Origin of the sequence: Alishewanella agri BL06 (genome assembly GCF_000272005.1) — a bacterium.
GTDB lineage: Bacteria > Pseudomonadota > Gammaproteobacteria > Enterobacterales > Alteromonadaceae > Alishewanella > Alishewanella agri.
The window spans coordinates 403,214-458,790 of sequence record NZ_AKKU01000001.1; the positions used below are offsets into that span (position 1 = coordinate 403,214).

Consider the following 55,577-nt stretch of genomic DNA (forward strand, 5'->3'; position numbering starts at 1 on the left):
AGGCGCACCCTGACGCTGGCTGAGGTCGAGCAAGAATGTCAGGCCATAAAAGCACAAGGCTTTGCAACGGTATTACTGGTCGCCGGCGAGCATGAAAAAAAAGTCGGGCTCTCGTATTTTAAGCAGGTGCTGCCGGTGGTAAAGCGCTACTTTAGCTATGTACTGCTAGAGGTGCAGCCGCTGGCCAGCCGTGATTATGCTGAGCTTAGGCAGTATGGGCTCGATGGTGTTTTGGTGTATCAGGAAACCTATGATCGCCACGGCTATGCTAAACACCATCTTAAAGGGAAAAAAATGGATTTTGACTGGCGCCTTGCAACACCAGAGCGACTGGGGCAGGCCGGGGTAGATAAAATAGGCCTTGGCGCTTTGCTGGGGTTAGGCGATTGGCGGCTAGACTCGTTATATCTGGCCTTGCACCTGCGTTACTTGCAGCAACATTATTGGCGCAGCCGCTACAGTATGTCGTTTCCACGACTGCGACCCTGCGCGGGTGGCTTGGCCGATCAGGTGCTACAGCAACATCAATCCGATACCCTGATCAGCGATAAACAATTGGTACAACTGATCTGCGCCTGGCGCTTATTTGATCCTGAGCTGGAGCTCAGTTTATCCACCCGGGAATCGGCGCATTTTCGCGATCATGTGGTGCCGCTGGCTATCACCAGTATCAGTGCCGGCTCCCGCACTTCCCCGGGCGCTTATGCCGATGCAACCGCCAGTCTGGAGCAATTTAGCACCGATGATCAGCGTAGTGCCCAGCAAGTTGCGGCCAGCATGGCAAGCCGAGGCCTGCAGCCGGTCTGGAAAGATTGGGAAACCGGACTCTGTCGCAGTTGATGAGCCTTAGACAGCAGCCAGGCGAGCCTGTTGGGTAAGCTGCACCCGCGCTTGCCAGGCCGGAGCGGCCTGTTGCCATTCTTGCTCGTAGGTGAGTTTTTGCGCATGGCCATTTAAGGTTAAGCGGGCTTCCGTATTCTGATCACCGGCACTTGCCTGATGATACAGTGTGATGCTGAAACGGTTATCGTGCTCCAGATTGCGGGCATGTTGGGCAATATCGGAGCAAGAGCAGTAACCGCGTCTAACAAGACAGAAAATCTGGCTTTATGCATGGTTTTTGGGGGTGACAAATCGGAGGAAATCAGCGAGCATGGTTTTAACATTTATGGTGAGCATCCGCGATGTGGGATTGTTGGCGAATGATCAGATCGGGAACCGCCATGAATGTTCCCTAATCGCCTAGATTTTTATTCTAACTACAAAATTTCTGGGGATACCTCAGGCAAGTTATTCGTTAGCGTAGTGTCATAATTGAAAATAGAAGGGCGCTTACACTGCGCGAAAGCAGGTGCGTTCCAAACTACAAAGCTGTTATAAATTTACAAGGAACAGTTATGAAACGTATAGCCATTTCAGTCTTGATCACATTAATATCAGGATGCTCCTCGTACCACAATATAAATAAAGATGGTAGTAATTCACTAGGAGGAGGTTTCTCCGATAAGGAAATCCATGAAGGGCTTTATTATATTGTTTCAAAGACAAACTTCGCCCCGTGGTCTAATCATTCGGCAGCGTACAAAACATTTAATCGTAGAGCTGCTGAGTTATGCAATTCCAAAGCTTATAAAGCTATTGAAATCAGCGAAAGTGAATATGAACATATCCAAACAGCTGGTGCTGCCAAGTATATTATTTCTCAAGTTACAGGCTATATAATTTGTAAACCTGAAGTACTTTCGGAAGCGGAAGCATTGATTTACATTCAAGAAAATTTATAAAAAACAAATTTTATCGCCAGCAAAAAGCGCTGGCTGCGACGTCAACCCGCTGCGCGGCTTTCCGCGCTAAATTTGGGCGTTAATTGAAAGTAGTCTTGTAACAGTTTTAATTGTCAAAATAATTTAGGATTAAATTTATGATGGGTGGAATAAGTATTTGGCATTTATTAGTCTTAATGGTATTGCCATTGATACATGTAATGCTCTCGAGCCGTTCACACGGTGGTGCAAAATTTGGTTGGTCTTTAGCTGTTGTATTTTTTCCGTTGCTTGGATACATCATTTACTTGATAGTGACTCAGCCTGCAAAGACGGTACAACAGAGCTAATGGAATTTAACAAGTCCAGTCAGCAACGCTCCCGTTGGTCGCTGGATCTCAAATCCGGCGAGCGGCTTTTCGGCCCCCGCTGGCGGCGTTAGTGTTTTAAGGAGATTTTTTGAAATTCATTTTGTTATCGATCTTTGTGTTGTCCTTTTCTGTGGTCGCAGAACCGAAGTTTTCAAAGGTTGGGGACTTTAAGCTGGAATATGAAATCGCTGGCAGTGGTGAGTATACAGTCCTGTTGGAAGGTGGTGCTGGTGCTGGTTTATCTGACTGGGATCCTGTCTTCTATAAAATTGCTGAAAAAGCGACAGTTATTCGCTACTCAAGGGTAGGCAATGGCAATTCAACTAAAATAAAGCGTCATTTTACTTCTGACGAGTATGCTCATTATGCCAGCAACCTTTTACTAAATTTAGGGATTACGCAGCCTGTCATTTTAATTGCTCATTCTTATGGCGGTAATGTAGCTCGGGATTTTGCAGTGGCTTACCCTGCTCAAATACAGGCACTACTGATGCTTGACCCGTCTTCAGAGCATGATGTGGATATTATGCGGGCTATTAATTTAGAGCAGGCTAACAAAGAAATTGCGGCGGTAAAGCTTGCCGATATGGAAAATGGTATGTCAAACAACTACTTGGATTTTTGGAGTAAGAGACCTTTACCGAACTACCCACAGATCAAAGACATGCCAGTTACTGTTATTGCCTCGATCCAAAAAAATCCCAATCCTCCGCACTTGCTTGCCAGCGATCAAGGTGTACTCAAGTGGGGTGAGACATGGAAACAATGGGCTGAAGCTTTTCCACAAGGGCGGGCAGTGTTAACAGAGATGAGTGGTCATTTTGTGCAGTTTGACGAGCCTGAATTAGTAATTAGTGAACTTACCCTAATTATTGAGCGGCTTATAAAACACTAACAAGGCGCTAGTGTCGCCACTAACGCGGTTGGGACGGCTTACGCTGCGCTGCAGCCGCCCCAAAACTTTGCATTATTAAGAGGGAACTAATCAATGAGAAATATTCTAATTTTGAACATACTGGTATTTTCTTTACTGTCTTTTTCAGAATTTAGTTATGCAAGTGATGAAAATATTCTTTATAACAAGCATCAAAGTTTTACCGCTGTTATTGAGAATGTAATTGATGTCACTGATAACGGTTTCAGAAGTGTAAATTACATACTGACATGGAATGACAATAAAATTATCGTTCCAAAAAATAACTTGCCAGTACAAAAGAAAAAAGGTGAGACGCTCAAATTTCTAGTGATGTGGCATGAGCTTAAAACAGATGATGGTTCAGTTAAAAATCTTTCTTTTCAAGCTCTTGAGTGAATCATGCATAACAGCAAAATATTGTCGCCAGCAAAAGCGCTGGCTGCGACGTCAACCCGCTGCGCGGCTTTCCGTGCTGAATTTGGGTGTTAGACACTGACCGGAAGCACCGCGGCATAATTAGACCATAAGGGGAGTAAGATGAAACATTTTATAAAAATAGCTCTGTTGCCAATAAGTCTGATTGGTAGTTGTTTTTCATATGCCAATCAAATCTCTGTTGATTTTTTGATAAATGAGCTAAAGATTGCTCATTCTGAATATCTAAATGGATCAATTGATAGCGGTCTTTATGCGCTTGAATCCTTAGCCAGATTACTTGAGTCAGATAAGTCGGCTACATTAATGGCAGAAACTGGGCCAAACAACCTGGCATTTACCTATATAAGAATAGGTGTATTACATGAGAGAGCAGGGAATAAGCGGGACGCTGATACTTATTTCAATAAGGCTTTGAGTTTATATCAAGGCGAAAGAACTGACATAACCCAATTAAAAGAAGCGGTTGTAAAGTTGGATCTCGTGCCGTTATCACTATCGGGTTCGCCCCTTGGACAAGGCAGCTAACAAGTTACTCCACGCCAGTGGACCTCCCCCAATAAAGTAGACGCCTAACATAAGGTAAGGTAGGCAAAACAAGGAGTAAGTGGATGGATCAAATAGCAAATCGAATAATCGCCGTCATTTTAGGTGTTGCACTAGCTTATGCATCAATCGCAATTATTGGCATTGGTGCTGCAGTAGCGATACCCGCTAACCTGCTAAAGTCTGTAGCTCAAGTATCAGGCTTACTTGCATTCACGCTGGTCGACTTATTCACTATCGCAGTGCCGCTGGCGGCGGCATTTTTAGTGGTAGCTTTCGCCTGTAAGTTGGTAATCAGAAAGCCAGATTTTACGTTTTACGCATTGTTGCTCGCGCCTTTAGTACTGTTGCAGCTGTATTTCGTTGTGCAATCACAACCTCAAACGCTCAATAGCTTAATTACAACGCTGTCGCGATATCTATTGTTGGCGGTGTGCTTTTATTTCTTAGTTCGCAGCACTAAGCAGGCAAATACCTAACAAGGCTGGTGAGCAAATGGCCAGCATGGCAGAGCAAGGGCTTTGGTATCCGACAATTTTTACCTCAGTTATCGTGCTGGTACTGTTGGTGTGGGCGCTTTATGGCCTGTCGTGGTAGCCAGCTGGCCGTAGATCATACACCACAAGGACAAACAATTTTGCAACCAACAAGAACCAAGCCAAAACTCCGCTCTATTATCGCCGGCGCACTTACGCTAGTTGCCACCTTAGCGGTATCCGCCAGCGAACCGCTGCCGCCGTGGCAGCAAAAACTTGAACAATCGGCGTTTTCCGGCACCGTATTAATTGCTAAATCCGATACCCTAATCTTTCAGCAAAGCTTTGGCCTGGCCGACCGGGAAAAGCAGCGCGCCTTTGATAATACTACGGTATTTGATATCGGCTCACTCACCAAGCAATTTACCGCGACAGCAGTCATGCAGCTGGTAGAGCAGGGCAAGTTATCACTTACGGCAACTATCGATAACTACCTGGCGGATGTTCCTGCCGACAAACAACAGATCACCATCCATCATTTGTTAAGTAACTCGTCAGGCTTGCCGACTAACCCGCCCAGCATCAGTTTTTACGACGTTATCGATAGCGAGAGTTACACGCGGCAGGTACTGCAGCTGCCATTAGTTGCCGCCCCTGGCGAGCGCTATCACTATTCGAACCTGGGTTATTACTTGCTGGCGCAGCTAATTGAAATGGCATCAGGCCAGAATTGGGAAGCCTATATTCAACAGCACATCCTGTTACCGGCGGGTTTAACAGCAACCGGCTATCGCCTGGCGGATATACCGCAACACAGGTTGGCGATAAATTACGGTGCTGATCCCAACTGGTTACAACGGGCGTTTGGGTTACAAGCCAAGAGCCGCAGTGTGGGTGACTCGTTGCAGCATCTGCGCCAACAACCCGGCAAACGCTGGTTCGAAGGTAGCGGTGGTTTTGTCTCGACCGCGCAAGATATGCAGCGCTGGTATCAGATAATACAGACGGGCCAGATTTTAACCGCCGCCTCCTGGCAGCTGATGTTTACACCGCATATTGCCGAGAATACTGAAAAAGGTTCCTACTATGGCTATGGTTGGGCTATCGACAAGCAGCATGGCTTTAATAGGATTAATCACACCGGCTCAAACGGTTACTCCTATGCAACCTTCGATTACTACCCCGATGTTGGCTTATTTATTTTTACCGCATCGAATGATATCGACAATTATCCCTATCCGCTGCTAACGGAAATTAAGCAGTCGGTGTTAGAAGTAATAACTTCAGGATAGGCCAGTGCAATTAACAGATTTTACTGAAGTTGATTACCCAACCCTGATTAATTGGATCCGCTCAGAGGAGCTCAATTATCTCTGGGGCGGACCGCTTTATCGTTATCCGATAACTTGTCAGCAGATCGCTCAGCACTGCGGCAAGGATGGGATTTACCCTTATCTGTTAACGATAAAAGGTGAGGCTGCGGGTTATGCAGAGCTTTGTCGGGAAAGTGAAAGCCAATACCGGGTTTGCCGGGTCTTTATTGCTGATCGCTATAAGGGCAGGGGCTATGCTAAACAGATGCTACAGTTGTTAGTTGAACTTGCGAAAGACAAATTTGACGCTCAAACATTAACCCTGGCCGTGTTTGAACATAATGTTGTTGCGCTGAATTTATACCGCGCCTTGGGATTTCAAAGTATGGCGGAAGAGCGATGTCGTTTACCCAATAACGAAGTCTGGCCATTGCTGAGAATGGAGAAACGGCTATAACAAAGGTCAAACGATAATGTCTCCAAACGCCGACCAGCAACATATCGTCATCTTCGATGGCGTTTGCTATCTCTGCCAGGGCGCGGTGCGGTTTATTATTAAACGCGATCCACTGGCGCGCTTTGTTTTCGCGCCGCTGCAAAGTGAGCTGGCACAGCAGCTATTGGCCGAATTTCCAGAGCTTAGCGCAGACACCGACTCCGTGCTACTGATTAAACAGCAGCGCTGTTACCTTTATTCTGATGCTGCGCTGGAGATTGCGTGCGATCTTAGCGGCTTCTGGCCTTATTGCAGGGTATTACGCTGGATACCCCGCGCCTGGCGTGATGCAGCATATAAATGGCTGGCGCGCCATCGCTACCGGCTCTTTGGTAGAAGTGAAGTCTGTATGTTGCCAAGTGCGGAATTAAAATCTCGCTTTATTGGACTATAAGCGGCGGTTCAGGTTGAATAATTTATTATCAACGTTGAAGATAAAAGCGGGTTAGTCAGGTATCAACCATCAGGGACGACAATGCTAAAGCTTATCAAGTGGATGCTATTTATTCTGTTTATCACTATTGGCTTGCCCATACTGTTTTTTGTGTTGCTGTTTTACCTGGCTGCCGGCGGCCTTTGTGATAATGAGATCTATGCTGAACTATCTTCACCCGATAATCGCTATAAAGCGGTGATTTTTCAGCGTGATTGCGGTGCCACCAGCGATTTTAGTACCCAAATTTCCATTCTGCCCGCCGCTAACACCCTGGCGAACGAGTCCGGTAATATTTTTGTGCTGAAAGGCCATCCGCAAAGCCATGCCCCTGCGATAAGCTGGCTGTCTAACACCGAACTCTTAATTAACACTCCACTGGATGGTTCAGAAATTAAAGCTGAGTCGCGTTTTGACAGTACCGAGAATATTCGCATTCGCTATGCTGAAATGGCTACTGATTAGAACTTGTCAGGTAAGAGCAAATGTATAGATCCAGATTAGTGTGCGGAAATGTGCTATTCCTGGCCGGGGCTATCCCGGCAATATGGATGTTAAGCCAGCTGGCACCTGATGAGGCAGCCGCTCAGGCCGCGGTAGTGGGCCTGTTTATTTTCGGCATACTGACACCGCTGATGGCGGTTGGTGCGTTGTTTTCAGTATCGGCGGTGTTACAGCTAAATCATGTCGCCAAAATCAGAGCCGCCAGCTTAAATACGCTGTTTGGTGGCGTTTTACTGGCCTTTGGCTGGCTTATTTTTGGCGCTACTGTTACGTTAATCGGCGTTGTAATCTATACCGTGCTCATCGGTATGTAGATAATCAGGGCGTTATGCGCCGTTAAGTTTTCTGCCGGCATTAAAGGAGCAGTATGAAAACCATTAGTTTTGATGACTTTTTGCAGGTAGAGCTACGGGTTGGCCGCATTATCAGTGCCAAGGTTTTTGCACAGGCACGTAAGCCGGCTTATATTCTGGAAGTCGATTTTGGTGAGGCGATTGGGGTGCGTAAGTCGAGTGCGCAAATTACCGCACTGTATCAACCGGACGAGCTTGTCGGCCGGCTGGTCGTGGCGGTAATCAATTTTCCTGCCAAGCAAATTGGCCCGCTGATGTCAGAGTGTCTGGTAACCGGTTTTCATAACGCGGCCGGTGAGGTCGCGCTTTGTGTGCCGGATCAGGCGGTGCCGCTGGGAACCCGTTTACTCTGATGTGTGCTCAGTATCCGTTATAACTGCTGCAGATAGCGTTGTAACGGCTGTAAATCCAACCACAGTTCCTCGCTTTGCGGCGAGACCTTACCGCTTTGCAGCACCGCATAATCCAGTTTGCCTAAGGTGGCTAAGTCACGAAACCCCGGGTTGTGGTGGCCCTCAGGTACAAATTCCAGAATCCTTGTACCCGGCGCACACCAGAGCAAATTCGTCAGGGCTGCGCCATGTGGCGCAATCACGACGGCCGCCTGACTGAACAGTTGCTGCTGTTCGATGACGGACAGCGTCGAGCAGCTGATAATCTCGAACTGATGCTGCTGTAACAGGGCGATAATCTGTGCTTCGTTCTGCAATTTGCGCTTGTTGGCATCGAGCCTGGCAATATATAGCCGGCGCTGTGCGGTTTTTGCCGGTTGAAAGTCGCTAAGCTCACGTAAGGCCCGGTTTAGCCACACTGGCGTACGATAACTGCCTTTGGCACGCAGGGGCAGCACCAGTTCAGCACACTGTAAATGCGAGCTCTGCGATAACGGCACCACCTTAGTTAGCGCGATACCACAGCGCTGCAAGATGTCTTGCTGCCAGCGACAGCCGCTATAGGGCAACAAAAACTGGCTGACTTGCGTTAAATCCAGCCCGGCCTGGCGGGCAAACCAGAGATCGGCCATCACGTCGGCCCAGAAATGGTAGTAATTATTACAATCGTCGTAATAGGCGCCCAGCAGCAGGGTTTTACCGGCCAGATAGTGCGCTTTTACTGCAACGCCGCGCATTCTGCCGCGTAGTAATTTCGTCCAAAAACCTTTGCGCCGGCCATGTGGCAAGGTTAAACCAAAGCGCGACAGGGCATAGATCTGGCGGGCATGCGGATCGGCGCTGGCAAAGTGCTCACCGCGCGGTTTAATGCTAACAATATGGGCACCGCGTGCCTGTAACAAGCCTGCGGCGGTGGGGACTTCGGGTCTGTCCCATTGCAGCTGTCGGTGATCTAAGGTCGGAGTATCCAGAATGCGATCGACGGTAGCGGCCAGCTGTGGCTGCGGAATCCAGCTTAAACTTACCAGGTTAATGCGCTGAGATCGGCGCTGTTGCCGGCGGCATAATGTATTCAGAATGGTTAATAACAACTCCTGGCTCCTTGCCTGAATAGAGAAAAGTTTGTGTTATTTGAACTGCAAAATACGAAATGAGAAAAGCTAACTGCAGTCGCCGGCCATTATTAGCCGGCGAAACTGAATTGTCGCTGAAGCTTAAAGATCTGCGCTGGCAGCGGGCAGTTTTAAATTGATGGTTTGGCTATCCGGATTAATCTCACTGATTTGCACCTGCAGCTGCTGTCCCAGTTCCAGCATGATGTTGTCCCCCTGATAGCAGCGGCCCTCTTCCCAGTTAGTGCTGAGGCTGTCTGCCGGTACACCCAGCTCGCTCAAGGCTAAAAAGCCCTGGGCACCATTCTCGAGTAACCGCAGCCGAACACCGGTACGGTTAATATCCTGCACTTCACCGGTAAAGCATTGGCCGTCGGCTTGGGCAGTACTGAGGAACTGACAATACAGCCAATCGGCAATATCCCGCTCAGCACGGCGTTGAATTTTGCGCTGTTCAGCCAGCCGTTTTGCCAGCTCCGCAGCAGGGGGCTCTGTCGCGGTCTGTAATAAGGTAGCTTTAATCAGGCGCTGGTTAACCAAATCACTGTATTTACGGATTGGCGAGGTCCAGGTTGCGTAATATTCTGCGCCTAAACCAAAATGCGCAGCTGGGGTGGTGCTCACCGTGGCGTAAGCCTGGAAGCGGCGGATCCGCGTATCCAGATAAGCGGATGGCAGCTGATCCAGCCAGCGCCGTAACTGACAAAAGCCGCTTAATTCGGTGAGGGCGTCACCCAGTACCGGTGCGTCAAATTTGCTGAGTAGTTCATTAAGTGGGTTTAGCTTGCTGCTGTCAAAACCGCTGTGGGTATTAAACAGGCCAAAGCCCGGTTGTGATGCTAAATAGCGACCTGCGCTCTGATTGGCGGCGATCATCGCTTCTTCGACCATCAGATTCGCAATACGGCGCTGCTCGGCATGAATAGCGACAACCTGATGTCCGGCGTTGAGGTCAAAGCGGTAATCCGGTTTATCCGGAAACACAATGGCATGGGTTTTACGCCATTGCTGGCGGGCTTTTGCCAGCGCGCTAAGCTGCTGCAGCTGTTCGGCCATTAGCGAACTTTCAGGCTGCCAGCTGCCCGAGCCTTCCAGATAATCAGAGACTTGCGTGTAATCAAAGCGGGCCTGTGAGCAGATGGTGGCCAGCTCAAAGCGGAAGTCGGGTTCGATAGTGCCATCCTGCTGGATGTTTAGCGTTAACACCAGCGCCGGTCGCGGTTGGTTCGGGTGTAACGAACACAGCTCGTCGGCGAGTTGCCGCGGCAGCATCGGAATATTGCGACCAGGCAGGTAAGTGGTAAACAGCCGCTCTGCGGCGATCTGATCCAAAGCAGAACCTGCCGGAATATAGGCATCCGGATCGGCCACAGCGACCTTTAATTGCCAGCCTGTTGTGGTTTGCGTAATCGCAATCGCATCATCCATATCCTGGGTGCTGCTGCTGTCGATGGTGAAAAACGGCACAGCGGTCAGATCACTGCGTGGGGTAGTGGCTTGCTGTTCGCTGAATTCGGACAAGGGCGCCGCTGTCGGCAGGTTATGGCGCGCTAATACGACTAGCCAGGGCGCTTCTGGATCCGTAGCTTTGGCAATCACTGCCGTCACTTCAACCAGAAATTGTTCATCTTTTAACGCGTGCTGTACCAGCGTTGCCTGCACCCAGTCGCCGTCAGCCAGTGCTTTGTCATCAATACCATTAACGGCTTTGGCTTTTAAGCCATCTTTAAACAACGGTAAGTCGGGAACGATTTGCAAACGGTTTTTAAAACGCTTAACCCGGCCGACGAAGTTTTGTAAACCGGCTTCCAGCAAGGTTTCCGGTTCGGCCTGGGTTTTGGCATCAACCTCGCGGATCACGGCACTGATGCGGTCACCGTTTAATAGTTTTTTCATCAAGGGCGGGCTGATAAAATGGCTTTCTTTATCACTAACCTCTAAAAAGCCGAAGTTTTTAGTGGTGGCACGGACCACGCCTTCTTTTACCGGCAGCGATTCACGGAGCTGTTGCTTCAGCTGCGCCAGTAAAGGATTGTCTTGTAACATAAGGGTTCTCGTTATCGAGCCGCCGCCACTGCAGTGGCGGCTGACGCTGCGTTAGGAAAAAATAACCGGTACCAACCACAAACAGGCTGCGGTGATACAGATAATCGATAAAATATTTAAAGCAAATCCGGCTTTCACCATGTCAGCAATTTTCAGCTGACCCGAGGCAAAGACGATAGCATTAGGCGGCGTAGCAACTGGCATCATAAAGGCGCAACTGGCGGCAATCGCCGCCGGGATCACCAGCATGGTCACCGGCATACCCATCGAAACTGCCACCGGGCCCAGTAAAGGTAAAAAGGCGGCAGCGGTGGCGGTGTTACTGGTCACTTCGGTCAGGAAAATAATCAGCGTGGTGACCAACAGGATCAGTGTTAGCATATCCAGGGTGCCAAGCTGACTGACTTGTAGCGCGATAAAATCCGCCAGACCGGATTTTTGAATTTGACTGGCCAGAGTTAATCCACCCCCGAACAACAGCAAAATACCCCATGGCAGCTTTTGGCAATCCTCCCACACCAGCACGCGCTGGCCGCTTTTCAGGCTGACCGGCAAGATAAACAGCAGCAGTGCCACGCACACTGCAGTCACAGTGTCGTTCATCGGGATACCGGTAAATTCGGTGATTTTTTTCGCCAAGGTCCAGCAGAACGCTGCGGCTAAAAAGACCATTAGTACCAGTTTTTCGGCATTTTGCATTGGCCCAAGCTCCGCCAGTTTCTGGCGGTAGATTTGCCGGCTGTCGGCCTGCACTGCGCCATCGAGCTTAAACTGAAACCGGGTTAACCACAGCCAGGTTAACACCAACAATACGCTGGCCAGTGGCACCCCTAATAGCATCCAGTCGGCAAAACTCAGTGTGATGTTATGCACATTTTGCAGGTAGCCCGCAAGCAAGGCGTTTGGCGGTGTCCCAATCAGGGTGGCGATACCACCAATACTGGCAGCATAGGCAATCGCCAGTAGTACTGCCTTAGCAAAGCTGTCTTGTTGCTGGCCGCCCTGGCTTTGCATCGCAATTACCGATAAACCAATAGGCAGCATCATGACGGCGGTGGCGGTATTCGACATCCACATCGACAAAAAGGCGGTAACCAACATCATGCCGGCAATTTGCTGGCTGGGTTTACTGCCAACCAGCAGCATGGTCAGTAAGGCAATTCGTTTGTGCAGGTTCCAGCGCTCCATCGCAATCGACAGCACAAAGCCGCCAAAAAACAGAAAAATCAGCGGATCGGCATAAGGCGCGGCAACTGCGGCAATGCTGTCGAGTTTTAGCAGCGGCAACACGGCTAATGGGATTAATGCGGTGGCAGGAATGGGCACCGCTTCGCTAATCCACCAGGTCGCCATCCATAAGGTCAGGCCACACATTATCCAGGCATGACGACTAAGCTCAGCGTCGAAGGGTTCGGTAAACAGGGTTAATAAGAATAGCGCCGGGCCTAACAGCAAAGGCAAAGTGGTTTTCAGGTTGGCCAATGACATGGATAGCTCCGTTATTCTTCGTGATCTTGGTTTAGCGCATTATTGGTAACAGCATGGGCAACAGTGCTGGAATGTTGCACCAGTTGTTCCAGTTCGGCCACTTCATAGGCATCTAACAGTCGCCACTGGCCGACTTTTAATTCTGCCAGGCGCACATGCATAATGCGGGTGCGTTTTAATTTCACCACCTCATAGCCTAAAAACTCGGCCATGCGGCGGATCTGCCGGTTCAGACCTTGGGTCAGGATAATATTAAAGGTATTGCGCGAGACTTGCCGTACTTTACAGGGTAGGGTCACCGTATCCAGAATAGGCACGCCCTGGCTCATGCGCTTGATAAAGTGCTCGGTTATGGGTTTATTCACCGTGACCACATATTCTTTTTCATGGGCATTACCGGCCCGCAGCACTTTATTAACGATATCCCCGTCGTTGGTCAGAAAGATCAGGCCTTCGGAGGGCTTATCCAGCCGGCCGATTGGAAAGATCCGCTCCGGGTATTTCAGAGCATCAATAATATTGCCGGCGACCTTACGTTCAGTAGTACAGGTAATGCCAACAGGCTTATGGTAAGCGATATATACCCGTTTGGGCTTATTTTTTAGCGGCTTGCCATCTACCAGCACCGTATCGCCGGCGCCAACTTTTAGCCCCATTTCGGCACTTTGGCCATTTACCGTCACCTTGCCGGCGGCGATGAGCGAATCGGCCTCACGGCGGGAACAATAACCGGTATCGCTGATAAATTTATTTAAACGCACGAGATGGGTTTCGGACATGGTGTTAACGGCAGGCTCACTGACAGCTGAAAACGTCTAGTGTAAGGGGCCTGTCCGGGCAGAGCAAGGTTTTGCCGGTAAAAGCAGATTATCGCTTGGGTTCTGCCCTGGCTTGCGGTTAAAATACCGGCAACGAACAGGGATCTGCCAATGACGATACCAATAAATAAGGCATTACCATCAGCCAGCCGGCTGGTGCTGGGTTGTATGGGGCTGGGCGGGGGCTGGAATAATACGCCGCTAAACCGTCAGGATGAACAACAGGCTTTTGCACTCATTGACAGCGCACTGGAAGCCGGTATTACGGTATTTGACCATGCCGACATCTATACCTTTGGTAAAGCCGAAACCGTGTTTGGCCGCTACCTTAACGCTTTTCCGCAGCGACGTGAACAGCTGCTGCTGCAATCAAAGTGCGGAATCAAGCTGGCAACTGAGCAGCAGCCAGGCTATTACGATTTAAGCCAGGCGGCGATTTTAACTGCCGTAGATGGCATTCTCAGCCGCTTACAAACTGACTATCTTGATATATTGTTACTGCATCGGCCCGATCCTCTGTTAGAGCCAGCCGAAATTGCTGCCGCCTTCACGCAACTGCTGCAACAGGGCAAGGTTCGCCACTTTGGCGTCTCTAATATGGCCTGGCCGCAACTGCAATTGCTCCAGCGTTACCTGCCGGTACCGTTGCGGGTTAATCAACTGGAAATGAGCCTGCAGCGGCATCACTTTATCGAAGAAACCTTACTCACCGGCATGGCCGAGGGTGCCAGCCGGCATTTTGGCTATGGTACCGTGGAATATTGTCAGCAGCAGGATATACAAATCCAGAGCTGGGGCAGTCTGGCGCAAGGGCGCTATAGCCAGGCGCAGCCAGATGAATCTGCTGTTGAGCAACAAACCCGCCTGCTGGTGAACCGTTTGGCTGCTGAATATCAGGTGGCACCTGAAGCCATAGTGCTGGCCTGGTTGCTGCGCCATCCGGCGCAGATCCAGCCGGTAATAGGCACCAGCAGAGTTGAGCGCCTGCAAGCCGCAGTGCAGGCTCAGCATATCAGCCTAAGTCGTCAGCACTGGTATCAGCTGTATATTGCTGCCCGTGGTGCCGCTTTACCTTGAGTCTGTTGCCATGCTGAACCGCTTCGCCAACCCAATCTTGTTTTTGCTGATGCTGTTAGCCTGTACTGCGGTCCCGGCGGCTGACAGGGTTTTTGCGCAATTACATCAACGGGTATGGAATACTGAGCATGGTTTGCCGCAAACCTCAGTGGTGGATATTACGCAGGATCCGGCCGGCTATATCTGGGTAGCGACTGAAGGTGGCCTGGCGCGCTATGATGGTAACCAATTTCAGGTATTCAATGCCCAGAATACCGAGTTACTCCGCAACCCCTTGTTGCGGTCGTTACATACTACTGCGGCAGGTGAATTACTGATTGGCAGCTCCGATAAACTGATCCGCTATCAGCAGCAAGAGTTTCAGGAGCTGACGCTTGACGGGCGCAGCGTTGGCAGTGTGGAGGCAATGGCTGAAAACAGCCAGGGGCAGGTGTTTATTGCCGCTGAGCAGCTGCTGGTATGGCAACAGGGGCAGCTCAGTGTACTGCCGGTACCGGGCCGGCCGGTAAGCAGTTTACTGGCGGAGGGTGATCGCTTATGGCTCGGCGGCCCAGGTTATCTGGCACTGTGGCAAAATGGCGAATATCAGTTAGTCGCTGACATGCCACAAGCAGGCTGGCTGATTACCGAGATGGTGAGCACGGCCTCTGGGTTACTGCTCGCCACCCCGCAAGGGCTATGGCAATATCAGCACGGGCAGTTAAGTCCGGCGCAGCAGCAGATCGCAGATGAGGTGTTGTTGTTGTTCCAACAGCAGGACAACTTATGGGTTGCTACCTATCAGGAATTACGGCAGTACCGGGGACAACAACTGCTGTCGGTGACCGATTTACGGCAACACAGTAAGCTTGGCTGGTTGGTGTCGGCGTTTGAAAGCCGTGAGGGTTTTCTGTGGTTTGGCAGCAAAACCCATGGCTTGCTGCGTTTTCGCGCTGATGCGACGACCAATTATGGCGTAGCATCAGATTTGCCTGATCCCTATGTCTGGGCGCTGCAAGAGGCCGGCAATGAGCTGTTGGTCGGCTACAATGGCGGTCTGGCGGCATTTGACGGCGAGCGCTTTACCAGCAAAGTGGCGCCGGCGTTACTGTCACATCATGTGGTGTATTCGTTATTTCGTGAGGCGGACGGCACCATTTGGGCCGGAACCCGGCGTGGTTTAAATAAAATCAGTGCTGATTATCAGCAGGTGCAGCGCTTTAGCGCACTTGACCATATTCAGATTAACGGTATTGCGCAGCGGCGCGATGGTAGTATCTGGGTGGCAACCTTTGACGGTTTATACCGGATCTTACCGCACAGTGATCAGCCTGAGTTGATGACGCCTTCCCTTGGCTTACCGGCAAATCGCTTTCGGATCATTTTAACCGATAGTCAGGATCGCTTATGGCTGGGGACGCCCAACGGTGCCTATGTCTGGGATGGTTTACAGCTGAAAAAAATAAGCGATCCCCGGCTTGATGGTGTTTACGTGACCTTTATTACCGAGTTAGCGGATGGCCGGATCTTGCTTGGCACCCTGCAACATGGTTTTGCTTTTGAAGATGGTCAGGGGGGCTGGCAGCACATTACGCCGGAGCAGGGGTTGCCGTCAAATGATGTCATTTATCTGGCCGAAACCGACCGCGGCCTGATTATCGCCAACTTTAATGGCGTATACCGGCTCAGCTCAGCGGTGCTGACTGGGGGAGAGCTGCAAGCACGGATCATTATCGATGATATCGGTCCTGAGGCCGGCGTTGATGGCTTGCGCTGCTGTAATGGTGCCGGCAATAGTAAAGGGGCATTGTGGCAGGGTAAGGTGTATTTACCCAGTTTAAACGGTCTGGTCAGTGTAGATCTGGCTGGCCTGTCAGATCAGGTGCCGGTACCCCAGGTGTTGTTGGAGGAGATTAAGGTCGGGCAGACCTCCTGGCCACTGGCGCAGCCGCTCGTCATCGATCAGCAGAGCCGGGATCTGGTATTCAGTTTTACGGCACCGGCCTACTACCGGCCCAGGACCTTATTATTCCGCTACCGCCTTAATGGCTATGATCAGCAGTGGACGACGGTCAATGACCGGCGCCAGGCGTTTTATACCAATTTACCGGCCGGTGAGTTTAGCTTTGAAGTGCAAGCCCGTTATCAGGGCGAAGGCGAGTGGAGTGCGATTGTCAGTCAGCCGTTACAGATTAAAGCGCGCTGGTATGAACAATATTGGTTTTACGTGTTGCTGGTGTTATTGGCGCTACTGGTGATCTATGGTAGCTATCGCTTGCGCCTGCAGCGGCTGGCCCGCTTGCAGCAGCAACTGGAGCGCATGGTCACAGAGCGGACGCAAGAATTAAATCAGGCCAACCAGCAATTGGCGCAGCTGAACCAGCGCTTACAGTTGTTAAGTGTAACGGATGCCTTAACAGGGTTACATAACCGGCATTATTTACAACAGGTGTTGGATGCGATTCTGGCACGGGCGCGACGGCAGCAGCGGCCGTTACTCTGTTTATTATTGGATTTGGATAATTTTAAACAGGTCAATGATTTATTGGGCCATCAGGCAGGTGATGCAGTTTTACAGCAACTTGCGGCCTTGTTAAAACGCTTACTGCGGCAATCTGATCATCTGATCCGTTGGGGCGGTGAAGAGTTTTTAATTATCCAGGAGCAGCAGGATGAGCCACTGGCATTTCTTGGTCGCTTAATGCAAGCCATCGCAGAGGAACCCTGGACAGTGAAAGGAGAATTACCTTTTTCGATCAGTTGTTCGGTTGGCGTAGTGCAGTATCCGCTGCCGGATAACAGCAGTTGGACCTGGACTCAGGCACTGGCATTGGCAGACAAAGCTTTATATCAGGTAAAGACCCATGGCAAGGCCGGCTGGTTGATGTTAACGCCGGTCGCCAAAGCCACCGCAGCGCAAAGTTGGTTACAGCAAGATGTGTTACAACTGTTGCAAAGTGGCGGTTTTAGTTATGTTGGCAGCAGTCTGGTGAGTCAGCAGTTGCAGCAGGAGCTGGCAAGCGCAGGGCAATAATGCTCTGGCTTGCCGCTACAGGTTACATATTCGGATAGTTCGGGCCACCACCACCCTCTGGTGTCACCCAGGTGATGTTCTGGCTCGGATCTTTAATATCACAGGTTTTACAGTGAATGCAGTTTTGCGCATTGATCTGCAGTCGCGGCCCTTTATCCTGCTCTTCGACTATCTCATAAACGCCAGCCGGGCAGTAGCGCTGCGCCGGCTCAGCATACTTAGCCAGGTTCACCTGGATCGGAATGCTGGCATCTTTCAGTTTCAGATGGCAGGGTTGTTCTTCTTCATGGTTGGTATTCGACAGGTAAACCGAGCTTAAGCGATCAAAGCTGATTTGATTATCCGGCTTCGGATAAACGATAGGGCGGCAACTGGCAGCCGGTTTGAGCTGGGCGTAATCGTGCTGTTCGTCTTTTAACGTCAGCGGTAAGCGACCACCAAACCAGTTTTGATCCAAAGTATTAAAGGCGCCGCCCCAGAAGGTACCGAATTTATGGATCGCCGGGCCGAAATTACGGGAGCGATAAAGCTCATCGTACAACCAGCTGCTTGTAAAGGCACTGGCAAAGCCGGTCAGATCCTGACCACCGGTATCGCCACTTAATAAGGCCTGGGCTACCACTTCGGCCGCCAGCATGCCGGATTTCATCGCGGTATGATTGCCTTTAATCTTGGCAAAGTTCAGGGTGCCGGCATCACAGCCAATTAATAATCCGCCATTAAAACTCATTTTCGGCAGGCTGTTCAGGCCACCTTTGGCAATAGCGCGGGCACCATAGGACACGCGCTTACCGCCTTTTAAATATTGTTTTAGTGTCGGATGCTGCTTATAGCGCTGAAACTCTTCAAAGGGGTTCAGGTAAGGGTTGCTGTAGTTCAGGTCAATAATTAAACCGACCACGACCTGCTGACCTTCAGCATGATACAGATAGCCACCGCCGCTGGCGTCATCTAAAGGCCAACCGGCAGAGTGCACCACCAAACCGGCGTGATGCTGTTCGGCCGGCACATCCCAGATTTCTTTAAAGCCAATTGCATAATGCTGTGGCGACTTGCCGTCATCCAGCGCAAAGTGTTTAATCAGTTGTTTGCCCAAATGACCGCGGCAGCCTTCGGCAAACAGGGTGTATTTGGCCAGTAATGCCATGCCGGGGGTATAGCTGTCTTTGGGTTGGCCTTCGCGATCCAGGCCCATATCACCAATCAGAATACCTTTAACCGTGTTATCTTCCAGTACCAGCTCACTGGCGGCAAAGCCCGGGAAAATCTCTACACCAAGCGCTTCGGCTTGCTCCGCCAGCCAGCGGCACAGGTTAGCGGCTGAGATAATATAGTTACCGCTGTTATGCATAGTCTTAGGTACGGCAAAGCCCGGTAGCTTGCGCGCATTCTGCTCATCACTAAACAAATAGATATCATCATGGGTGACCGGGGTATTTAGCGGTGCGCCGCGCTCGGCCCAATCCGGCAACAGTTCGTTCAGCGCGCGGGGTTCAAAGACGGCACCGGATAAAATATGGGCGCCGACTTCAGAGCCTTTTTCTACCACACAAACACTGATTTCCTGGCCTGCGCTTTCGGCCTGTTGCTTTAAACGAATAGCAGCCGACAGACCCGCCGGGCCTGCGCCAACGATGACCACATCGTATTCCATTGCTTCTCTTTCCACCGGGTTACCTCTCTTGCGTTGGCAGGTTGGGCTGTGTTTATTGTAGAGTATGCCTGAGCTTAGCCACAGCCGCCTGTTTTGTGGATGCTATTGTTTACAGATTTTTTTATAAACATGGGAATTTATTGAGGATAGCAGGATATTGCAGGTTGACGTTAACGTCAACAGGAAGTAGATTGTCGGCCATGCTCAAATTTAGTAGTTTACCTGCACGTAAAGCAGCCCGGGCAAGGGTTGTCGCATTCAGATGAGGCCATTATGAAGATACTAGTTCCGGTAAAACGGGTTATCGATTACAACGTTAAGGTTCGGGTTAAACCGGATAACAGTGGTGTGGATCTGGCGAACGTGAAGATGGCGTTAAACCCATTCTGCGAAATTGCGGTGGAAGAAGCCGTGCGGTTAAAAGAAGCCGGTGTTGCCACTGAGGTCGTGGTGGTCACTATCGGGAATAAAGCCGCACAAGAACAGCTGCGTACCGCGCTGGCGCTGGGTGCCGATCGTGCGCTGCAGCTGGAGACTGAACTGAACCTGGATTCACTGCAAGTGGCCAAGTTACTGGCCAAGGTGGTCGCAGAAGAGCAGCCACAGCTGGTGATTATGGGTAAGCAAGCGATTGACTCGGATAATAACCAAACGGCACAGATGTTGGCGGCTTTAACTGGTATGGGGCAGGGTACGTTCGCGTCGAAAGTGGTAGTAGCAGACGGTAAGGTACAGGTGACCCGTGAAATTGACGGTGGTCTGCAAACGGTTGCCTTGACATTGCCGGCCGTAGTATCGACTGATCTGCGTTTAAATGAGCCGCGCTATGCCTCGTTACCGAATATTATGAAAGCGAAGAAAAAGCCGCTGGATGTCAAAGCTGCCGATAGCCTGGGCGTGGCACTGGAAAGTAAGGTCAATACGCTGAAAGTGACGACACCACCAAGCCGTCAGGCCGGAGTGAAGGTAGAAAGCGTCGCCGAATTGGTAGCCAAGTTAAAAGATGAAGCAAAGGTGATCTGATGAGCATTCTGGTAATAGCTGAACATAACAATAGTGCGCTGAAGGCGGATACCTTTAAAACCGTACAGGCTGCCAGTCAGCTTGGTGGTGAAATCCATGTGCTGGTTGCTGGTCAGGCGTGTCAGGCTGCGGCAGCTGAAGCCGCAAGCATTGCCGGTGTCAGCAAGGTATTGCTGGCCGATGCCGCGCCTTATGCGCATCAACTGGCAGAAAACGTTGCTGCTTTAGTGGCAGAGTTAGGTGCCGTTTATAGTCATATTCTGGCTGCCGCCACCACCGGTGGTAAGAATATGTTGCCACGGGTGGCAGCACTGTTAGATGTGGCGCAAATTTCTGACATTATCGCCATTGAAAGTGCTGATACCTTTGTGCGGCCAATCTATGCCGGTAATGCGATTGCTACGGTGCAGTCGGCTGATGCCATTAAAGTATTAACAGTTCGTAGTGCGGCCTTTGCTGCGGCTGCTACCGGCAATAACGCGCCTATTGAAGCCGTTTCTGTGGTTAAAGATTTAGGCGTATCCAGCTTTGTTGCCGAAGAGCTGACCAAATCAGAGCGGCCGGAGCTGACGGCCGCCCGGGTGATTATCTCCGGTGGTCGGGGCATGCAAAATGGCGAAAACTTTGCGCTGTTAAATGGGATTGCCGATAAGCTGAACGCGGCCATTGGTGCCTCGCGCGCTGCGGTCGATGCCGGCTTTGTGCCAAACGATATGCAAGTCGGTCAGACCGGTAAAATTGTGGCGCCTGATCTGTACATTGCCGTCGGTATTTCTGGCGCTATCCAGCATCTGGCTGGGATGAAAGACTCAAAAGTGATCGTCGCTATCAACAAAGATCCGGAAGCACCGATTTTCCAGGTTGCCGATTATGGTCTGGTCGGCGATCTCTTTACGGTATTACCGGAGTTAGAAGCTGCGCTCTGAGCCGGTAAAACCTGATGCCCAACTAAGCCAGCCTCGTCGCTGGCTTTTTTTATGCCACAATTTTACTATAACCCCATACTTCAGGGAGAAACCTTATGCCACCTGTGATCCGCCATGCCGAGCCAGCCGATTTAGCCGCTGTCAAGGCCATCTATGACCAACCCAGCGTCTATGCTAATACGTTGCAGCTGCCGTTTCAGCCGCAAGCTAAGTGGCAGAGTCTGTTTGAGCCGCAGCCGGGTTTTTATAATCTGGTGGCTGAGCTCGAAGGCCAGGTGGTGGGGCAACTCGGGTTACAGGTGATGCAAAATCCGCGGCGACGGCATGTGGCGGAGATTGGCATGGGCGTAGCTGAGCCATTTCAGGGGCAGGGTATTGGTTCGGCCTTGTTACGTGCCGCGCTGGATTTAGCCGATAACTGGTTGGCCCTGCGCCGGGTGGAGCTGCTGGTCTACAGCAGTAACGAGTCGGCTATTGCACTGTATGAACGTTTTGGCTTTGAAGTTGAAGCCGAACTGGCCGATTATGCCTATCAATACGGCAACTATATCAGTGCGCTGGTGATGTCGCGGCTACGAAATACGGCTTAAGGGCAATAAAAAAACCGCCGGTGGGCGGTTTTTTTATTCAGAGCCAGTAGTTAGTTCTGCTCGCTGTTTTTCTTACACTGCACAGTGTCTTCACATTCACCGTACATATACAAACTGTGGTGTGTCAGTTTAATACCATGCTGTTTAGCAATTGCCAGTTGGCGCTGCTCGATGGTGTCGTCTTCAAACTCGACCACCTTGCCGCATTTTAAGCAAACTAAGTGGTCGTGGTGGTTAGCTCCGGTTAGCTCGAACACTGACTTACCGCCTTCAAAGTGGTGGCGGGTTAAAATGCCAGCATCATCAAACTGGTTTAGTACCCGGTATACGGTCGCCAGGCCGATATCCTCACCGATGTCCAGTAATAGCTTATATACATCTTCGGCACTGATATGCTGGTTTTTCGGATCCTGCAGGATCTCCAGAATTTTCACCCGTGGCAGGGTCACTTTCAGGCCAGCTTTACGTAACTCGGTATTATGATCGTTCATAGCAACTCTTATCTAAACGTGAACTTACAGGGATTATAAAGAGATTAGTTTTATATTCAATGGCTTTATCCCTTTTCAATATTTTACGCCCTAACTTGCTGAATTTTGAAAGCAAGGTAGAATACAGGCAACAGGTCATACCAGAGAGTGAGTTATGCGTTGGGCATTTAAACCGGGCGTGATGCGCCATTTACTGAATTTTTGGCCACCGTTTTTTTTCAGCGGCATAAAAGTGGCGGCGCTGAGTGATGATTACCGTTACTGCCGGGTCGAGCTGAAATCACGGCCCTGGACCCGCAATATTAATAGTAGCCAGTTTGGTGGTTCGATGTTTGCAATGACCGATCCGATATACCCGCTGCTGCTGATGGGCGCTTTAGGTAAAGAGTATCTGGTATGGGACAAACAAGCCGATATCAACTATATCAAACCGGGTTATAGCCGTTTAACCGCCGAGTTCTGGCTGTCGGATGAGATGGTGGAGCAGGTTAAACGTGAGACCGACGGCGGCGAGAAGTTTTTTCCGCAGTTTTTGGTACATATCAAAGATGCGAATAATCAGGTGATATGTGAAGTCAATCGTACTGTCTATGTCCGGAAAAAGCCCAAGTACCGGGCAACTGAGTCAGTAACTAAGGCATAAAAAAAGCCGGCGAACCGGCTTTTTCTGCTGTGAGCGGCTGCTACAAAGGTAGCTTACAGCTTGGCAAATTCCGCCAGGCTCATTTCATCATAAATTTGTTTGCACCATTGCTTAACCCGTTGCTCGGTTAGCTCTGGCTGACGATCTTCATCAATACCCAGGCCAACAAAGTGGTTGTCATCGACCAGCGCTTTGGAAGCGACAAAGTTATAACCGGCAGTTGGCCAATGGCCGACAATAATGGCACCTTTCGGCTCGATAATATCACGCAGCGTGCCCATTGCATCCAGGAAATACTCAGCGTAATCTTCCTGATCGCCGCAGCCAAAAATCGCGACCAGCTTGTTATTAAAGTCGATATTTTCCAATTCTGGGAAGAAATCATCCCAGTCGCATTGGGCTTCACCGTAGTACCAGGTTGGGATCCCGAGCAGCAGTAGATCGAAGCTTGCAATATCTTCTTTGCTGCTTTTCGCGATATCACGAATATCGATTAAGTTTTTACCCAGTTCTTTCTGGATCATCTTGGCGATATGTTCGGTGTTACCGGTATCGCTACCAAAAAAAATACCCACTGTTGCCATAGTTAACGCCTTCTTACCTGGCCAAAGCCTGTTCTAACAGATGTTCAATAAAATTACTGCGTGTCATCTTGGCCAAAGCCGCTGCCTGATCGAGTTTGTCACACAGCTGCTCTGACACCTTGCATTCGATACGCTTTAACCCCTTTACGCGATCGCGCTTGATTTGGTTGCGCTTGTTCAGTTTTAACTGTTCTTCCCGCGGCAGGGGGTTAGTTTTGGGTCTGCCGGGGCGCTTGTCCAGCGCAAATAAATCAATGGTGGTGCGATCGGTGGCTATTTTCGCCATGACGTCGCCTCTTATTCGAAAAAATACTGCAATACACTTTTCACGATAAAGACCAGCGGTGATAAAAACAGCACCAGCCAGACAAAAAATTGCCCGATTTTCGGAGCCTGACTTTTCTTCAGTACATCGCGAATCGCCAGTACGATAAAAATGTATAACACACCCAGGCCAAGCCACAGGCCAATGCTTTCAAACTGCTCTACACTCATTTGCAATGGTCGTCCCGAAAAAAGTGCGCGCACTATAGCACAACTGGCGCAGTTTTTTCTGCGCTAGCTCAATAAAAAATCGCGTACAATTTTATTAAACGCCGCCGGTTTCTCAGCATGCAGCCAATGGCCGGTGCCTTCGATCACTTTGGCTTGCGCCGCCGGAAAATGTGCCAGAATAGTCGGTCTGTGCTCAGCTAGGATGTAATCTGAGTTGCCGCCTTTGATAAAGAGTGTCGGACCATCAAATACTCCCTCGGCAACCGGAGCACCAATAAGCGCCTGATAATGCGTACTTAAGGCATCCAGATTAAAACGCCAGCGAAAGCCGGTCTCGGTTTTATCCAGACTTTTTAGTAAAAACTGTCGCACGCCGGCTTCCTTTATAAAGGCCGCCAGCAGTTGATCGGCTTCGGCCCGGCTGCTTAGGGTAGTTAAATCAAGGCTATTCAGACCGGCAAAGATACTGTTATGTCGGGGTGGATAACCGACCGGGGCGATATCGGCCAGGATCAGGCGCTGTGGTTTAATCGTGTTTTGCAGCGCATATTGCATGGCAATTTTTCCGCCCATGGAATGACCAAGCAGTGCAAAGGGTTTAAGTGCCAGACTGTCCAGTGTTTCTGCCAGATCCGCGGCCAGTAACGGGTAACTCATGTCGCTACTCTGTGGCGAGCGGCCATGGTTACGCACATCGATATTCAGTACCTGAAATTCATCCTGTAAGGCGCGGGCGATCACGCCCAGATTTTCAAAACTGCCGAACAGGCCGTGGATCAGCACCACCAGCGGACCCTGACCGTTAAGTTGATAATTCAGTATCATAACCGCTACTCTTTTGCTTTACGGAGTCATAGCAGGCTATTTTAGCAAAACATCAGCCCAGCGTCAGGCACCGGCGGAAACTCGCATCTTTTGCTGCTTTGGGTATATAATCAGGCCAATTTGAGGTAACGGATTAACACTATGAAAACCATTGAAATTGACGACGATCTTTATCAGTTTATCGCCGGCCAGACCCAGCGTATTGGCGAAAGTGCCTCAGATATTCTGCGTCGTTTAGTACCCGGTGCCCCTGTCAAAGCTGCTATAGCGGCACCTGCTGCTCCGGTAGCTGCAGTAAGCACTGCGCCTGTCGCAGCCGCGGTGGTCGAACCGGCTGGCAAAACTAAAGCCGGTAATATTTTTGATCTGGTAACACCACAGGATTTACAAACCGAACAGAATATCGTTGGCCGCTTTTTATATCTGCTCTCGGTTTTGGCACGGGTACACAAAAAAGATTTTGCCAGGGTGCTGGAGATTAAAGGCCGCAACCGGCTGTATTTTGGCACTTCGGCCGAGGCGTTAAACGAAGCGGGCAGCAGCACTAACCCGAAGCAAATTCCTAATACCAACTTCTGGGTGATCACTAATTCCAATACCACCCGGAAAAAAATGATGTTAACTGAAACTGCCATCAAACTTGGCTATAGTGCTGAAGATGCTGAGCGTATCCGCGACTTACTCTGATTAACTGAATTACGCAAAAAAGGAAGTGCCCATGTCATTACATCCGCTGGCAGGTCAGCCGGTTCCAAATGAACTTATTCCGAATATCTGCCGGTTGATGACGGCTTACTATGTACTGGAGCCCGATGTGCATCAACATCCGGAGCATAAAGTCAGTTTTGGTACCTCCGGCCATCGCGGCAGCGCCTTGCAGCACACCTTTAATGAGCCACACGTACTGGCTGTTTGTCAGGCAATTGCCGAGTATCGGAAAAAACAGGGCATTACCGGGCCATTATTTTTGGGTAAAGATACCCATGCTTTGTCAGAAGCGGCCTTTGCCAGCGCACTGGAAGTGCTGATTGCCAATAAAATTCAGGTCTGCATCCAGAAAGACTTAGGCTATACCCCGACACCCGTCATTTCCCACGCTATTCTGACCCACAACGACGGTGAAAGCAGCCAACTGGCCGACGGTATCGTGATTACGCCTTCGCATAATCCACCGGAAGACGGCGGCATTAAATACAACCCGCCGCACGGTGGTCCGGCGGATACTGATGTTACCGATTGGATTGAAAAGCGCGCCAACGAGCTGTTAGCTAAAGATCTGGAAGGCGTACGGATGATGCCTTATGCACTGGCGATTCAGTCCGGCTATTGTCAGCACATTGATTATATTCAGCACTATGTTGATGACTTAGAAAACGTGATTGATATGGCGGCCATTGCTAAAGCCGGCATCCGTATTGCCGTCGATCCGATGGGCGGTTCGGGTATTGCGTACTGGCCGCGCATCGCTGAGCGCTATGGCCTGAATATCACCGTGGTCAATGACAAGGTGGATCCGTCTTTTAGTTTTATGTCGCTGGATAAAGACGGCAAAATCCGCATGGATTGCTCGTCAGCGCATGCGATGGCCGGTTTAATTCAACTGAAAGATCAATTTGATATTGCCATTGGCAATGATCCGGATTTTGACCGCCATGGCATAGTGACCCGTAGTGGCGGTCTGATGAACCCGAATCATTATCTGGCCGTTGCGATTAACTATCTGCTGGCCAACCGGCCACAATGGGGCGCTGAGCTGGCTATTGGTAAAACCCTGGTGTCCAGTGCGCTGATTGATCGCGTCGTCGCGGCGCAGGGCCGGGTACTGAGCGAAGTACCGGTCGGCTTTAAGTGGTTCGTCGATGGTTTACATAAAGGCGAGATCGCCTTTGGTGGCGAAGAGAGTGCCGGCGCCAGCTTCCTGCGCCATAACGGTACTGTCTGGTCGACTGATAAAGATGGCTTTATTCTGGGCTTACTGGCTGCCGAAATGCTGGCAAAAACCGGTGTCGACCCTTATCTGCAGTATCAGGCGTTAACGCGTAAGTTGGGTTCACCGCTGTATCGGCGCCTGGATGCACCGGCATCTGCGGCACAGAAAGCGGCGCTGAAAAATCTGGATGTCAGCAGTGTTAAGGCCACCAGCTTAGCCGGCGATCCCATCACGGCGGTACTGACCAAGGCGCCCGGTAATAATGCCGGCATCGGCGGTGTTAAGGTTGTTACCAAAAACGGCTGGTTTGCTGCCCGTCCTTCTGGCACAGAAAATGCCTATAAAATCTATCTGGAGAGCTTTGTCGATCAGGCACATCTGGAACAGTTAGAGCAGGATGCCAAGGCCTTTGTCGCCGCGGCTTTTGCCAATAGCTGAGGCTAAAACATCTGTATTCGCAAGGGGTTAGCTACGGCTGGCCCCTTAATCGTCTGCAGTAGCCTGATGTTTAATTATGTAATTAACTTACGAAATGGCGGGTAGTCTTTGCCAAAAGTGCGATTTTGCGGTATTGTTTTTGTAATTTTTCTACAATTATAACTGTGTAACATCGCTGTCTGTGCGGAACACATTTGGGACTGGCAATGAAAAAGACCTCTACAGCTAAGGCAGCGAACGCTGCCAACACTGCCACTGAGCAGCTTAAAGAAAGTATTATCAAACACTTACACTCCACGCTTGGCACTGACGTTAATAAAGCCAGCCATCAGGCCTGGTGGCGCGCTACCTGCGCCGCGGTAAACGAGCAGGTTTTCGATGGTCTGCGCAATACCCAACGCACTCATTATGAGCAAGATACCCGGGCGCTGCACTATTTTAGCCTCGAGTACCTGATGGGCCGGATGTTCAGCAATAACCTGCATAACCTCGGTATTTATCAGAATGCCAAACAGGCACTGGCTGAGCTGGGGCTGGATATTGCCGATCTGGAGCAGCAGGAAGAGGATATGGCGCTGGGTAACGGCGGCCTGGGTCGTCTGGCAGCCTGCTTTATCGAATCACTGGCTACCTTAAATTACCCGGCCGTGGGTTATGGCATTCACTATGAAAACGGTCTGTTCCAGCAGAGCTTCCAGGATGGCCGGCAGATTGAGCGTCCGGATAGCTGGCGTGAATACGGTAACCCGTGGGAAATTTGCCGCCCGGAATCGGTGCAGGAAATTGCCGTGTATGGGTATGTCGAAACCGTATTTGACTTACAGGGCCAGATGAAAAAAGTCTGGCACCCGGGCCGGATCATCAAGGGGGTGCCGTGGGATATTCCTATCGTCGGCTATGATGGCAGTGCGGTAAACGTATTGCGCTTGTGGGAAAGCCGCGCCTCTGATTTCTTTAACTGGGACGTGTTTAACTCCGGCGGTTATATTGATGCGGCGCGGGAAAACGTGGAAGCGGAAAACATCTCTAAGGTACTGTACCCGAACGATGAGACCGATGCCGGTAAAGAGCTGCGTCTTATTCAGCAGTATTTCTTCTGCTCCTGCTCGTTAAAAGACATTATCCGCCGCTATAAGCGTCGCCATGGCGATGACTGGAGCCACTTTGGCAAGCAGGTGGTCATTCAATTAAACGATACCCACCCGGCGGTAGCTATTCCGGAGCTGATGCGGATTCTGGTTGACCGTGCTGAAATGGCCTGGGATGACGCCTGGGCGATTTGTCAGCAGGTATTTGCCTACACTAACCATACCTTATTGCCGGAAGCACTGGAAAAATGGCCACTGCGCTTATTTGAAAAAGTGCTGCCGCGGCATATCGAAATTATTTACGAAATTAACCGCCGCTTCCTGCTTGAGCAGGTGGAAATGCGCTGGCCGGGTGACGATGCGAAGAAGCGCAAGCTGTCGATTATCGAAGAAGGCCATGAGCAGATGGTGCGGATGGGGCATTTGTCGGTGGTGGGCTCCTTTAAGGTGAACGGGGTGGCAGAAATTCACTCCAAGCTGGTGAAATCCGATCTGTTCCCGGAAATGGTGGCACTGTGGCCGGATAAATTTACTAACGTTACTAACGGCGTAACACCGCGGCGCTGGTTAAAAGCCTGTAACCCAAGGCTGGCTACCTTGCTGGATGCCAAGGTGGGTGACGATTGGCCAACCGATCTGAAAAAGCTGCATAAGCTGGCTGACTTTGCTAAAGATCCGGCATTGCAGGATAACTTTATGGCGATTAAGCAGCAGAACAAAGCCGATCTGGCGCGGGAAATTAAAAAGCTGACCCGGATTGAAGTGGATCCGGCGGCGCTGTTTGATGTGCAGATCAAACGCCTGCATGAATACAAACGGCAGCACCTGAACCTACTGCATATCCTGGCGTTGTACCGGCGTATTCTGCAAAATCCGGATTACGATATGGTGCCACGGGTGTTCCTGTTTGGTGCTAAGGCGGCACCGGGCTATAAGCTGGCAAAAGAGATTATCTATGCGATTAACAAGGTCGCCGATAAGATCAACCACGATAAACGGGTGAAAAACCGCATTAAAGTGGTGTTTATGCCAAACTACCGGGTGAGCTTAGCTGAGAAGATGATCCCGGCCGCGGATGTCTCGGAGCAGATCTCCACCGCCGGTAAAGAGGCCTCAGGTACCGGTAATATGAAGCTGGCGTTAAACGGTGCTATTACTGTCGGTACCCTGGATGGCGCCAATATTGAAATCGCTGAAGAAGTTGGTGCCGATAGTATCGCTATCTTCGGTTTAACCGTTGATGAAGTAAAAGCCTTATATGAGAGCGGCTATAACAGTTACGATTATTATCATAATAACCCGGAGCTGAAAGCTATTCTGGACTGGCTGGAAACCGATTACTTTACGCCGGGTAAACCGGGTGAGTTAGCGGCGATTAAACGCAGCTTACTGCAAGGCGGTGACCCTTATCTGGTGCTGGCCGACTTTGAATCCTACCTGGCGGCGCAGCAAAAGGTGGATACCTGGTATCGCGATAAAGCGCTGTGGGCAGAAAAAGCCATTCTGAATACCGCTTCGGTTGGTAAATTTACCTCAGATCGCTCGATTGAAGATTATGTAGAGCGGGTATGGCAATTAAAGCCGTGCCAAATCAAAAAGTAAACTCCGCATGACCCACCAGGGCGCATCCAGTGCGCTCTTGAGCAGAGTAACCAAGGCAGCGCGATAAGCTGCCTTTTTTTATCGCTGGGGTTGCGATATGCTGCTTACACGGTTATTTGGCGGATCAGCTTAGAATGCGGTGTGTCTTAATCAGTATACTGCTGTTGTTATTAAGCTCAGGATCGAGCGGTGCGATGCCGGGCCGGATCCAATGGGCGATCAATGATGCGCCGCCTTTTCACATCCTCAGCGGCCCTTATCAGAATAAAGGCATTTGTGATGCGCTAATCAGTGCGGTGCATAGAGCTTTACCCGAGGTTGCTTCGTCAGTGTGGGTTATGCCGCAGCCGCGGATTTCACAGGCACTGACTGATCAAACCGATCTGTGTTTTCCATGTATGATTTATCGCGGCAGTCATAACGAGCGGGCCTATTTCAGCCAACCCACCCATATCTATGAGCCATATCAGATAATGAGTCGGTTGCCGCTGGCTGCGGAGATCGCCAGCCGCTATGGCAGCCCGGTGGCGTTTGAATTATTGTTATCGGCAACGCAGTACCGTTTGGGTTATCCGGCAGGTCGGCGTTATGCCGAGTTACAACCCTTGCTGGACAAGTATCCGCCGTTTTTAGCGAGGCCTGGCGTTGGTGGCGCGGTAACTATTTTACAAATGATTCAGGCAGAGCGTCTGGATTACACCATCGATTATCCTATTGTTGCCAACTATTTTAATCGCACCGGTCAGGGGAATATCAGTAGCTTGCCGATCAGGGAGCAACAACAAGACCACATTCCGGGCGCGATCGGTTGTGCCCGCAGTGATTGGGGGCGGCAAGTTGTTAATTTAATTAATAGTGTGATGCCTCAGGTGCGCCAGGATCCGGTGTTTCTGGAGGTATTAAACTTATGGTCTGGTGCTGACGGTGAGTCATATCAACGTTTTAATCAACAACATTTAGCCCGCCCGGAATACCAGCAAGCGACAACACCGGAATAAATGGCTGGCTCCGGGCAACTTGGCCTACGCGGCATTACAAGGTAACATCTGCTGCTCTTTGCGTTAAATCAGTAACAGGAAGTAACATGCCGGCACAACAACTTAAACAAAATGGTGATTTTTTAGCGCTTACTTTGGCTAACCCCGATGGTTTATCGCCGGCGCACTTTAGCCTCGACAATGGCACTCAGGTAGAAATCTGGGATACCGGCGTTATTTACTTTGAACCTGCCCGGAGTGGACAGCTGGATATCGTACTTAGTTGCGGCGTGCATGGTAATGAAACGGCACCGATTGAAATCTGCGCCGCACTGGTGCGGGATCTGTTGCTTGGTAAGCTACAGCTGAGCGAGCGATTACTGGTATTATTTGGTAATCCGGCGGCGATTAATAACGGCACGCGGGAGATTGAAGAGAACTTAAACCGCTTGTTCTCCGGCCATCATAGCAAGGGCGCAGGCCTGATTAATGCCGAGCGGCGTCGGGCGCAGGCATTAGAAAATTATGTCAGCCGCTTTTATCAGCACGGCGGTGAGGGCCGCGAGCGCGCGCTCTATGATCTACATACCGCTATTCGCGGCTCGCGCTTTGAAAAATTTGCTGTCTGTCCATTCCTGCACGGTAAACCCTGGAAAAAAGCCCAGTTTCAGTTACTGGCGGCCTGTGAAGTCACTACGGTATTGCTGATGCAAACCCCGGCCAGTACCTTTAGTTATTATGCCTCTAATAGCCATGGTGCCGATGCCTTTACCGTTGAGCTGGGTAAGGTGCGTCCCTTTGGTGAAAACGATATGCGGCGCTTTGCCAAAGCCGAGCAGACGTTACGGGCGCTGGTTAGCGGGGCCTTGCCGCCGTTTAGCGAGTTCAGGCAAGCCGACTTTCAGCTGTACGAGGTGTATCGCAGTATTAATAAGCAAACCCAGGATTTCAAACTGCATTTTGCCGATGATGTGGAAAACTTTACCAGTTATCCGCTGGGATCCTTGCTGGCAACGGATGGCGATTTGGAATACCGGGTCGAACGTGAAGGTGAGGCCATTATCTTCCCCAATGCCAAGGTGGCGATCGGGCAACGGGCGATGCTGATGGTGGTACCCAAAGATGTCAGCGGCCAGCTGATTTAGTGGCGAAAAGCAGACACTGAGTAAATATAACCTGACAGCTTGGTCGCTGCTCAGGTTTTTTTATGCCCGCCGGCGGTTGCAATGCAGTTTACGTAAAGGTAAAGTTCGGCGCAAAAATTTAAGTTAAAACCGGAATGTCTGCGGGGTGATACCTGCGCCACGACGTGTCGGACGCGACTATAATCTATAAAAACAACCAAGAGACTCCTTATGACTAATCCAAATAACGCCACCATTACCACGGTGCACCGCGCGGAGTTCACTGCCAGTGATGCGTTAAAAATACCTACCTTAAGGATCCTGCAAGACGATGGCAGTCTGTATGACGGGGCAACAGCGCCAGAGTTAGATAAAGACACCGCATTAAAGATGTACGACACCATGGTGTTTATCCGGGTGTTGGATGAGCGGATGCTGGCCGCACAGCGCCAGGGCCGGATCAGCTTCTATATGCAGTGTTTAGGGGAAGAAGCGACCACGGTCGGCAGTGCTGCCGCACTGAGCGATCAGGATATGATTATGGCGCAATACCGGGAGCAGGGCGCCTTGCGCTATCGCGGTTTTACGCTGGAACAATTTATGAACCAATTGTTCTCGAATGAGAAAGATCTGGGTAAAGGCCGGCAAATGCCGGTGCACTATGGCTCAAACGCCATTAACTATATGACCATTTCGTCGCCACTGGGCACGCAAATTCCGCAGGCCTCGGGTTATGCCTATGCCCAGAAGCTGCGCGGCCTGGATGCGCTGACGCTGTGCTACTTCGGTGAAGGCGCCGCCTCTGAGGGCGACTTCCATGCCGGTTTAAATATGGCCGCGGTGCATAAGGCGCCGGTGCTGTTTTTCTGCCGCAATAACGGCTATGCCATTTCGACGCCGGCCAATGAGCAGTTTGTCGGTGACGGCATTGCCTGCCGCGCTGTCGGTTATGGTATGAAAGCCATTCGCGTGGACGGTGCTGATATTCTGGCGGTGTATCAGGCCACTAAAATGGCCCGTGACTATGCGCTGAAGCACAACGAGCCGGTATTACTGGAGTCGATGGCTTACCGCTTAGGGGCACACTCCTCATCAGATGACCCGAGCGGTTACCGCTCCAAAGAAGAAGAAGCGCTGTGGCGTAAAAACGATCCGATCGCCCGCTTTAAAGCCTGGTTGCTAAAGCAAGGCTGGCTGGATGAAGCTGCCGATAATGCCAAAACTGAGCAGCTGCGCGCCGATATCCTGGACGCATTAAAGGTGGCAGAGAAAGTCGCCAAGCCTGGTATTGAACACCTGATCTCTGATGTCTACGCTGAGCCTATCCCGGCTTTGCAACAACAACTGGATGAATTAAAAGCACATATCCGCAAATATCCGGATGCTTATCCTATTACTGCCGGGAGACTCGACTAATGGCAAAAATGAATATGTTACAGGCCATTAATAATGCGCTGGATCTGGCGATGGCCAAAGACGATGGCGTAGTCTGCTTTGGTGAAGACGTCGGCCATTTCGGCGGCGTGTTTCGTGCCACCAGCAAGCTGCAGGAAAAATATGGCAAGGCCCGCTGCTTTAATACTCCGCTGACTGAGCAGGGCATTGCCGGCTTTGCCAATGGTATGGCGGCGCAGGGGATGAAGCCGGTGGCTGAGATCCAGTTCGCTGACTATATCTTCCCGGCTTTTGACCAGATCGTCAACGAAACAGCCAAGTTCCGTTACCGCTCGGGTAATGAATTTAACGTTGGTGGCTTAGTATTCCGCACCCCTTATGGTGGCGGTATTGCCGGTGGTCATTACCACAGCCAGAGCCCGGAAGCCTATTTTGCCCATACGCCGGGCCTGAAAATCGTAGTACCGCGTGACCCCTATCAGGCCAAAGGTTTACTGCTGGCGTCGATCGCCTGCCCGGATCCGGTGATTTTCTTTGAACCGAAGAAACTGTACCGTGCCTCTGTTGGCGAAGTGCCGGAAGAGTATTACGAGCTGCCCATCGGTAAGGCCGAAGTGCTGCAACAGGGTAAGGACGTAACCGTGCTGGCCTGGGGCGCGCAGATGGAAATCGTGCAAAAGGCGGTAGAAATGGCGGCCGAGCAGGGCGTATCGTGCGAAGTGATTGACCTGCGCAGTATTCTGCCATGGGATGCGGATACCGTTGCGGCATCAGTGAAGAAAACCGGTCGTCTGGTGATTAACCATGAAGCGCCGTTAACCGGTGGTTTTGCCGGTGAAATTGCCGCTACGATTCAGAAAATGTGTTTCCTGCATCTGGAAAGCCCGATCGAGCGGGTTTGTGGTTTAGATACACCGTACCCGTTGGCCCTGGAAAAAGAATATGTGGCCGATCATCTGAAAACTTTCGAAGCCATTATGCGCTCGGTTAATTTCTAAGGAGTTTTCGATGAAACAGGATTTTATTCTGCCGGATATCGGTGAAGGTATCGTCGAGTGCGAAATCGTCGAGTGGCTGGTCAAAGAAGGCGATGTGATTAAAGAAGATCAGCCGGTTTGTGATGTGATGACCGACAAAGCCCTGGTGCAAATTCCGGCGGTGTATGATGGCGTGGTCAGCAAGCTGTATTACGCCAAAGGCGATATTGCTAAGGTGCATGCGCCCTTGTTTGAGATGGAAGTGGCTGGCGGCGCTGCAGCCCCGCAAGCTACTACCAGCAACACTACAGCTGTCGCTGCAGTCAGTGCGAATAGCGAAATTACTGAAGACTTTATCCTGCCGGATATCGGTGAAGGTATTGTGGAGTGTGAAATCGTTGACTGGCTGGTCGCGGAAGGCGATACCATCGCAGAAGATCAGCCGGTCTGTGATGTGATGACCGACAAAGCGTTGGTGCAAATCCCGGCCAAATATGCCGGTGTGGTCAGTAAGCTGTACTATGCCAAGGGCGATATTGCCAAGGTGCATGCACCGCTGTTTGCGATTCGCCGCCAGGGAGATGTAACGGCGACAGTTGCGGCAGCCCAGGTAGCCGCGCCAGCAGTTAGCTCAGTAAACAGCGCTACCGTCACTACTGCCGCAAGACCTGCTGCCGGTGATAGTGCAGCGGCGAAAGGCAGTAAAGCCTTAGCCAGCCCGGCCGTACGCCGCCTGGCGCGTGAGCTGGGTGTCGATTTACAACGGGTGCCAGGCTCGGGCGATAAAGGCCGGGTTTATAAAGAGGATGTGCGCGCCTTTGCCCAAGGCACCCCTGTTGCGGCTGTTAGTACGCCGGCCGCTAAACCGGTTGCTGCAGCAAGCGCAGCTGTCGTTAGCAGTGCTGAGAACCGGGTTGAACCTGTTCGTGGCATTAAAGCGGCGATGGCACGGCAGATGGCCGAGTCCGTGTCGAGCATTCCGCACTTTACGTACTGCGAAGAAATCGATTTAACCGATCTGATTGCGCTGCGGCTACAACTTAAAGATCAGTATGCCAAACAGGGCGTGAAGCTGACGATGATGCCGTTCTTTATGAAGGCGTTGTCGCTGGCGATTAACGAGTTCCCGGTGATGAACAGTCAGCCGAATGCCGACTGTACTGAACTGACCTATTTTAGCGCCCATAATATCGGCGTCGCGGTGGACTCGAAAATTGGCTTGTTGGTACCTAATGTCAAAGGCTGTGAGCTAAAGTCCATTCTGGAAATTGCTGCCGAGCTGACCCGGTTAACCGATGCCGCGCGCGAAGGGCGGGTAAGCCCGGCCGATCTGAAAGGCGGCACCATCACCATCAGTAATATCGGTGCTATTGGTGGTACAGTGGCGACGCCCATTATCAATAAGCCGGAAGTCGCGATTGTGGCGCTGGGTAAGGTACAAGCCTTACCACGCTTTGCTGCCAACGGCCAGGTCGTGGCGCGGCAGCTGATGCAGGTGAGCTGGTCTGGTGATCACCGTATTATTGATGGTGGCACCATTGCCCGCTTTACCAATCTGTGGAAGCAATATCTGGAGCAGCCAAGCAGTATGTTACTGTCGCTGCGCTAAACCTTCGGGGTCAGATCATGATCTGACCCCGAAGGTTCCAAATCAGGCCCCGCACTGCGGTAATGCCGGTCAGTTAAGCTGACCGGCATTTTTCTTTCTAACAGGGTATTTCTGCTTACTCGACTTTATACACCGTGGGTAACATCGCTCTCGTCGTCCAGGTAGTAAGAAGTAAGACGCCATTTCGGTAATATTCATCACTACCCGTGGGACTCTTCCTGGCGCAACATAGGGTAATGTCGCTAACTGGAATACGATGTAACTTGCTGATTCTTTGAAGCTCAGCTGACTTGGCGTGATATCTTTTCCTAACGAGGCAGCCATAAGTACCATCTGATACCGGATCAAGTTATAGGCCAGCAATACTCCCCACAGCTCTTGTTTCACCATATCTGGTTTTCTTGAGCGCAGTGTGTAGGTATTCTGCAACATTGACTGCTTTATTTCCCTGAAGCCCAGTTCGATTTCCCAGCGGGTCGAGTATAAATCAACAATGTCAGCGGCAGGAAAACGCATCGGGTCTACCAAAGAGCAGAGTATTTTGACTTCTTTGTCTTTAATGGTTTTAGTCAGCAATCTCGCTTCAATCGTATGCGGTAAGTCTGCGAATTTCTTGCGTGATTGGGGCGTCGTTGTCAGTCGTACCAGTTGATCCTGTTTGCCCAATGACCGAATGACTTCATACTGTGTATGCTTCTTCAATGGCAGTAACCAATGGCGTTGTTCACCTGTGCTTTGCCACTTATAAAGCAAACCCAGTGAGTAAAACCCCTTATCGAATATTGTCAGAGAGTTATCACTGGTATGAGGGATTAGGTCCTCAGCTAAAATCATCTCATTAGTATCAACACTGTCAAACCGGCTGGCGGTGAGCAAATGGCTCGTTAACTCCATCTGACATACCATTCGAATTTGTGGGTAGCAGGCTTCTCCCGTGTGCGACTTCGTTCTGGCGAATGCGGCACTATTCTCGGGTGTATCTTCGGTGCGAAACACGACACCATCCACACCTAATAGCGTTAATCCGCACCAATTGGGATGGTCAGCTTGCTGATTCCAATGTCCAGCGGTGAGATTAAATATATGCTCTATCGCTTCGTAGCCTAAACGCTGCCTGGCCTGTACGACGGCACTTGGCGCAACATAAGGTACTTTGCCTGGCAACAAGATATCCATCTGAGATACAAGCTGTTTTATAGACATATTACGAAACAGGGCCATACCCAGTACTGCCCATACCATTTGCTCCATGGGAAGACGGCGAGTTCTGATCGTGGATACACCGGCAATGCTAAGCCCTGTTTCAATAAGTCCAGGGTCTAAAACATCTGACAAACTATCAAAGTCAACGGTATGACTATTTACTAAAACGGTTTCCAGCGCTTGGCTAATATGCATAAAAAAAGCCTACAGAGTTCATTCTGTAGGCCTTTATATACCAACTACTGGATCGGTCAACCGATCTGAAAAGCTATTAACTGATCGGCATTACCGCACTGCGGGGCTTTTTTTTTTGTCACATTTCATTCAGGTTAATTTTACGTTGCCAGTTCGCAGCATCTCAGGTAAGGTCTTCATTAACCGTTGTTTTTACTTTAACGTTCCATCCTTAAAGGAATAAAGATGCATAAATTTAGTCTGCTGTTAATGACCTTGCTAAGCCTGAGTGCTTGTAAGACTACGGTGAACTCAACTCCGGATGGTCGTTTTGCCAATCTGCCGGTAACCAATCAACTGCACGCTACAGGCCCTTTTAGAGATTTAGCCCGGTTAGAACCCATGTATCCGGTGGAGGAGGCGAGAGGCGGTGGAGAAGGCTGTGCCACTATCGAATATGTCGTGACACCGGATTATCAGCTTTATGATGTGGTTTCCCGGGATGCCTCAAGCCGGTTTTTTGCCCGTGAAGCCCGCGCAGCCGTATCGCGCTGGCAATGGCAGCAGCTGCCTGCCGGCTTATTGACCGAGCCGGCAAAATTGCAAACCCGCTTTGAGTTCTGTCTGGAAACGGTTGAAGGGCGTTGCGACGCCGGACAACTTGCCGCCAGAACCCAGTGTAGCGGTGATGATGTGCTACCGGTGGTAGGATATCGGGTACGGGTAAACTAAAATAAAGTTAGGAAACTTCGGGGTCAGATCATGATCTGACCCCGAAGGTTTCAAAGGTTTTAGCTCAGCTGTAGCGTCGTTTTAGGATTTTATCGCCCAACACTAATAATGCCGGGGTTAAAAATAGTGTCAGTAAGGTAGCAAAGGTTAAACCGCCGGCGATGGCACTGGATAATTGCGTCCACCACATGGTGGAGGGCGCACCAAAGCCCAAACTTGGCTCCAGCAAATTAACATTGACCGCCAGCACCATCGGCATTAACCCCAGCACAGTGGTAATAGAGGTTAGCAATACCGGGCGTAAGCGCAAGGTGCCTGTTTCCAGCGCGGCCTCGATACTGTTTAGCCCTTGTTGCCGCAGTTGGTTATAGGTATCAATCAATACGATATTATTATTTACCACGATACCGGCCAGCCCGATAATCCCCATCCCCACCATGACGATACCAAAGGGCTGGGCATTGATCAGTAATCCCAGCAAGACGCCGGCCGTGGAGAGTACGATAGCCGACAGGATCAGCAGCGTTTGATACCAGCTGTTAAATTGCACCAGTAAAATCATCAACATCAAAAATATTGCAATAAAGAAGGCGCTGATTAAAAAGTTCATTGCTTCCTGCTGATCGGCATCTTCACCGGCAGTTTTGATCATAACCCCATTAGGCAGAGATAAATCACTGGCACGCAGCGCCGATAGCCGCTCGGCCACCTGATAGCCGTCAGCCAGCTCGCTTTTAATGGTGACAGCGCGGTTACTGTCAATCCGCCGGATCACACTGGTTTTCTCGCCGGGTTCTAAGCTAACGAAGTTGGTTAGTGGTACCTGACCGCGTGGTGTTTCTACGGTTAAGCGCTCAAGCTGAGCTAGCGAGCGCCAGCTTGCCGGAAAGCGCACCCGGATATCCACTTCATCACTGGCATATTCCGGGCGGAACTTCGCCAGTAGCAGGCCATTACTGACCAATTGGATTGCATTACCCACTGTCAGCACATCGGCGCCAAAACGGGCGGCTTCAGCACGATCCACCGTTAGCCGCCATTCAATACCAGGTAAACTGCGGTCATCTTCAATATCGATAAAGCCACCGAGTTGCTGCATCCGGGCCAGGATCTGGTTAACTGCAGCATCAATCTGGCTACTGTCTTCGGCACTGACTTGCAGCTCTATCGGCTTGCCACCGGCCGGGCCTTCCTGTTGCTGGCGAAATGCCAGGATCAGGCCGGGCAGATCAGCGGTGCGTTCGCGCATCTCATCCAGGATCACCGCAGCGCGGCGGCGCTGGTGCCAGTCGATAAACTGAAACTGGATAGTACCAATCACATCTGCGGTCAGCTCGCCACTGGCTGCGGCCAGACTGCGGGCATAGAGCGCTTTGACTTCCGGCATACCGAGTAAGCGCTGTTCGACCTGACGCAGGATGATATCTTTTTCATAAATCGACAGATCACCGCGGGCGCGCACCCATACCTGAGCCGACTCAGGCTCGACTGACGGGAAGAACTCCATACCATGGTTATATTTACTATAAGCCAAATAGATCAACGCAATGCCAACCAGGGTGCCGGCCAGAGTTAAGATTGGCTGCCGGAGCAACCGGGCCAGCACCCGGCGATAGACCAATGTATAGCGACTGGCCAGATTCTGCTCCGGATGAGCCTCTGCCGCCTTGTGGCTAGCGCTGCCCATCACCGGTAAAAATACCAGCGCCATCAGTAACGAGGCCAGCAAACAGAGGATCACAGTGGCCGGCAGATATTTCATAAACTGACCAACAATACCGGGCCAGAATAGCAGCGGCACAAATACCGCCAGCGTGGTAAAAGTGGACGCGATAATGGGCCAACTCATCCGATCGGCAGCATTAAGCCAGGCGTCTTTTGGTGTTTGACCGTCCTGAATATTGCGGTCGGCCAGCTCACTGACTACGATAGCGCCATCGACCAGCATGCCGGCTACCAGGATCAACGAGAACAACACGATAATATTCATCGTAAAGCCGAGCGCCCAAATCAGCAAAATACCAGCAAAAAAGGCGCCGGGGATGGTAATGCCAACCAACACTGCTGAGCGCATGCCCATGGTGGCAAGGATCAGGATTAACACCAGCACCACTGCGGTAAGCACATTATTCAGCAGATCAGACAGCATGTTTTGCACGTCTTTTGATTGATCCATAATGTAGTCAATCTGCATGCCGGCAGGAAACTGTGTTTGTACTTGCGTAAGTAACGTCTTGGTTTGCTCGATGGCTGAGATAATATTCGCACCACTACGCTTTTTCACTTCCAGTACCAATGCCGGCTGGCCATTAATGCGGGCGAAACTAAGTGGGTCTTTAAAGCCGGCATTAACGGTAGCGACATCAGCAAAGGTGATAACGGTTTCACCACTTACCTTAATGGGGATCGACAGCACATCATTCAGATCTTCGATAATGCCCGGCACTTTGATTGCCATGCGGCCGGCGCCAGTGTCTAAACTGCCGGCGGCCACCAGCCGGTTATTGTTCGACACCAGCCGGAATAGTTGCTGATAATCCAGGCCATAGCTTTGCAATACTTGCGGATCGACGATAATCTCCAGTACATCTTCCCGATCGCCACCGATATCGACTTCCAACACCTCCGGAATGGCTTCAATTTGCTCCTTTAAGCGCCGGGCGATAGCAACTAAGACGGACTCCGGTACCGGGCCGGATAAGCCGACCGATAATACCGGAAATAAACCAACGTTAATTTCATTTACGGTTGGCTCTTTCGCTTCGGCCGGCAGTTTAGCGCGGGCGGCATCTACTTTCACCCGCACATCTGTCAGCGCCTGATCGGCATTAAAGCCGGCATCAAACTCCAGCATTACCGAGGCATGGCCTTCGCTGGCGACTGAAGTCATTTTTTTAATGCCTTCCAGTGAACGCAGCTCATGTTCCATTGGCCGGATCAGCAAACGCTCGCCATCTTCCGGGCTGATGCCATCGAGTGACATCGACACATACATCATTGGAATAGCAACGTCGGGATTAGATTCTTTGGGGATCGCCAGATAAGCGCTGATGCCGGCAATAAATAACGACAGCAATAACATCAGACTGGCGCGGCTGTGACTGATAGCGGCCGCAATCAGGGCTCTCATGGTGTGGCCTCGCGCACAACTTGCACCTGTTGGCCTATTTCGACAAAGCCGGCGCCAAGGGTAATTAACTCGCTCTGCTCTGGTAAACCAGTGACCCAGGCCAGATTATTGTCGGCACTGAGTAACTGTACCGGGTAAAAAGCAACTTTGCCTTGCTCAACGGTATATAACCCGAGCCGGCCTTGTGCATCCAGTTTCAATAAGGCGGGAGAAATGGCATGTGCTTGTTGCGTGGCAAGTTCAATACTCATACTGGCACTGGCACCGGCCAGAGGGAGTAAGTCGGGATTGGCCATGCTCGCTTCAATATAGTAACTACGGGTTGCGCTATCGGCTGCCGGGCTGATAAAACTGAGTTCGCCCTGAAAGCTGCGACCATCCAGCAGGCTGATGGTAACCTTTTGACCAGGCGTTAAAGCGGCGACCTGTTGTTGTGGTACCTGGGCACTGGCTTTAAGCCGGGCAATCTCCAGCAATTGGAACAGGCTTTGCCCTGGTTGCACTAAGGCACCCGGTTCAACCAGACGGCGCCCGAGTACACCGGTAAAGGGCGCCACCGGCGTTTGATGCGCTATGGCCAGCTTTGCTTCCGTCAGCGCGGTTTCTGCCAGCCGTAATTCGTTGGTTAAGCGGGCCAGTTCGGTCTCAGAAACAAATTGGCGTTGCTGTAACGCCTTGGCACTGTGTAGTTCGCTCTGACGCAAGCTGAGTAGTGCTTCGGCTTGCTGCAGGCGGCTTTGCCGCCCTTCGTCACTCAGGTGCAGTAGCGGGGTATCCTGTTTAACTGTTTGTCCTTGCTGCACCAGTAATCGTTCTACTTTGCCACTGATCTGTGCTTTGACCTCCACCTGATGCCAGGCGCTCAGTTGCCCCTGCAGTTTTAAATGGGCAGGAAATAAACGGGCGGTTGATAATCGGGTTTGCACACTAAAGTGGGTTTGCGGCTCAGTGGCGGTGGCTGAGGGGGCTTCGGTTTGACTTTGATAGTGTGCGCCCAGCAGTAACCACAACACCAAGACTACAGTTAACAGCAGCGCGCCGCGCACTGGCGTAAGATAGGGCATAGCAAATCCTTGCAAGCAATTTAAGTTACAATACTACTGTTATAATTTAATTGGGTATTACGCCAGATCAGTTTTCTGCTACCTGCGTGCTTTAATCATAGGGCGTGTTGACGCTTGCTGCTTAGATTTTGTTCGCACTGGCGGCGCTTTGATCGCGAAACGAGGAGCGCAGTTTAGTTATTCTAAATAAGTGACGAGTGAAGCTACCGCGTCCTGCTCTCNNNTTTCTACTGCGTTATCGCTTGTTCATGTAGAATAACTACACATCACAAGCTCTGCCTTGTATAAACACCAGCCAAACGGCTGCAAAAACAAGCAGCAAACGTTAACACGCCCTGGGCTTTAACACAAAAAATGTAAGCGGCGTAACGCAGATTGTTGCCACCGGCACTAGCTGATTGCTCAGCTTGCCAGTTCACTGGCCAGATAATCGACCAACTGGCGCACTTTTGCTGATAAATGCCGGTTTTGTGGATACAGCGCCCAAATGCCGTCATCCGGTTGCCGGTAGGCGGCCAGCACTTCAACCAGGCTGCCATTGGCCAGCTCGTCGCTGATGTAATAGTCCGGTAGCTGCGCTAATCCAAGGCCACACAGAGCGGCATCTTTTAGCGCTAAACCACTATTACACTGCAGACGGCCGCGGGGCCGGTATTGCAGCGTTTTTTGCTGTTCAGCAAAACGCCAGATATTGACTGTACCAATCAGACATTGATGCTGTTCTAAATCAGCCAGCGCTTGCGGTGTGCCATGCCGCGCCAGATAAGCAGGCGAGGCGACCAGATACTGGCGACGACTGGCTAAGCGGCGGCCAATCAAATTTGAGTCACTAAGTTGTCCGAGGCGCAGAGCCAGATCAAAGCCACCTTGCACCAGATCCAGTTTATCGTTAGTTAGCACCAGCTCTAACTCCAGTTCCGGATAGCGTTGTAAAAAGCGGTTTAATAGCGGTGAGAGCCGGGTTTCACCATAAAATACCGGCGCAGTGACTTTTAACAGGCCACGCGGTGACGCAGTGAGATTGGCCATAGCGCGGTTGGCTTCGGCCAGGCTGCTGACCAAGTGCCGGCAATGCGGTAAATACAACAAACCCTCTGCTGTCAGGCTGACGCTGCGGGTAGAACGGTACAACAGTTTGAGCGCCAGTTGTTGCTCCAGTGCAGCAATATTGCGGCTAACCTGTGCCACGGAAAGCCCAAGCTGGCGGGCAGCCTTGGTAAAGCTTTGTTGTTCGGCGACCGCTACAAATTCGCTGATCCCTTGCCAATTACTCACTGGCTGCCTCATTAATTATTACATATATGAAAAACTGCTTTGTATTTTAGCGTTATTCCGCGCTATATGGAAACAATCGCAAGTGCGCTATAGTGTCAGTAGTGGTTTTTCTGAAACAACACCAAGGACCTAACAATGCAAATGATCAAAACCCGTGCCGCTGTTGCCTGGGGACCAGGCCAACCGTTATCAATTGAAGAAGTAGATTTAATGCCGCCACAAAAAGGCGAAGTATTGGTGCGCATTGTCGCCAGTGGCGTTTGTCATACCGATGCCTTTACGCTGTCCGGCGAAGATCCGGAAGGGATTTTCCCGGTGATTCTGGGCCATGAAGGTGGCGGTATTGTTGAAGCGGTGGGCGAAGGTGTGACCTCAGTTGCCGTTGGCGATCATGTGATTCCGCTGTACACGCCGGAATGTGGTAAGTGTAAGTTCTGTTTATCGGGTAAAACCAACCTCTGCCAGGCGATCCGTGCCACGCAGGGCAAGGGCCTGATGCCGGATGGCACCAGCCGTTTCTCGAAAGACGGCAAGCCGATTTATCACTATATGGGCACCTCGACGTTTTCTGAGTACACCGTGTTGCCGGAAATTTCGCTGGCGAAAATTAATAAAGAAGCCCCGTTAGAGAAAGTCTGTTTACTCGGTTGTGGTGTTACTACCGGTATGGGCGCGGTATTTAATACTGCTAAGGTAAAGCCGGGTGATACGGTGGCGATCTTTGGGCTGGGCGGCATCGGCTTATCGGCGGTCATTGCCTCAGTGATGGCCAAAGCCGGCCGCATTATCGCCATTGATATTAACGAAGATAAATTTGATATCGCGAAAAAACTCGGTGCCACTGATGTGGTTAACCCGAAGAAATTTGATAAGCCAATCCAGGAGGTTATCGTCGAGATGACTGATGGCGGCGTCGATTTCTCCTTTGAGTGTATCGGTAATGTCAATGTAATGCGCTCGGCGCTGGAATGCTGTCATAAGGGCTGGGGCGAGTCGATTATTATCGGTGTTGCCGGTGCCGGCCAGGAAATTTCAACCCGGCCATTCCAGCTGGTGACCGGCCGTGTCTGGCGCGGTACGGCCTTTGGTGGCGTAAAAGGCCGCAGTGAGTTACCAGGCTATGTTGAGCGTTATCTGAACGGTGAGTTTGAGCTGGATACCTTTATCACCCATACCATGCCACTGGAGGAGATTAATACAGCCTTCGATTTGATGCATGAGGGTAAGTCGATCCGTACCGTTATTCACTTCTAAGTTAGCGTGCGGGGAGCAAAGATGAGTTTGAATCAGGTCAGTGAGCAGCGTTGTTTTGCAGGGCGGCAGGTGCGCTTTAGCCATCAGTCGCAGGTGCTTAACTGTGAGATGCAGTTCTCGGTATTTTTGCCACCACAAGCAGAGCATCAGCGGGTGCCGGCCTTGTACTGGCTGTCGGGTTTAACCTGTACCGATGAGAATTTCTCCGCTAAAGCCGGGGCGCAGCGCGTCGCGGCGGAATTGGGGATGGCGTTGGTGATCCCCGATACCAGCCCGCGTGGCGAAGGCGTGGCTGATGATCCGGTTGGTGCCTATGATTTTGGTTTAGGTGCCGGCTTTTACGTTAACGCTACCGAAGCGCCTTATGCCAGGCATTACCAGATGTATGATTATATCGTACAGGAGCTGCCTGTTTTGTTGGAAGCGGAGCTGCCACTGACGGCAGACCGCGCCATCAGTGGCCATTCGATGGGCGGTCATGGTGCACTGGTAATTGGCCTGCGTAATAGTAACCGCTATCGCAGCATTTCGGCGTTTTCGCCGATCTGTCATCCCAGTGATTGTCCGTGGGGGATTAAGGCGCTGACTGGTTATCTGGGCGCGGATCGCACGCGGTGGCAGCAATATGATGCGGCACTGTTATTGGCCGCGCAGGGTTCTAAGCTGCCGATTCTGGTCGATCAGGGCTTGGCGGATCAGTTTTATCCACTGCAACTGCGTACAGAGACACTGCTGGCCGCAGCGGAACAAAGCCAGGCGCCGGCTGAAATCCGCTTACAGCCGGGCTATGATCACAGCTACTACTTTATCGCCAGCTTTATTGAACAACATCTGCGTTTTCATGCCCGGCATCTGGGGCTTAGCGCTGCCTAGATACAGCTGGGTTTTAGCTGAGAGAAAATGTAAGCGCCAGGGCGCATAGCCCTGGCGCTTGGTTTTTTATCTAACTATTTGCTGCTCTTGCCGACAGTTACTGGCATAATTTTCGCTATCTGCTGTTTTCAAACTACAAGATGGAGCCTGGTATGAGCTATAACCCGGATAATGTGTTTGCCAAAATTCTACGCGGTGAGCTGCCGTGTTTTAAGATTTACGAAGATGAGCATAGCCTGGCCTTTATGGATATTATGCCGCAAGCGGCTGGCCATGCGCTGGTGATCCCCAAATTCGCCGCCGAAACCCTGGCGGAGTTACCGCTGCAGTTTGCCGCGCCGTTGCTGACGACGGTGCAAAAAGTGATGGCGGTGCAGAAGCAGGTGTTGGCTGTTCAAGGCGTGGTACTGATGCAGTTAAATGGTGCTGAGGCCGGACAAACGGTGCCGCATTTGCATTTTCACCTCATTCCGGCGCATTTGAGTAAACTGAAGGCGCATGGTGCCGAACAGGGCGATATGGCGCAAATTAAAGCGCTGGCTGAACGCCTTGCCGCCGCTTTACAGTAAGCCGGTTTTAATTGAGGTGGTAACCAAGGTGAGAGATAACGGATGAGTTTGCATAGCCGCCGCATACCGGCATTTTTCGCCAGCTGCTCGCTGGCATTATTGCTGGCCGGCTGTAGCCAGATTAAGCAGACTGCACCCCAGCCCGAGCCGGGGCTAACGCTACAAATTGTGCATATTAATGACACCCACTCGCAGTTTGATGCCTCGCCGGCAAGGTTGCAGGCGCCAGCGGAGCAGACATTCTATACCTTTATCGGTGGCCACCCGCGGCTGCTAACCAAGGCCCGACAGCTGAAAGATGATGCTGCCGCAGCCGGTGTGCCGTCATTATTTTTGCATGGCGGAGATGCCTTTAAAGGCAGCGCCTATTTTGAATTGTTTGAACATCAGATCAATATCGATATTTTAAACCGGATGCAGCTCGATGCGATGGCGTTGGGTAACCATGAATTTGATATCGGGCTGCCGAAATTGGCCGAGTTCGCGGCCGGGATTAATTTTCCGCTGCTGGCGGCAAACGTCGACCGGCAATCTGAGCCGCTGTTAGCATCGGTACAGAATTTAAAAGCCTATCAGTTGTATCGGTTACAGGAGCTTAAGTGGCAGCGGATCCCGTCAGTAGAAGCGGCAGCAGGGGCGCCGGTGATCGCGGTATTTGGCCTGGCGCTTGAGGATATGCGCACCATGGTGCCGGATACCGGTGCCCTGATATTTGAAGCCGAAGTCAGCGCAGCACAGCGCACGGTCGATGCCCTGCAGCAAGCGGGGGTGCAGCATATCGTCGCGCTAACTCATCTGGGTAACCAACGCGATCTGGAGCTGGCAGCGCGGGTGAATGGCATTGATGTGATTGTCGGTGGCCATTCGCATTCACTACTGGGTGATTTCCGGCATTGGTACCTTGGGCAACAAGGGCCTTATGCGGCCAGTATCAGTAATCCGGATGGGATCGGCAGCACTTGTGTGGTGCAGGCCGGACAGTTTGCGCAGGCCATTGGACAGCTGACAGTGCAGTTTGATCGGTCGGGGCAGGTTAGCAGCTGTCAGGGACAAAATACCATTTTAGCCAGTCGCGATTTTTTCCCGAATGCGATGCGTAATCCGGACGAGAGACTGAGCGGTGCAGCGCAGCAAGGTTTGCTGCAATATGTGGCGACGCTGCAGAATACGGCGCTGGTTGAAGAGGATGCAGCGCTGCGTCAGGTACTAAATGACGTGTATTTACCGGCGGTGCTGCAGGCCTATGGCCAGCAAATCAGTAGTTTGGAACAGACGATTAACCATGTTCGCTTACCCGGCACGGGCGGCAGTGATCAACATGGCTCCGTTCTGGCAGGGCATATCGCTGATGCGATGCACTGGTGGCTTAATAGCGCTGAGGTACAACAGCAGCTGGGCGCACCGGTTGATCTGGCATTGATTGGTGCCGGCAATATTCGTAGTAACCTGGAAGCCGGTGCAGTATTTGAAGGCCATATCCGGCTGGAGGTATTGCCTTTTGATGCGCCGCTGAGTGTCTTAACGGTGACCGGTCAGACTATTATCGAGTTATTGCAGCAAACCATTGCCGCCACGCTACCGGCGGGGGCGCATGCCGGCAAGTTCCCATACAGTAGCCAACTGCGTTATCTGGCACAAGAAACGCCGGATTTTGGCGTTGCCTTAAAGGTTGAAATTTTGCAGCAGGGGCAGTGGCAACCGTTACAAGCTGATAAGCTTTACCGGCTGGCAACAACCAATTATCTGGCCAATGGCAATGATGGCTGGCAGCGCCTGCAGCAAGCGCAACAGCTGGCAACGGATCGCCGTGATCTGATCATGGTGCAGGGTAAGCCGGTAGCATTTGAGGTGGAGCGTGTCGTTGCCAGTACCGACAGTCGTGGTCAGCAGGCCTTTCAGCCCGTCTATGCGAGTAGCCAAAATCTGCCATGTGCCGCGTCCGGTACTGATTGTAAAACCGCTGCCCAGGCCTTTATCGATTACCTGCGCGCTCATCCTGAGCTATGGCAACAACCGCGACCAGCCACTGTCACCTTGCAGCGACTCCCCTAGTTATCCACAGCACTCCGGTACCGGTCTGACCAGTTTATCCACAGCACTCCGGTACCAAGCTGCAACCGTACCGGAGTGCGGTGAATAACTAAATACCCTCGCCAAGGAAGACTTTTGAATAGCGTGGCAGTAGCCAGGCGGTATCAGCTTGCTGTAACTGTAGCGTTTTAAATTGCTCTTTCGGTAATTCGATATGGATCAATTGCCCGGTGCTTTCATCCAGCGCTTCCAGCCGCACAACCGGACCAACGATAGTGATCAGATCGAGCTTGACCTTAATCGCGTCAGCTTGTGGCGCGCTGAATACATCAATCTCATGTGGCCGCACATAGGCTAAGCCTTGTTGCTCGTCCTGATTGTTGTACTCAGGTGAGGCCAGCGCTATATTACCGATTTGACTCTGGCCCTGTTTTACCCGGGCATGAAACAAATTAACGTTGCCGAGAAACTCGTAAACAAAGGGATTCGCCGGGTTATCATAAACGTGCTCTGGTGTACCTTGTTGCTCAATGCGGCCTTTATTCATCACCACGATACGATCGGCAACTTCCAGTGCCTCTTCCTGATCGTGGGTGACAAAAACGCTGGTCACATGAATTTCATCATGTAATCGGCGCAACCAGCGGCGCAGTTCAGCCCGCACCTTCGCATCCAGTGCACCAAAAGGCTCATCCAATAACAGGACCTTAGGTTCCACCGCCAACGCCCGAGCTAAGGCGATGCGCTGGCGCTGGCCACCGGATAACTGCGCCGGATAGCGATCTGCTGTCCAACCTAATTGCACCAATTCCAGCAAGTTATGGACCTTTTTAGCGATTTCCGCGTTCGCTGGCCGGTATTTCTTCGGTTTGACTGTTAAGCCATAGGCGACATTTTCAAATACCGTCATATGCTTGAATAGCGCATAGTGTTGAAACACAAAACCGACGCCACGTTCGGCAACATGGCGCTGACTGATATCCTCATCGTTAAAGCGGATCAAGCCACTGTCGGCTTGCTCCAGACCTGCGATGATCCGCAGCAAGGTGGTTTTACCTGAGCCAGATGGCCCCAGCAATGCTGTGAGTTCGCCACTGGGTAGCTGCAGATTGATATCCTGCAAAGCGACAAAACTGCCAAAGCTTTTTCTGATTCGTTCAATGCCGATACTCATAACAACCTCAATATTATTACCATCCTGGTTAGACAGCCGTCATCACCTGTTAGCGGACTGAGCTGCTTATAACCGGTAAGCTTGCAAGACGATTGTCTTATGCTGGTCAGACCGGTACCGGAGTGCTGTGGATAAGTTAGCGGTGCATACGCCATTGCAGCACGGCTTTTACCACCAGGGTTGCGATTGCCATCAGCGTTAATAATGCTGCGGCGATAAAGGCGCCGGTGGTGTTGTAATCCTGTTGCAGTAGTTCAATATGTAGTGGCAGGGTATTGGTTTGGCCGCGAATCGTTCCCGAGACAACCGATACCGCACCAAACTCGCCCACAGCGCGGGCATTGGTTAGGATCACACCATATAACAGCGCCCAACGGATATTCGGGAAGGTGATTTGCCAGAATACCTGCCAACCGCTCGCTCCCAGCAGCACGGCGGCCTCTTCCTGCTCTGTGCCGAGCGTTGACATCAGGGGCACCAGCTCTTTGACGACAAAGGGGCAAGACACAAACACCGTTACCATCACCAGGCCCGGCCAGGCGAACATTAACTGCAGATCGGCTGCATCAAGCCAGGTAGCGAAAGGCCCGTTACTGCCATACAACAACAGATATAGCAAACCGGCGACCACCGGTGATACCGCAAACGGAATATCAATCAACGTCAACAACAAACGGCGACCCGGAAAGGTAAAGCGGGTGACACACCAGGCGATGAGGGTACCGAATATCAGATTAATGGGTACCGTCAGACCGGCAACCAGCAAGGTCAGGCCAATCGCGTGCAGCATATCGGCATCTTGCAGGTTGCTGATGATGCCGCCGACGCCGGAGGCGAAAGCCGCGATAAAAATCAGCAGTAGAGGCGTTAACAATAACAGTACACTGAGCGTGACGCCGGTGCCAATCAGCAGGCGACGCAACCAAGTAGCAGAGCCGGTGGTGTTGCTCATTTTAAGGCTCCACTAATATGCTGATAACGTTGCTGAATACCATTTATCACAAACAACAGGATTAATGAAACCAGCAGCACCACACTGGCAATGGCCGCTGCGGCCGCATAGTCAAATTCCTGTAAGCGGATAAAAATCATCAGCGAGGTGACTTCGGTTTGCCACGGAATATTGCCGGCAATAAAAATGACTGCGCCAAATTCCCCGAGACTGCGGGTAAAGGACAGGGCAGTACCCATTAATAATGCTGGTTTGATTTCCGGAAAAATCACATGCCAGAAGGTTTGCCAGGGGCTGGCGCCAAGGGTTGCCGAGGCTTCTTCGTATTCAGGCCCAAACTCTTCCAGCACCGGTTGTACTGTGCGAACCACAAAGGGCACGCTGGTAAAGACCATCGCCACAACAATGCCGAGCCAGGTGTAGGAGACTTTGATATCCCACAGCGCCAGATACTGCCCAAACCAACCCTGAGTGGCAAACAAAGCAGCCAGCGTCAGGCCGGCAACAGCGGTAGGTAAGGCGAAAGGCAGATCCATTAAGCCATCCAGCAGCACTCGCCCCGGAAAGCGATAGCGGGTTAGGATCCAGGCCATCAGCAGACCAAAAAATAAGTTAAAGATACTGGCGACCAGCGCCGCCGACGCCGTGACTTTATAGCTGGCGACTACGCGTGGGTCACTTATAATTGCCCAGTAATCTTGCCAGCTCAGCTCAGCAACCTGGATCACTAAACCGGTCAGTGGCAGCAAGATCACCAGACCGATAAAAAACAAACTGCTGCCAAGGCTTATCGTAAAGCCCGGCAGTACGCTTTTACTGCGCCACGCACTCATCAGCGACGGCGACCTTCAGCCAGTAGCTTATCCAGCTCGGCATTGTTACCGAAATGTTCGGTGTTAACCCGTTCCCAGCTACCAAAAACCTGCTCGACGGTAAATAACGTCGTTTGCGGGAACTGGTCGGCCGTGGCCGTTACCACGTCAGGATGATGCACCCGATAGAAATAGCGGGCCAATACCTGCTGTGCATCTTTGCTATAAAGGTACTCAAGATAAGCTTTTGCCTGTTGCTCAGTACCATTGCGGGCGACGTTTCGATCAATCCAGGCTACCGGAAACTCCGCCAGAATATTGTTAGCAGGTACCACACGCTGCAACTCTAAGTCTGGATATTGCTTGATAATATTGTTTACTTCTGACTCGAAGGTGATTAGGACATCACCTAGCTGCCGTTCGATAAAAGAGGTGGTGGCACCACGGCCACCAGTGTCGAATACGGCGACACGCTGCAGAAAATCGACCATCCAGCTACGCGCGGCCTCATCACCTAAGCGTTGTTTGGCAGCACCATAGGCCGCCAGATAGGTGTAACGGGCATTACCCGATGTTTTTGGGTTCGGGAACACCAGGCTGACATCGCCTTTGGTCAAATCAGCCCAGTCCTGAATATTCTTCGGATTACCCTTACGTACTAAAAACGCCATCGTGGAGTAGTAGGGCGACGCATTATTCGGTAACCGCTCGCGCCAGTTCTCCGGTAACAGCTTACCGCGCTGATGGAGGATATCGATATCAGTACTTTGGTTAAAGGTCACCACATCGGCACGCAGGCCCTGAATAATCGCCTGGGCCTGTCTGGACGAACCGCCGTGTGATTGATTAATAGTCAGGGTTTCGCCCTGTTGCTGTTGCCAGTGCGCAATAAACAGCGGGTTGATTTCAGCGAACAACTCGCGGGAAATATCATAGCTGCTGTTCAGTAATTCTTTCGCCTGGGCTCCTGCCAGAGTCAGACTGGATGCAACCAGGGTTGCAGCAAGGATCAATTTACGCATGGCTTACTCCTGAAAATAATTAATGTTAGTTTAATATGCTTAGTTGTTAGCACAAGCGTGGCAGTAAGCTCAATTTGTTATAAGGCATACAGACTGGCTATATAGCGAAAAAGCAGGGAACTTAACTGGTCCTACCGGTACCGGAGTGCTGTGGATAATTAGCGTTTAAATTTGGTTTCGAGGATTACTGAGGAGTTGGTGCGCTCGACGCCGTCCAGGTTACCGATATCGTCCAGCAGGTGGCTTAATTGTTCGGTGCTTTGCGCTTGCACTATCGCAATCAGATCGTATTCACCACTGATCGCATACAGGGCGCTGATTTGTGGTAATTGGCGCAGTTCGATATTGGTGCGGGCAGTTAATTTTTGTTTCACCTTGATACTGACATGGGCCGATACCAGGTTACTGAGATAACTTTCGCCCAGCTCGACGGTAAAGCCCTTTATTACGCCACTCTCAGTTAGCCGTTGCAGGCGGTTTTGCACGGTGGTGCGCGATAGATCCAGCGCCCGCGCCAGGTCAGAAATACTGGCCCGGGCATCCCGTTGTAATAGCGCCAACAGCTTTTCATCTTCTTTATTTAGCATTTTGATTAATTGCCTTGTCGATTTGCCGTAATTATTACTTAAATTGTATAAAATGCCACTGCATTCTGATTTTTATGCTCACTATAATAACCACATTGCTGCGGCCCTGAGTCGCCCGTTGTGAAAGAGGCATTATTTGATGTTAGTGATCCGGCCTATTACCGCTGCTGATTTTCCGGCGTTAAAACAAATTGCGATTGAATCCGGCCCGGGTTTTACGTCATTACCGGACCATGATGCCCGCTTATGGCAAAAAATTGCGCATGCTGAACATAGCTTTGCCGCGGCGGTGGACTCACCTGGTGATCAGGGTTATTTGTTTGTGCTGGAAGATCAAAGTACTGGCGATATTGTCGGTACTACCGGCATCGAAGCCGCCGTTGGCTTGCATACACCGCTGTATCATTTTCAGCAGAATACGGTGATGCACCACAGCGCAGAACTTAATGTGTTAAATCAATTAAAAACCCTTACCTTATGTAATGACTACACTGGCACGTCGGAGATCTGTACGCTGTTTCTACGTGAGAGTTATCGCCGCAATCATGCCGGGCGTTTTCTGTCTAAGGTGCGGTTTTTGTTTATGGCAGAATATCCGCAACGTTTCTCGGAGCGGGTGATTGCCGAAATGCGCGGCGCTACTGACGAGCAGGGCGTACCGCCGTTCTGGAATTGGTTACAGCAGTTATTTTTAACCATCGATTTCCCGACCGCCGACAAGCTGATTGGTGTCGGTAAAAAGTCCTTTATTGCTGAACTGATGCCACGGCATCCAATTTATGTCGGGCTGTTACCGCAGGCGGCACAGCAGGTCATTGGCAAGGTGCATGAAAATACCATTCCGGCATTGAAAATGTTGGAAAAAGAAGGCTTTCGGCACCGTGGCTATATTGATTTATTTGACGCCGGCCCAACGGTTGAAGCGCAGCTATCCGAGATCCGTTCTGTGGCACAAAGCCGTAAAGTGCCGGTACGGATCACCGACGTTAGCGGCGAGCACACACTGGCAGTAGCCAATACTGCGTTACAGGGGTTTCGTGCCAGCTTTGGCAAAGGCGCTCGTTATTGTGCGGAGCAACAGCAGTTACTGCTTAGCCCACAGTTTGCGACCGCACTAGCGTTACAAGAGGGTGATTTTGCCCGTTTTATTAATCTGGATCAGCGCTAAGTCGCGCGATTCTTTTATACTAGCCCTGTTTAATTTGCACCCGAAGCGGAGTTGATATGCATACTGATGTAAAAGCCTTATTTGAGAATTTGTGGCAAAACTACCTGCAGGTAACCCCGTCGGCAAAAAAAGTACATCAGCTGTTGGGTTCATCACAGCAAGACGATGTGATTAACGATCATATTGCACTGCGTACTTTTAATTTGCCCAAGGTGTCACTGGATAAACTGGCGGCGCATTTTCTGGCGCTGGGTTATGAAGAGTGTGGCGAGTATCACTTCGAAGCGAAAAAGCTCTATGCCAAGCACTTTGAGCATCAGGACCGTACCTTACCTAAGGTGTTTATTTCTGAGCTGCTGCTGGATAAATGCTCGGCTGAACTGCGTGAAACCATTGAGCAATTAGTGGCGCAAATACCCGACGAAGCCGTAACCGCCGATAATTTCCTGTATTCCGGCACCCACTGGCAGGTGAGTCAGGCAACCTATGAAAAATTACTGGCAGAAAGTGAATATGCTGCCTGGATGGCCGCCTGGGGTTACCGCGCTAATCACTTCACGGTGAGCGTCAACGACTTACAGAATTTTGCCAGCTTAGAGCAAGTCAACCAGGTATTAAAAGATGCCGGCTTCCTGCTCAACACCTCGGGCGGCGAGATTAAAGGTACCCCGGAAGTCTACCTGGAGCAATCATCCACGCTGGCCGATTTGGTCACCGTAAAATTCAGCGATACCGAAGCCACCATTCCAAGTTGCTTCTACGAATTCGCGCGCCGTTATCCGCTGGCCAATGGCTTACTGTATAGCGGCTTTGTTGCGGCCTCGGCTGATAAGATTTTTGAAAGCACTAACGCCCGTTAATTCCCTCTGTTCCAACCAAAGTAACACTTTAGCCCCTTTCAAAGGGGCTTTTTTTCATGAAATTTTCGCTCTGCTGCTGTGTTAAGCTTAAGTAAAACAACAGGAGCAGCAATGACCGAATACGAAAAAATGCTCAGCGGCCACTGGTATGATCCGCTGGATAAAACGCTGCGCGAATTACGTTTAGCCGCACGGCAACTCACCTGGCAATTTAATAAAACAACGCCGGAGCAACACAAGGTACGCCGGCGTTTACTGCAGCAGCTCTGTGGTGCTGTGGGAAAAGATGTCTTTATCGAGCCACCGTTGCACTGTGATTATGGCAAACATATCAGCCTGGGCGATCAGGTATTTTTAAACTTTAACTGCACCATCCTCGATGTGGCGCCGGTTACTCTCGGTAATTACGTTTTTGTTGGACCCGGCGTGCAGTTTTATACCGTCAATCATCCGCTGGATGCGCTACAGCGGCGAACGGGTATTGAGCAGGCCAGGCCTATTACTATCGGCGATGATGTCTGGTTGGGTGGTGGAGTGATTATTTGCCCCGGCGTAACCATTGGCGAGCAAACCGTGGTCGCCGCGGGCAGTGTGGTAACGCGCGACCTACCAGCGCGGGTGCTGGCGGCAGGCAATCCGTGTAAGGTGATCCGCGAGCTGACGTTAAGTGAAATGAATGTAAATAAATAGCTGAACTTTTTAATCTTTGTCTGGCCCAATCGCGTAAGAAAATGCTAGGGCGTGTTGACATTTTCTGCTTAGATTTTGTTCGCG

General features: G+C 51.0%; 53 protein-coding genes and 1 pseudogene (1 of these 54 cut by a window edge). 35 read left to right on the top strand and 19 right to left on the bottom strand.

Going from position 1 to position 55,577, the window contains the following annotated elements; all coding sequences use genetic code 11:
- From thiH to AGRI_RS02010, 13 genes are all read left to right on the top strand, one after another.
- Positions 1–840, top strand: partial view of a 2-iminoacetate synthase ThiH gene (thiH, locus tag AGRI_RS01950; RefSeq protein ID WP_008983338.1) — the 3' portion only. 366 nt of this gene lie to the left of the window's left edge; the window shows 840 of its 1,206 coding nt (coding positions 367–1,206); the start codon falls outside the window, past its left edge; the stop codon is at positions 838–840.
- Positions 841–1,397: 557 nt separating this feature from the next.
- Positions 1,398–1,784: a hypothetical protein gene (locus tag AGRI_RS16475; RefSeq protein WP_141686171.1), complete on the top strand. Its 387-nt coding sequence runs from the start codon at positions 1,398–1,400 to the stop codon at positions 1,782–1,784.
- A 176-nt stretch (positions 1,785–1,960) separates the two neighbouring features.
- Entirely contained in the window at positions 1,961–2,113 is a 153-nt protein-coding gene (locus tag AGRI_RS16750) for a PLDc N-terminal domain-containing protein (protein WP_420169860.1), read from the top strand.
- Between the two features lie 109 nt (positions 2,114–2,222).
- A complete protein-coding gene (locus tag AGRI_RS01965; protein WP_008983341.1) occupies positions 2,223–3,029 on the top strand; it encodes an alpha/beta fold hydrolase in 807 nt (268 codons plus the stop codon).
- 93 nt (positions 3,030–3,122) lie between these two features.
- On the top strand, positions 3,123–3,446 hold the full coding sequence (locus tag AGRI_RS01970) for a hypothetical protein (protein WP_008983342.1): 324 nt from the start codon (positions 3,123–3,125) through the stop codon (positions 3,444–3,446).
- A gap of 141 nt (positions 3,447–3,587) precedes the next feature.
- Complete coding sequence (locus tag AGRI_RS01975; RefSeq protein ID WP_008983343.1) at positions 3,588–4,013, top strand: hypothetical protein; 426 nt, start codon at positions 3,588–3,590, stop codon at positions 4,011–4,013.
- An 83-nt stretch (positions 4,014–4,096) separates the two neighbouring features.
- Positions 4,097–4,510 (top strand): hypothetical protein, encoded by a 414-nt coding sequence (locus AGRI_RS01980; protein ID WP_008983344.1) that lies wholly within the window; start codon positions 4,097–4,099, stop codon positions 4,508–4,510.
- Between the two features lie 158 nt (positions 4,511–4,668).
- Positions 4,669–5,799 (top strand): serine hydrolase domain-containing protein, encoded by a 1,131-nt coding sequence (locus AGRI_RS01985; protein WP_040291244.1) that lies wholly within the window; start codon positions 4,669–4,671, stop codon positions 5,797–5,799.
- A 4-nt stretch (positions 5,800–5,803) separates the two neighbouring features.
- Positions 5,804–6,277, top strand: coding sequence for a GNAT family N-acetyltransferase (locus tag AGRI_RS01990; RefSeq protein WP_008983346.1), 474 nt, complete (start codon positions 5,804–5,806; stop codon positions 6,275–6,277).
- Between the two features lie 16 nt (positions 6,278–6,293).
- Positions 6,294–6,710, top strand: a complete 417-nt coding sequence (locus tag AGRI_RS01995) for a thiol-disulfide oxidoreductase DCC family protein (protein WP_008983347.1) — start codon at positions 6,294–6,296, stop codon at positions 6,708–6,710.
- Between the two features lie 81 nt (positions 6,711–6,791).
- Complete coding sequence (locus AGRI_RS02000) at positions 6,792–7,214, top strand: DUF5412 family protein (RefSeq protein ID WP_008983348.1); 423 nt, start codon at positions 6,792–6,794, stop codon at positions 7,212–7,214.
- 20 nt (positions 7,215–7,234) lie between these two features.
- Positions 7,235–7,567, top strand: a complete 333-nt coding sequence (locus AGRI_RS02005; RefSeq protein WP_162098365.1) for a hypothetical protein — start codon at positions 7,235–7,237, stop codon at positions 7,565–7,567.
- A 53-nt stretch (positions 7,568–7,620) separates the two neighbouring features.
- Positions 7,621–7,959 carry a tRNA-binding protein gene (locus AGRI_RS02010; protein ID WP_008983350.1) on the top strand — a complete coding sequence of 113 codons (339 nt, stop codon included), beginning with the start codon at positions 7,621–7,623 and terminating at the stop codon, positions 7,957–7,959.
- A 17-nt stretch (positions 7,960–7,976) separates the two neighbouring features.
- Here AGRI_RS02010 and AGRI_RS16150 read toward each other — a convergent pair whose 3' ends face one another.
- The 4 genes and pseudogenes from AGRI_RS16150 to AGRI_RS02030 all read right to left on the bottom strand — a co-directional run.
- Positions 7,977–9,089 carry a glycosyltransferase family 61 protein gene (locus tag AGRI_RS16150; protein WP_008983351.1) on the bottom strand — a complete coding sequence of 371 codons (1,113 nt, stop codon included), beginning with the start codon at positions 9,087–9,089 and terminating at the stop codon, positions 7,977–7,979.
- 123 nt (positions 9,090–9,212) lie between these two features.
- Positions 9,213–11,156, bottom strand: a complete 1,944-nt coding sequence (locus tag AGRI_RS02020) for an exoribonuclease II (RefSeq protein WP_008983352.1) — start codon at positions 11,154–11,156, stop codon at positions 9,213–9,215.
- A 51-nt stretch (positions 11,157–11,207) separates the two neighbouring features.
- The gene (locus tag AGRI_RS02025; protein ID WP_008983353.1) at positions 11,208–12,644 is read right to left on the bottom strand and encodes an SLC13 family permease; all 1,437 of its coding nucleotides are present in this window, start codon (positions 12,642–12,644) and stop codon (positions 11,208–11,210) included.
- 68 nt (positions 12,645–12,712) lie between these two features.
- Positions 12,713–13,423 (bottom strand): annotated as a pseudogene (locus AGRI_RS02030) (pseudouridine synthase); the annotation flags it as partial.
- Between the two features lie 150 nt (positions 13,424–13,573).
- Here AGRI_RS02030 and AGRI_RS02035 point away from each other — a divergent pair.
- Both AGRI_RS02035 and AGRI_RS02040 read left to right on the top strand, forming a co-directional pair.
- Positions 13,574–14,539 (top strand): aldo/keto reductase, encoded by a 966-nt coding sequence (locus AGRI_RS02035; RefSeq protein ID WP_008983355.1) that lies wholly within the window; start codon positions 13,574–13,576, stop codon positions 14,537–14,539.
- A gap of 10 nt (positions 14,540–14,549) precedes the next feature.
- Complete coding sequence (locus AGRI_RS02040) at positions 14,550–17,552, top strand: ligand-binding sensor domain-containing diguanylate cyclase (RefSeq protein ID WP_008983356.1); 3,003 nt, start codon at positions 14,550–14,552, stop codon at positions 17,550–17,552.
- 22 nt (positions 17,553–17,574) lie between these two features.
- Here the strand turns inward: AGRI_RS02040 and AGRI_RS02045 are convergent, their stop codons facing one another.
- Positions 17,575–19,221 carry an electron transfer flavoprotein-ubiquinone oxidoreductase gene (locus AGRI_RS02045; protein ID WP_008983357.1) on the bottom strand — a complete coding sequence of 549 codons (1,647 nt, stop codon included), beginning with the start codon at positions 19,219–19,221 and terminating at the stop codon, positions 17,575–17,577.
- A 258-nt stretch (positions 19,222–19,479) separates the two neighbouring features.
- On the opposite strand from AGRI_RS02045, the gene AGRI_RS02050 reads away from it, so the two are divergent.
- The 3 genes from AGRI_RS02050 (at position 19,480) to AGRI_RS02060 (ending at position 21,745) form a co-directional block, all read left to right on the top strand.
- Positions 19,480–20,229: an electron transfer flavoprotein subunit beta/FixA family protein gene (locus AGRI_RS02050; RefSeq protein ID WP_008951947.1), complete on the top strand. Its 750-nt coding sequence runs from the start codon at positions 19,480–19,482 to the stop codon at positions 20,227–20,229.
- Positions 20,229–21,155: an electron transfer flavoprotein subunit alpha/FixB family protein gene (locus tag AGRI_RS02055; RefSeq protein WP_008983358.1), complete on the top strand. Its 927-nt coding sequence runs from the start codon at positions 20,229–20,231 to the stop codon at positions 21,153–21,155. The genes AGRI_RS02050 and AGRI_RS02055 overlap by 1 nt, the downstream gene beginning before the upstream one ends.
- Before the next feature lie 95 nt (positions 21,156–21,250).
- Positions 21,251–21,745, top strand: a complete 495-nt coding sequence (locus AGRI_RS02060; RefSeq protein WP_008983359.1) for a GNAT family N-acetyltransferase — start codon at positions 21,251–21,253, stop codon at positions 21,743–21,745.
- 50 nt (positions 21,746–21,795) lie between these two features.
- On the opposite strand, the gene fur is transcribed toward AGRI_RS02060, so the two are convergent.
- Positions 21,796–22,236 (bottom strand): ferric iron uptake transcriptional regulator, encoded by a 441-nt coding sequence (fur, locus tag AGRI_RS02065; protein ID WP_008983360.1) that lies wholly within the window; start codon positions 22,234–22,236, stop codon positions 21,796–21,798.
- A gap of 154 nt (positions 22,237–22,390) precedes the next feature.
- Between fur and AGRI_RS02070 the strand changes: the two genes are divergently transcribed.
- Positions 22,391–22,879, top strand: coding sequence for a DUF4442 domain-containing protein (locus tag AGRI_RS02070; protein ID WP_008983361.1), 489 nt, complete (start codon positions 22,391–22,393; stop codon positions 22,877–22,879).
- 53 nt (positions 22,880–22,932) lie between these two features.
- Here the strand turns inward: AGRI_RS02070 and fldA are convergent, their stop codons facing one another.
- The 4 genes from fldA to AGRI_RS02090 all read right to left on the bottom strand — a co-directional run bounded on the left by fldA (position 22,933) and on the right by AGRI_RS02090 (position 24,783).
- Positions 22,933–23,463, bottom strand: coding sequence for a flavodoxin FldA (gene fldA / locus AGRI_RS02075; protein WP_008610374.1), 531 nt, complete (start codon positions 23,461–23,463; stop codon positions 22,933–22,935).
- Between the two features lie 13 nt (positions 23,464–23,476).
- A complete protein-coding gene (gene ybfE / locus AGRI_RS02080; protein ID WP_008610375.1) occupies positions 23,477–23,749 on the bottom strand; it encodes a LexA regulated protein in 273 nt (90 codons plus the stop codon).
- 11 nt (positions 23,750–23,760) lie between these two features.
- A complete protein-coding gene (locus AGRI_RS02085; RefSeq protein ID WP_008983362.1) occupies positions 23,761–23,958 on the bottom strand; it encodes a DUF2788 domain-containing protein in 198 nt (65 codons plus the stop codon).
- Positions 23,959–24,021: 63 nt separating this feature from the next.
- Positions 24,022–24,783: an alpha/beta fold hydrolase gene (locus AGRI_RS02090; RefSeq protein ID WP_008983363.1), complete on the bottom strand. Its 762-nt coding sequence runs from the start codon at positions 24,781–24,783 to the stop codon at positions 24,022–24,024.
- A 141-nt stretch (positions 24,784–24,924) separates the two neighbouring features.
- Between AGRI_RS02090 and seqA the strand changes: the two genes are divergently transcribed.
- The 8 genes from seqA (at position 24,925) to AGRI_RS02130 (ending at position 35,923) form a co-directional block, all read left to right on the top strand.
- Positions 24,925–25,470, top strand: coding sequence for a replication initiation negative regulator SeqA (gene seqA / locus AGRI_RS02095; protein WP_008983364.1), 546 nt, complete (start codon positions 24,925–24,927; stop codon positions 25,468–25,470).
- A 31-nt stretch (positions 25,471–25,501) separates the two neighbouring features.
- Positions 25,502–27,151: a phosphoglucomutase (alpha-D-glucose-1,6-bisphosphate-dependent) gene (gene pgm / locus AGRI_RS02100; protein WP_008983365.1), complete on the top strand. Its 1,650-nt coding sequence runs from the start codon at positions 25,502–25,504 to the stop codon at positions 27,149–27,151.
- Positions 27,152–27,357: 206 nt separating this feature from the next.
- Entirely contained in the window at positions 27,358–29,841 is a 2,484-nt protein-coding gene (locus tag AGRI_RS02105) for a glycogen/starch/alpha-glucan phosphorylase (protein WP_008983366.1), read from the top strand.
- A gap of 194 nt (positions 29,842–30,035) precedes the next feature.
- Positions 30,036–30,839, top strand: a complete 804-nt coding sequence (locus AGRI_RS02110; RefSeq protein WP_237713004.1) for an ABC transporter substrate-binding protein — start codon at positions 30,036–30,038, stop codon at positions 30,837–30,839.
- 86 nt (positions 30,840–30,925) lie between these two features.
- Positions 30,926–31,963, top strand: coding sequence for a succinylglutamate desuccinylase (gene astE, locus AGRI_RS02115; protein ID WP_008983368.1), 1,038 nt, complete (start codon positions 30,926–30,928; stop codon positions 31,961–31,963).
- A gap of 210 nt (positions 31,964–32,173) precedes the next feature.
- Complete coding sequence (locus tag AGRI_RS02120) at positions 32,174–33,358, top strand: thiamine pyrophosphate-dependent dehydrogenase E1 component subunit alpha (protein WP_008983369.1); 1,185 nt, start codon at positions 32,174–32,176, stop codon at positions 33,356–33,358.
- Positions 33,358–34,335, top strand: a complete 978-nt coding sequence (locus AGRI_RS02125) for an alpha-ketoacid dehydrogenase subunit beta (RefSeq protein WP_008983370.1) — start codon at positions 33,358–33,360, stop codon at positions 34,333–34,335. The genes AGRI_RS02120 and AGRI_RS02125 overlap by 1 nt, the downstream gene beginning before the upstream one ends.
- Before the next feature lie 10 nt (positions 34,336–34,345).
- Positions 34,346–35,923: a dihydrolipoyllysine-residue acetyltransferase gene (locus AGRI_RS02130; RefSeq protein WP_008983371.1), complete on the top strand. Its 1,578-nt coding sequence runs from the start codon at positions 34,346–34,348 to the stop codon at positions 35,921–35,923.
- A 69-nt stretch (positions 35,924–35,992) separates the two neighbouring features.
- Here the strand turns inward: AGRI_RS02130 and AGRI_RS02135 are convergent, their stop codons facing one another.
- The gene (locus AGRI_RS02135; protein WP_008983000.1) at positions 35,993–37,321 is read right to left on the bottom strand and encodes an IS4 family transposase; all 1,329 of its coding nucleotides are present in this window, start codon (positions 37,319–37,321) and stop codon (positions 35,993–35,995) included.
- Positions 37,322–37,546: 225 nt separating this feature from the next.
- Here AGRI_RS02135 and AGRI_RS02140 point away from each other — a divergent pair, with 225 nt between their 5' ends.
- Positions 37,547–38,032, top strand: a complete 486-nt coding sequence (locus tag AGRI_RS02140; protein ID WP_008983372.1) for an energy transducer TonB — start codon at positions 37,547–37,549, stop codon at positions 38,030–38,032.
- Between the two features lie 64 nt (positions 38,033–38,096).
- Here AGRI_RS02140 and AGRI_RS02145 read toward each other — a convergent pair whose 3' ends face one another.
- The 3 genes from AGRI_RS02145 to AGRI_RS02155 form a co-directional block, all read right to left on the bottom strand.
- Positions 38,097–41,162, bottom strand: a complete 3,066-nt coding sequence (locus tag AGRI_RS02145; protein ID WP_008983373.1) for an efflux RND transporter permease subunit — start codon at positions 41,160–41,162, stop codon at positions 38,097–38,099.
- Entirely contained in the window at positions 41,159–42,226 is a 1,068-nt protein-coding gene (locus AGRI_RS02150; RefSeq protein ID WP_008983374.1) for an efflux RND transporter periplasmic adaptor subunit, read from the bottom strand. The genes AGRI_RS02145 and AGRI_RS02150 overlap by 4 nt, the downstream gene beginning before the upstream one ends.
- Before the next feature lie 402 nt (positions 42,227–42,628).
- Positions 42,629–43,501, bottom strand: a complete 873-nt coding sequence (locus AGRI_RS02155) for a LysR family transcriptional regulator (RefSeq protein WP_008983375.1) — start codon at positions 43,499–43,501, stop codon at positions 42,629–42,631.
- Between the two features lie 135 nt (positions 43,502–43,636).
- On the opposite strand from AGRI_RS02155, the gene AGRI_RS02160 reads away from it, so the two are divergent.
- The 4 genes from AGRI_RS02160 to AGRI_RS02175 all read left to right on the top strand — a co-directional run bounded on the left by AGRI_RS02160 (position 43,637) and on the right by AGRI_RS02175 (position 48,249).
- Positions 43,637–44,755 (top strand): S-(hydroxymethyl)glutathione dehydrogenase/class III alcohol dehydrogenase, encoded by a 1,119-nt coding sequence (locus AGRI_RS02160; RefSeq protein ID WP_008983376.1) that lies wholly within the window; start codon positions 43,637–43,639, stop codon positions 44,753–44,755.
- Between the two features lie 21 nt (positions 44,756–44,776).
- The gene (gene fghA / locus AGRI_RS02165; protein WP_008983377.1) at positions 44,777–45,628 is read left to right on the top strand and encodes an S-formylglutathione hydrolase; all 852 of its coding nucleotides are present in this window, start codon (positions 44,777–44,779) and stop codon (positions 45,626–45,628) included.
- A 152-nt stretch (positions 45,629–45,780) separates the two neighbouring features.
- Positions 45,781–46,197, top strand: coding sequence for an HIT family protein (locus AGRI_RS02170; protein ID WP_008983378.1), 417 nt, complete (start codon positions 45,781–45,783; stop codon positions 46,195–46,197).
- 42 nt (positions 46,198–46,239) lie between these two features.
- Entirely contained in the window at positions 46,240–48,249 is a 2,010-nt protein-coding gene (locus AGRI_RS02175) for a bifunctional metallophosphatase/5'-nucleotidase (RefSeq protein ID WP_008983379.1), read from the top strand.
- An 88-nt stretch (positions 48,250–48,337) separates the two neighbouring features.
- Here AGRI_RS02175 and AGRI_RS02180 read toward each other — a convergent pair whose 3' ends face one another.
- The 5 genes from AGRI_RS02180 to AGRI_RS02200 form a co-directional block, all read right to left on the bottom strand.
- Positions 48,338–49,402 carry a sulfate/molybdate ABC transporter ATP-binding protein gene (locus AGRI_RS02180; protein WP_008983380.1) on the bottom strand — a complete coding sequence of 355 codons (1,065 nt, stop codon included), beginning with the start codon at positions 49,400–49,402 and terminating at the stop codon, positions 48,338–48,340.
- Positions 49,403–49,538: 136 nt separating this feature from the next.
- Positions 49,539–50,354 carry a sulfate/thiosulfate ABC transporter permease CysW gene (gene cysW, locus AGRI_RS02185; RefSeq protein ID WP_008983381.1) on the bottom strand — a complete coding sequence of 272 codons (816 nt, stop codon included), beginning with the start codon at positions 50,352–50,354 and terminating at the stop codon, positions 49,539–49,541.
- The gene (gene cysT, locus AGRI_RS02190) at positions 50,351–51,187 is read right to left on the bottom strand and encodes a sulfate/thiosulfate ABC transporter permease CysT (RefSeq protein ID WP_008983382.1); all 837 of its coding nucleotides are present in this window, start codon (positions 51,185–51,187) and stop codon (positions 50,351–50,353) included. The genes cysW and cysT overlap by 4 nt, the downstream gene beginning before the upstream one ends.
- A complete protein-coding gene (gene cysP, locus AGRI_RS02195; protein ID WP_008983383.1) occupies positions 51,187–52,188 on the bottom strand; it encodes a thiosulfate ABC transporter substrate-binding protein CysP in 1,002 nt (333 codons plus the stop codon). The genes cysT and cysP overlap by 1 nt, the downstream gene beginning before the upstream one ends.
- A gap of 158 nt (positions 52,189–52,346) precedes the next feature.
- Complete coding sequence (locus tag AGRI_RS02200; RefSeq protein ID WP_474368106.1) at positions 52,347–52,829, bottom strand: Lrp/AsnC ligand binding domain-containing protein; 483 nt, start codon at positions 52,827–52,829, stop codon at positions 52,347–52,349.
- Between the two features lie 85 nt (positions 52,830–52,914).
- On the opposite strand from AGRI_RS02200, the gene astA reads away from it, so the two are divergent.
- The 3 genes from astA to AGRI_RS02215 all read left to right on the top strand — a co-directional run bounded on the left by astA (position 52,915) and on the right by AGRI_RS02215 (position 55,493).
- Positions 52,915–53,943, top strand: coding sequence for an arginine N-succinyltransferase (gene astA, locus AGRI_RS02205; protein WP_008983385.1), 1,029 nt, complete (start codon positions 52,915–52,917; stop codon positions 53,941–53,943).
- A 56-nt stretch (positions 53,944–53,999) separates the two neighbouring features.
- Entirely contained in the window at positions 54,000–54,803 is an 804-nt protein-coding gene (locus tag AGRI_RS02210) for a DUF1338 domain-containing protein (RefSeq protein WP_008983386.1), read from the top strand.
- Positions 54,804–54,914: 111 nt separating this feature from the next.
- Positions 54,915–55,493 (top strand): sugar O-acetyltransferase, encoded by a 579-nt coding sequence (locus AGRI_RS02215; RefSeq protein WP_008983387.1) that lies wholly within the window; start codon positions 54,915–54,917, stop codon positions 55,491–55,493.
- The last annotated feature ends 84 nt before the right edge of the window (positions 55,494–55,577 follow it).

What these genes read in the sequence shown, in the direction of transcription:
- AGRI_RS16475 (WP_141686171.1), top strand. Translation starts at nt 1,398, where the DNA reads ATGAAACGTATAGCCATTTCAGTCTTGATCACATTAATATCAGGATGC.
- AGRI_RS16750 (WP_420169860.1), top strand. Translation starts at nt 1,961, where the DNA reads ATGGTATTGCCATTGATACATGTAATGCTCTCGAGCCGTTCACACGGT.
- AGRI_RS01970 (WP_008983342.1), top strand. Translation starts at nt 3,123, where the DNA reads ATGAGAAATATTCTAATTTTGAACATACTGGTATTTTCTTTACTGTCT.
- AGRI_RS01975 (WP_008983343.1), top strand. Translation starts at nt 3,588, where the DNA reads ATGAAACATTTTATAAAAATAGCTCTGTTGCCAATAAGTCTGATTGGT.
- AGRI_RS01980 (WP_008983344.1), top strand. Translation starts at nt 4,097, where the DNA reads ATGGATCAAATAGCAAATCGAATAATCGCCGTCATTTTAGGTGTTGCA.
- AGRI_RS01995 (WP_008983347.1), top strand. Translation starts at nt 6,294, where the DNA reads ATGTCTCCAAACGCCGACCAGCAACATATCGTCATCTTCGATGGCGTT.
- AGRI_RS02000 (WP_008983348.1), top strand. Translation starts at nt 6,792, where the DNA reads ATGCTAAAGCTTATCAAGTGGATGCTATTTATTCTGTTTATCACTATT.
- AGRI_RS02005 (WP_162098365.1), top strand. Translation starts at nt 7,235, where the DNA reads ATGTATAGATCCAGATTAGTGTGCGGAAATGTGCTATTCCTGGCCGGG.
- AGRI_RS02010 (WP_008983350.1), top strand. Translation starts at nt 7,621, where the DNA reads ATGAAAACCATTAGTTTTGATGACTTTTTGCAGGTAGAGCTACGGGTT.
- AGRI_RS02020 (WP_008983352.1), bottom strand. Translation starts at nt 11,156, where the DNA reads ATGTTACAAGACAATCCTTTACTGGCGCAGCTGAAGCAACAGCTCCGT.
- AGRI_RS02025 (WP_008983353.1), bottom strand. Translation starts at nt 12,644, where the DNA reads ATGTCATTGGCCAACCTGAAAACCACTTTGCCTTTGCTGTTAGGCCCG.
- AGRI_RS02035 (WP_008983355.1), top strand. Translation starts at nt 13,574, where the DNA reads ATGACGATACCAATAAATAAGGCATTACCATCAGCCAGCCGGCTGGTG.
- AGRI_RS02040 (WP_008983356.1), top strand. Translation starts at nt 14,550, where the DNA reads ATGCTGAACCGCTTCGCCAACCCAATCTTGTTTTTGCTGATGCTGTTA.
- AGRI_RS02050 (WP_008951947.1), top strand. Translation starts at nt 19,480, where the DNA reads ATGAAGATACTAGTTCCGGTAAAACGGGTTATCGATTACAACGTTAAG.
- AGRI_RS02055 (WP_008983358.1), top strand. Translation starts at nt 20,229, where the DNA reads ATGAGCATTCTGGTAATAGCTGAACATAACAATAGTGCGCTGAAGGCG.
- AGRI_RS02060 (WP_008983359.1), top strand. Translation starts at nt 21,251, where the DNA reads ATGCCACCTGTGATCCGCCATGCCGAGCCAGCCGATTTAGCCGCTGTC.
- fur (WP_008983360.1), bottom strand. Translation starts at nt 22,236, where the DNA reads ATGAACGATCATAATACCGAGTTACGTAAAGCTGGCCTGAAAGTGACC.
- AGRI_RS02070 (WP_008983361.1), top strand. Translation starts at nt 22,391, where the DNA reads ATGCGTTGGGCATTTAAACCGGGCGTGATGCGCCATTTACTGAATTTT.
- fldA (WP_008610374.1), bottom strand. Translation starts at nt 23,463, where the DNA reads ATGGCAACAGTGGGTATTTTTTTTGGTAGCGATACCGGTAACACCGAA.
- ybfE (WP_008610375.1), bottom strand. Translation starts at nt 23,749, where the DNA reads ATGGCGAAAATAGCCACCGATCGCACCACCATTGATTTATTTGCGCTG.
- AGRI_RS02085 (WP_008983362.1), bottom strand. Translation starts at nt 23,958, where the DNA reads ATGAGTGTAGAGCAGTTTGAAAGCATTGGCCTGTGGCTTGGCCTGGGT.
- AGRI_RS02090 (WP_008983363.1), bottom strand. Translation starts at nt 24,783, where the DNA reads ATGATACTGAATTATCAACTTAACGGTCAGGGTCCGCTGGTGGTGCTG.
- seqA (WP_008983364.1), top strand. Translation starts at nt 24,925, where the DNA reads ATGAAAACCATTGAAATTGACGACGATCTTTATCAGTTTATCGCCGGC.
- pgm (WP_008983365.1), top strand. Translation starts at nt 25,502, where the DNA reads ATGTCATTACATCCGCTGGCAGGTCAGCCGGTTCCAAATGAACTTATT.
- AGRI_RS02105 (WP_008983366.1), top strand. Translation starts at nt 27,358, where the DNA reads ATGAAAAAGACCTCTACAGCTAAGGCAGCGAACGCTGCCAACACTGCC.
- AGRI_RS02110 (WP_237713004.1), top strand. Translation starts at nt 30,036, where the DNA reads ATGCCGGGCCGGATCCAATGGGCGATCAATGATGCGCCGCCTTTTCAC.
- astE (WP_008983368.1), top strand. Translation starts at nt 30,926, where the DNA reads ATGCCGGCACAACAACTTAAACAAAATGGTGATTTTTTAGCGCTTACT.
- AGRI_RS02120 (WP_008983369.1), top strand. Translation starts at nt 32,174, where the DNA reads ATGACTAATCCAAATAACGCCACCATTACCACGGTGCACCGCGCGGAG.
- AGRI_RS02125 (WP_008983370.1), top strand. Translation starts at nt 33,358, where the DNA reads ATGGCAAAAATGAATATGTTACAGGCCATTAATAATGCGCTGGATCTG.
- AGRI_RS02130 (WP_008983371.1), top strand. Translation starts at nt 34,346, where the DNA reads ATGAAACAGGATTTTATTCTGCCGGATATCGGTGAAGGTATCGTCGAG.
- AGRI_RS02135 (WP_008983000.1), bottom strand. Translation starts at nt 37,321, where the DNA reads ATGCATATTAGCCAAGCGCTGGAAACCGTTTTAGTAAATAGTCATACC.
- AGRI_RS02140 (WP_008983372.1), top strand. Translation starts at nt 37,547, where the DNA reads ATGCATAAATTTAGTCTGCTGTTAATGACCTTGCTAAGCCTGAGTGCT.
- AGRI_RS02145 (WP_008983373.1), bottom strand. Translation starts at nt 41,162, where the DNA reads ATGAGAGCCCTGATTGCGGCCGCTATCAGTCACAGCCGCGCCAGTCTG.
- AGRI_RS02150 (WP_008983374.1), bottom strand. Translation starts at nt 42,226, where the DNA reads ATGCCCTATCTTACGCCAGTGCGCGGCGCGCTGCTGTTAACTGTAGTC.
- AGRI_RS02160 (WP_008983376.1), top strand. Translation starts at nt 43,637, where the DNA reads ATGCAAATGATCAAAACCCGTGCCGCTGTTGCCTGGGGACCAGGCCAA.
- fghA (WP_008983377.1), top strand. Translation starts at nt 44,777, where the DNA reads ATGAGTTTGAATCAGGTCAGTGAGCAGCGTTGTTTTGCAGGGCGGCAG.
- AGRI_RS02170 (WP_008983378.1), top strand. Translation starts at nt 45,781, where the DNA reads ATGAGCTATAACCCGGATAATGTGTTTGCCAAAATTCTACGCGGTGAG.
- AGRI_RS02175 (WP_008983379.1), top strand. Translation starts at nt 46,240, where the DNA reads ATGAGTTTGCATAGCCGCCGCATACCGGCATTTTTCGCCAGCTGCTCG.
- AGRI_RS02180 (WP_008983380.1), bottom strand. Translation starts at nt 49,402, where the DNA reads ATGAGTATCGGCATTGAACGAATCAGAAAAAGCTTTGGCAGTTTTGTC.
- cysW (WP_008983381.1), bottom strand. Translation starts at nt 50,354, where the DNA reads ATGAGCAACACCACCGGCTCTGCTACTTGGTTGCGTCGCCTGCTGATT.
- cysT (WP_008983382.1), bottom strand. Translation starts at nt 51,187, where the DNA reads ATGAGTGCGTGGCGCAGTAAAAGCGTACTGCCGGGCTTTACGATAAGC.
- cysP (WP_008983383.1), bottom strand. Translation starts at nt 52,188, where the DNA reads ATGCGTAAATTGATCCTTGCTGCAACCCTGGTTGCATCCAGTCTGACT.
- astA (WP_008983385.1), top strand. Translation starts at nt 52,915, where the DNA reads ATGTTAGTGATCCGGCCTATTACCGCTGCTGATTTTCCGGCGTTAAAA.
- AGRI_RS02210 (WP_008983386.1), top strand. Translation starts at nt 54,000, where the DNA reads ATGCATACTGATGTAAAAGCCTTATTTGAGAATTTGTGGCAAAACTAC.
- AGRI_RS02215 (WP_008983387.1), top strand. Translation starts at nt 54,915, where the DNA reads ATGACCGAATACGAAAAAATGCTCAGCGGCCACTGGTATGATCCGCTG.